The organism is Vibrio eleionomae, assembly GCF_009874545.1.
GTDB lineage: Bacteria > Pseudomonadota > Gammaproteobacteria > Enterobacterales > Vibrionaceae > Vibrio > Vibrio nitrifigilis.
Window position 1 is genome coordinate 1 of the sequence record NZ_WEKT01000023.1, and the last position, 57,671, is coordinate 57,671.

Below are 57,671 nucleotides of genomic sequence, written 5' to 3' on the forward strand. Positions count from 1 at the left end.
ATTAAAGTCTGACAATTCAAGCCTATATTTTAATAATTTTAAAGTGAATGTTGATAAATAATTGATTTTTAATGTAAATATTTTAATTAATTTAAATCCCTTGACAAGCTGGGTGAATAATTGATAAAAAAATTGCAGATATTTATTAAATGTTTTTTTTATTGCATTTTTTGAGGTGAGCGGATTTTATCACCTCGGAAGCTGATAAGGATTGAGAGTTAAACGTTCAGGAGGAACATACAATGAGAGCAATAAGATGGCGTCCCGCCGCAATGGCAGTTTTGGCCGCTTCTACGTTAGCGGTTGCACCAATGATGGCTGCAGCAAGTACCACATTAAAATATTCAGATCATGATCCAACGAATGGGATGAGAACAGACTTCGTCGATAAAGTTTGGTTGAAAACAATCAAAGAAAAAGCCGGCGATGATGTCGATATCCAAACGTTTTGGGGTGGCTCATTACTGGGTTCAAAAGAAATCCTGAAAGGGATTGGTGATGGTATTACTGAGATGGGATTTGTTTATCCCGGTCATTATCCAGGCCAATTACCTGCTCATACTATTTTCCGTTTGTTTCCACGCGGTCCAAAGAAATTCGCAGATATGTTGTGGTTTTATCGTGAGGTATATAAAAAAGTACCAGCTTTCCAAGCTGAGCTAAAGAAAGCCCATGTCAAAACCTTACTATTTACAGCAGGCTTACCCGGTGCTTTTGTTGGGAAAAAACCGTTGCACAGCTTAGCTGATATCAAAGGTCAAAAATGGCGCGCAGGTGATAAATGGAGCCTACGTTTCCTACAAAATGCAGGTGCGCAGCCAACTTCTATTCCATGGGGTGATACCTACATGGCATTGCAAACTGGCGCCATTGATGGCTGTTATACCAACTATGACGGTGCGCATCTTATGAAGTTTGATGAAACAGCGCCGAATGTATTGGTTTCAAAATCGCTCTGGTACGGCATTCCGTTTTTACATCTAATCAATGAAAACACCTTCAATCGCTTATCGAAAAAAACGCAACAAGAGATTTTGGATGCATCAGATATTGCAGAGAAGAAATTTGCCAAAGTTTACGATGATGCGTTTACACAAATCGTAAAAGATGAACGTGCAGCTGGTGTAAAAGTCACCTTTATGACTGACGATGACCTTATCAAATGGGAAGATTCTGATGAACTGGAAGGCTTGCAACAACAATGGGTGAAAGAAGCTCAGCAGGCTGGGTTAAAGAATGCTCAACAAGTGATGAAGCAGGTCAAAGACATCTATGTGCAAGCGATGAAGCGTGAAGATTCCAAAGAGGGATAGCGTGATGAAAAACTCTATCACAAGCGTCAGTCAGTCACTCGCTGGTCTATCTGGTTGGTTGATGGTCGGAATTATGTTGTTGCTCATTGCCGATATTCTCTTTCGTACTGTGGGCATCGCCATACAAGGGCTTTCTGATCTCTCGGTATTTGTCATGATTATTGTGGTTTATTTCGGGCTAGCTCGTTGTGAGGAGTATGAAGAACACGTGAGCTTAGAGTTGGTGACGAATAAATTGCCGTATCGCAGTCGACTTTTCACTCAGGTTATCGCGCAAAGTTTAGCAGTAGTAACGATAGGTTTTCTACTGTATGCAGTGAGTTCAAACGCCTTAGATTCGTATATGTCTAACGAATCGGTCGAGGGGGTGATGCAGTTTAAAATCTGGCCAGTAAAAGCGTTAATGTTGGTCGGTTTAGCCGCGTTCATGTTGCAAGCATTACTCAAGGTTACTCGAACAGCGAAAACGTTGATTCGGTCATTTCAGGCCACGGCGGCAACGGGTGAACTTATACATTGAAGTTAGCGCTTAATCAGCTGCTAAACAAGAGAGAACAGTGGGTTTGAAGCACTTTTCTACTGTTCTTCTCTTTCAAGGAAGAATTTGATTATGGATTTTCTAACTGCAGGCATCATCTGTATCGGGCTATTGCTCTTTTTGATGGCAATAGGGTTGCAAATTGGTCTTTCGTTTATTTTGAGCGGAGTGGTCGTTAGTGCTCTCTTGCTCGGAATGCATAGTTCTTTATCCCTACTGGGGCAGGCCACTTACTTTTCTATCGCAACGCCGACTTGGGCATCGATTCCCCTATTTATTTTGATGGGGGCATTTGCCGCATCCAGTGGATTAGCTCGTCGTGCCTACTCGGCTGTATATGCAATGAGTATGGGGATTAAAGGTTCTCTGGGAATTGCGACATGTTTTAGTTGCGCGGTATTTGGCGCAGTTTCTGGTTCTTCATTAGCGACAACTGCTATTTTTGGCAAGATGGCGCTGCCTGAAATGAATCGTCTTAATTACGATAAGTCATTTTCAGCCGGTTGTATTGCTTCTGCTGGGACGTTTGCTTCAATGATTCCACCAAGCACCATGATGATCATCTACGCACTGTTTACCCAGCAATCGGTGGGTAAGCTTTTTGCGGCGGGGGTTGTACCTGGTTTAATGACCGCGATTGGTTACATCTTAGTTATCCGTTATATGGTGAAACGTAATCCCAAACTGGCGCCTAGCCCTGATGAGATCACGATACCAAGAAAAGAGCGGATGAAAGAAGCAGGGAAAGTCTGGCCTGTTGCTATTATCGCTGTTGCTGTATTAGGCGGGATTTACAGTGGTTATTTTACCCCAACTGAAGCAGCCGCTGTAGGGGCTTTGATTACTCTCGTATTGGGCATTGCACTGGGTGCTTTCCATAAACTAGGCGATGTCAGTCAAGCGATGAAAGAGTCGGCGAACACGACGGCGATGTTGTTTCTGGTTAATATTGGCGCCTTGTTTTATAGCCGCACATTGGCCATCACTCGCTTGCCTGTTGAGTTAACCAATTCATTGCAGCATATGAATGTGCCACCGATTGTCATACTCATCGGTATTCTGGTGATCATGTTCTTGCTCGGAATGATCATGGTGCCAGTTGGTATCTATGCTTTGCTACTTCCCATTGTATTTCCTCTTTTAACTTCGTTGGGCTATGACCCCATTTGGTTCGGTGTTATAGCACTCAAACTGACTGAAATCGGTTCAATTACGCCACCGGTGGGGTTGAATGCCTTTGCCATGAAAGGGGTGATTTCAAAAGAAATGAATATCTCGTTGGAAGATATTTTTAAAGGAATATGGCCATTTTGTTTGTGTGAACTGGGGATTCTCGTGTTGTTGGTTATGTTCCCTCAGCTATCACTATGGCTACCTAATTTATTACTTGGATAACAGACAATAAGAGAAAAGGAGTTTAGTTATGTCTTCAACTACTGTTGATTTATTGCTCAAAGGTGATGTTGTTTTATCAGACCATGTATCGAAAGATACTTATGTTGGCGTAAAAGATGGACTTATCGTTGGTATTTATGCAGATGGTAATGCACCTGAATACAAAGAGTTTATTGATGCTTCAGGAAAAATTATTTTCCCGGGCATGGTTGATGCACACGTGCACTCGTATAGTAATATGCATGAGCAGTTTACTCATTCAACCGCCGCCGCCGCGGCTGGTGGGGTAACGACGATCATCGAAATGCCTTATGACTCTTGTGGCCCGGTGTTCGATGTCGCTCAATTTAAAGAAAAGCAAACGTGGATTGCAGATAAGGCGAAAGTGGACGTGGCACTGCTGTCTACTATCAAAAAACAAGGTGATCTCAGTGAAGTAGATGCTTTAGTCGAATTAGGTACCTGTGGTTTTAAATTAAGTGCATTTGAAACCGACCCATATCGTTTCCCACGTATTGATGATGATGTGCTGTGGAAGATTTTACCTAAACTGGCTGAAACAGGTTTACCTGTGGGCTTTCACTGTGAAAACGATGTCATCATTGAAGCTCTCATTGCTCAGTACAAAGAAGAGGGGAAAACTTACCCTAAAGCGCACTGTGAAACGCGTCCACCGATTTCAGAAACATTGGCTGTGAGTAAATTACTTGAGTTTGCTTATTGGACTAAGTTCTCTTTGCATGTTTACCATAATTCTCACCCTCGCTGTTTAGATATGATCGATTGGTATAAAGAGCAAGGTGTGGATGTGTCCGTTGAAACTTGCCCTCACTACTTATTGATTTCTGATGAAGATATGGCAGAGAAAAAAGCATTTGCCAAAATTAACCCGCCAATGCGCGACCCTCAAGCCGTTGAAGGAATGTGGCAAGCCTTGATTGACGGACGCCTTAACTGGGTGGCATCTGATCACGCACCATGGCCGTTGGAACGTAAAAGTAATGAGGTGATTTTTGATAATGGGTCTGGTGCACCAGGCGTTGAGTCTATTCTCCCTCTAATGTTCAGTGAAGGTGTAGTGAAACGCGGAATTGACTTGGTGAAACTTGGTCAACTGTTAGCCGCTAACCCTGCTGAACGCTTCAAGCTTGATCACCGTAAAGGCAAAATTGCTGTGGGTATGGATGCCGACTTTGCCATTATCGATCCAAATGAAGAGTGGTTTTTCAATGCTGCAGAAACTCAATCTTCAGCAAAATGGTCTCCTTATGATGGTAAAAAAATCACTGGTCGCGTAGTAAAAACAGTGCTGCGTGGTACCACCATTTTTGACCAAGGTAAGGTGTTATCAAAAGAAGGTGATGGTGCGTATGTAGGCGCTCATCGTTAATCTAGTGGAGAAATTCACCCTCTTTGCTGAGGGTGAATGACTAGAGGAGACGACATTCAACTACATACCCTAATCAAGGAGGCAAGGATGCAGCAGGTAACAATTAATAGCGAACGATTATGGCAAAGCCTGATGGCTTTGGGAAAAATCGGTGAACAAGATAATGGCGGTATGTATCGGCCAGCGCTCTCACCAGAAGATCAGCAAGCTCGAGAGTGGTTGGTCTCGCAAATGGAGAGTATGGGGCTTGAAGTGAAGGTGGACGGTGCGTTAAACGTTATTGGGCGTTTAAAATCGCAATCGCCTAAAACGGAGCAAGTTGTCGCAATGGGCTCGCATATTGATACTGTCCCAAATGGTGGGAAATTTGATGGTGCCTATGGGGTTCTGGCCGCTCTGGAATGCGTAAAAAGCTTACAAGAAAACCAAGTCACTTTGCCGTTTGATGTGGAAGTCATCAGCTTTTGTGATGAAGAAGCGGCTCATAATGCAGGAACAGTGGGAAGCCGTGCAATGATGGGGCGGTTACTTCCTGGCGAGTTAGAAAAAGCAAAAATTAAAGGAGAGAAGCCGTTTCGCTATTTCTTAGAACAACTGGGTCACTCATTTGCCGCCGTTGAAACGGCGCAGCGTAACGCAGATGAGTTTCTCTGTTTTCTTGAAGCGCATATCGAGCAAGGCAAAGTACTGGAATCACGCCAACAATCGATTGGTGTCGTGACCGGGATTGTTGGAGTATACCGCTATATCGTTACTGTCACGGGAGAAGCGGCCCATGCGGGAACCACCCCTATGTCAATGCGCAAAGATGCATTGGTTGAGGCGGCGCCAGTTTTTACTTTAATACCGCAATGGGTACATGAGCAAAATCCAGACATGGTAGGAACCATAGGGCAAGTGACGGTTCTGCCTGGAGCGAGTAACGTGGTACCTAAAGAATGTCGTTTTTTGGTTGAGTTGAGATCTCAGCAGTCACAAGACATGCAAGTAGTTCGTGACAAATTAATAAATTATGCCAATCTTCGTCACGGCTGGAATATTGAAACTATTTATGAAAAAGATAGTGTGGTGTTAGATGATCATATGATTTCTTGTTTATCTGTTGTAACAGAAGCCGCACAATTACCTTATATTACGATGGCTAGTGGAGCTGGGCATGATGCTCAATCATTCGCACCATCAGTCCCTACGGGGATGATTTTTATTCCCTGTTTAGCAGGTGTTAGTCACAATCCAAAAGAGTGGATTACGGAGGAAGATGCCAGTAATGGCTGCCAAGTTCTGATGGATGCGGTCCGACACCTAGCAACACAGGTTTAGTCATAGGATTACACTAAATGAGAGAGCATCCCAAAAATCGTTTCGCTGACAAAATTAGTCAAGGGTCTGAGTTATTGACCCCAAGTGACAGAAAAATTGCAGACTACTTATTGCGCGTCTACCCTTTGGGGTTGCTGCAAAACGCTGCGGAAATTGCTGAAGAATTGAATATCACTGCCTCGACAGTCACCCGTTTTTTCCCAAAAATTGGTTATGACAATATTAAAGAGGCACGAACCGACTTCCGGGAAGATATTCGCTTCTTAATCAATTCGCCAGCAGATCGTGTTCGTAGCGATCATAAAAGTCATTTAGATAACGATATTTTTGGATGGACCGTCGAGCAAGATATTGTCAATATGCAAGATACTGTTCGGGCAGTTTCAAAGCCAACGGCTGATGAATTTGTTGAATTAATGAGTGATTCTAAACGTAAAGTGTTTGTTTTAGGCACACGTAAAGAAGCGGCTTTAGCCCATTATTTCTTCTATCAAGCGGCGAGCTTTCACTCTGATATTCATTGGCTAGAACCCTCAAATTTAGTGGATCAACTGGTACAACTGGAACGTGACGATGTTCTGGTTGTATTTGATTTTCGCCGATACTCTAGTTACCACCTTAAAGCGTGTGAATACGCGCAAAACCAAAATGCCAAAGTCGTGGTGTTTGGGGATTCACCGATTGTACCGACAAACCAATTTGCTGATTGTCTTTTTCAAGTCAGTACCACTGGGTTGTCTGCCTTCGATTCTTACACCGCTGCCATCACGTTAATGAACTCATTAATGTCGATGTTGGTTGAGAAAAACGCTGACCGCGTCGAGGAAAAGTATCGTCGATTAGAATCGTTATATGAACATTTTGAGACCTTTACTTATCAAAGTCGCGCAATGAAAGATAAGTCATAAATCGGAATGGCATAGTAGAGTATCTTACTGATGAGTAAGAGATATGGCCAAATTGGGATTTGTTATTCTCGGACAAACACCGAGACGAGATATTGAACAGACATACCGACATTATTTACCCGATACCGATTTTTTGTTTGCTGGTGGATTGGACGGTATGTCTCATGAAGAGATTGAACAGTTAGCCCAGCCTCCCGCGCAGTACCCGCTACTCACGATATTAGCGGATGGCTCAACTCGAGAAATTTGTCTTTACCAATTACTACCTAAGCTGAATCAAAAGGCACAAGAGCTGCGTCAGCAAGGTTCTCAGGTACTGGTGCTTATGTGCGCAGGGCGATTCCCTGATTTAGATATTGATGTGCCAGTGATCTATCCGCAGCGATTAATCAGTGCGGTGGTAGGCAGTATCAGTGCGAAAAAGCGCATTCATATTATTAGCCCTAACCAAGCGCAGTTACCCGTTGCATTGGAGAGTTGGCGTAGCGAAGGGTTTACCGTTGATGGAGCCAGCGCATCACCATTAAAGAGAGATGAATTCTCTTTGGCAGTAAAAGAGGTGTCGGAGCGCTCTACCGCAGACTGTTTAGTGCTCGATTGTATGGGGTTTTCTGCTGAATCTGTCACTTTAGCTCAGCCGTTAACGTCAGTTCCCGTCATATGCCCACAACGCCTTGTTGCGCGAGTAGTGGCGGAATTACTCAATGCATAACAACTTGTTATAAGGAAATAAAATGAACTTGCATGGGATTTTTCCGATTGTACCGACGCCATTTTTTGCAGATGGTCAAGTGGATTACGCCAGTATCGAACGTTTGGTTGAACGATTAACCGCAAAACAGGTGCATGGGATTGCGATTATGGGAGCGCTAGGCGAAGGGCCAAAGCTGACCAATGAAGAACGTAATGACATTATTGTGGCATACAGAAAGTTGATGCCAGCTTCGATGAAGCTAGTGGTCGGAACCAGAGCCGTCGCAACTGATCCTGCTAAAATCATGGCTCAACAAGCAAGAGATTTAGGTGCAGATGCCTTGCTGTTAGGGCCACATGGTGTGCAAAAAGATAAAGCATTGTTGGAATATTATCAGCAAGTGGCCCAAGCCGCGCAGATCCCCTGCATTATTCATGATTACCCTGCGGTAACAGGAATAACCATGTCTGTGGATCTGATTAAGCAAATGTATGAATCGTCAGAATATTTGAATTACATTAAGCTAGAAGAGCCACCTACAGGAATGAAAATGCAACAGTTGCAGCAAGCGGTAGGGCGAGATTTGCATGTGTTTGGCGCTTTAGGTGGCAATTATGCACTTGAAGAATTACAACTCGGTGCTGTCGGGATTATGACGGGGTTTGTTTACGCTGAACTGTTGGTTGAGTTGTACAATTATGCTCGCGCTGGCGAGTGGGAAAAGGCGAAAACTCTATTCTACGACTTTTTACCCCTCACTCGCTGGGAATTTCAGCCAGGAGTAGGCATCTCTTTGCGTAAGCAGTTATTGCAAGCGCTAGGAGTCTTTACAACAGCTAAAGTGCGCCATCCTGGTATGAACGCTGATGAAAAAACCATGGAGCAGATGTTTCAAATCATCGACTTTCTTAATAAAAAAGGGTACCAATTAGATACCAAATAGAATAGGTAAATCGCAAGGTAGCGATATAAAGGAGAAACAAGGATGAAGTGTGTGATCGCGGAACCGATCCACTCGATAGGTATCGAGTTATTAGAGCAAGCTGGAATTAACGTCGAATATCCTCATGAATCTACCCCTGCCGCATTGACGCAATCGCTCGCAGATGCTGATGCAGTGATTGTACGTAACAATGGTTTAAAAGCCGATATGATGGATGCGGCTCCTAAGTTAAAAATCATTGCCAATCATGGCACAGGAACGGATAACGTTGATGTTATGCATGCTCATGAGAAGGGCATCGCTGTGACTAATACGCCCGATGCCAATGTTCGCGCAGTGGCGGAACATGCCTTTATGTTAATGTTAGCCACTGCAAGACAAGTGGCTAAAGCGGATACGGCGATTCGCACTGGAAACTGGCAGTTTAAATTTGATGAACCTATGTTATCTCTCTACGATAAAACCTTAGGGATTATCGGGTGGGGACGCACGGGAAAAATTTTGGCACAAATGGCTAGCCAAGGGCTTGGTATGCGAGTTTTTGTTTGGTCTCCCAATGCCTCAGATGATCAATTCACACAACCAGGGGTACAGAAAATTGGTACCTTAACCGAGCTATTAAGCGAAGTTGATGTTGTGTCGTTACATCGTCCGCTACGTAAAGATACTGCTCACACGCTGAATGCCAAAACGTTGTCGATTATTAAACCCGGCGCCATCGTAGTGAACACATCACGAGGTGGTTTAATTGATGAAAACGCATTGGTTGAGGCACTGCAAAGTGGCCGTTTATTTGGTGCTGGTTTAGATGTTTTTGAACAAGAGCCACTGGCGCCATCTTCTGTGTTAGCCAGTTTACCCAATGTGCTTCTCACACCACATGTTGCAGGGTCTTCCCAAGAAGCCCTAATTGCAACAGCGACTCAGTGTGCTCGTCAGGTGATAGATGCGCTTAATGGCAGAAAACCTGAGCATTTGCTGGCTGATAAACGCTAGGCAATAACGCTGTTAATGGGTCATGCAATTTGGCCCATTAATCTTGAATGAACTCTTCCATATACGTCGTGATGGATTCTTTAAATGCCTTAACTAATTGTGACATGGGTTTATGGCTTGGTGTGATGATCGCATGGTCAAAGGTCAATGTTGGGTAAAAGGGAATAAATACCACATTACCCATCCCGGATTTATAAAGCTTATAACTCGCGGCACTGAGTTTTTCACATAAACAACAGCAAAGGTTGTTTTCTACAAACTCGAAAGCAGAGATATAATTGAGTAATTCAAACCGTGGATAATAGGTGGCGTTATAGTCATCGAATGTTCTTTTTAATAACTCTGTCATGGCGTGTTGCGAATACAAGCTTGCCAGCGGAATATTATGCAAATCTTGTGGGGTAATGACCTTTTTGTTAGCGAGTGGATGATCTTTATGCACGGCACAAACGATTTTCACCGGAATTAATTCCACATCATAGGCATCTCGATATTTAGGTCTCTCACAATATCCAAGGTCATATTGTTGTGACGACACCCAATCTTGCACCATAGATGAACTTCTCATCATCATGGTGACATCAACATCCGGTCTATCCTTAACAAATTTTGCAATCAAATGCGGCATAAAAAACATCGCTGCTGCGGGCATGCAGGCAATTCTCATTTTTCCTCGAGTTAAATTTTTCACCTCTTCCATTAATTGAGTTGTTCTGGTTAGGCGCTCAATAATCGTATCGGCTTCTTCAAGTAAAAAATACGCTTCAGGCGTGGGGGTTAATCGCCCCTTATGTCTTTCAAATAATGTTAACCCAAGTTCTTTTTCCAAGTTGCCGATCATCGTACTGATGGCAGGCTGGGTGCGACAAAGTGTTCGAGCCGCAATGGATAAAGAGCTGGAATGCATCACTGTACGAAATGTTTCTAATTGTTTGATTGATATGTTGGTACTCAAATCATGACCTATAAAGTAAATTTATAAAATTCAAAATATTTTAAATTTGTTTTTATCACAGAACTCTTTTAGTTTGAAGTTTGCTTGTTAACGCACGAAAAGGAGTTCTTGTGGAGCAAACATATAAGACCTTGCTAACCGCATTAATGGCTTGCATTGCACTAATGCAATTTGTTCAAGTTATTACCCGATATATATTTGAAATCCCCGTCATGGGCTTGGAAGAGCTGATGGTTATTCCTACCGTTTGGATGTATATGATGGGCGCAGCAAATGCCTCAAGAGAAGACAGCCAAATAAGAGCCAACGTTTTAGAGTTGTTTATTAAAACAGAACGGGGACGTCTACGATTATCGCTAGTAAGTGAGACGATCAGCTTCATTGTATCCGCTTGGTTAACTTACTGGGCTTGGGATTATGTCAAATATGCATGGCGCGTGTGGAAAGAGAGCTCAACGCTGTATATACCCACTTTCTACTACGAATGCTCTGTATTCATTGGTCTAGTGTTGGTAACGCTTTATATCGGTTATCACATTAGCAAAATAATCGCCAGCCTAAGAAATCCAGCTCTCGCCATTGCCAAGGGATAAATTATGATCGAAGTCGCTTTACTAGCCGTTGGTGTGCTAGTTATTTTTCTAACGTTAGGTGTGCCTTTACCTTTTTGTTTTGGTGGCGCCTTAATGACGATGACCTACGTTGGCGATATGTCGATGAAAGGCAATATCATGTGGGGAGCTGGACAATTAACCAATCCAGTTTTATTGGCGATACCGCTGTTTGTGTTAGCTGGAACCATCATGAGTCGCAGTGGTATTGCCGCAAGTTTGCTCGGATTCGTGAACGTCTTTGTCGGACATATCCGTGGTGGCCTTGGTATCGTCGCTGCTGTGAGTTGTGCGATTATTGGCGCAATTTCTGGTAGTGGTTTAACTGGGGTTGCTGCAATTGGTCCATTACTTATTCCCGAGATGGAAAAAAGAGGTTATCCAAGAGCGTACGCTACCGCATTGATTGCTAACTCATCAATTTTAGGGTTATTGATTCCACCAAGTGTGACCATGATTGTTTATGGCTGGGTGACGGATTCATCGATTCTAGCTTGTTTTCTAGCGACGCTGGGGCCAGGACTATTTGTCATGTTTAACTTTGCGGTTATTAACGTGATTGTTTCAAGAAAGTTCGACTTAATTCTTGATGATAAGCCAAATATGTCTGAAATGATGAACAAGGCAGCGAAGAAAACGTTTAATGCAGTACCCGCGTTATTAATGCCGGTCATTATTCTTGGGGGAATTTACGGCGGAATTATGACGCCGACAGAGGCCGCTGCTGTATCAGTTATTTACGCGATTCCAGTCGGGTTCATGATTTATAAAGGAATGACGCTCAAAAGCTTGTTCGAATCAGGAAAAGAATCAGCGACTGCAGTTGGTTCAATCATGTTTATGATACTGTTTAGCTTAATCTTGAGCCAAATGTTTGTCGTAGAAAATATTCCGCAAGGCTTGGTTGATTCAATCTTTGGTATAACAGATAACAAAGCATTATTATTGATATTGGTTAATATATTACTGTTTCTCGTTGGCATGGTTGTTAATGATCTTACGGCGATTATATTAATCGCTCCATTACTATTGCCTCTTATGAACGCTATTGGTATTAGTCCGATTCAATTTGCCGCTATTATGGGGGTAAACACCGCAATGGGTGGGGTTACGCCTCCTTATGCATCAATACTTTATCTTGGTGCAAGAATTGGGAATGTGAAATTTTCCCAAGTGATAGGTCCAGCACTTATGTTAATTATATTCGGCTATCTTCCTGTTGTATTTTTAACATCTTTCTGGCCACAACTATCTTTATTCCTACCTGAACTTTTTGGATATTAAACGGAAGTATTAATCCATAATTAATATTAATTTAAAAGGAAGTAAATAATGACGTATAAAATTAAAGCAACGAAAAGTTTGCTCAACCTATTTGCGATCACTTCAATATCGGCAATGACGGCATTGAGTTTTTCTACTCAAGCTGAAACCTTAAAAATTGGTCATGTTCGTCCACAAGATTCAGTGGTTGATAATGATATAAAAGCGTTGAATAAAGAGCTGACTACTCTTTCTGGTAACGATTTAAAACTTAAAATATATGCGGCGAATGCATTGGGGGATTACACAATAGTACAAGAACGTGTATCCGTTGGAGCCGTTGATATGTCTTTGCAACCCGCGTCTACCTCGACAAACCGTAAACTACAATTGAGTGCTTTACCTTATTTAGCAAACAATTGGGAACAAGCCAAAAAAGTATATGGACCTAATTCGTATCTTAGACAGGCAATGAGTAAGATTTTTAAACAACAAGATATTAAGGTTCTGGCTGTTTATCCCGTTTATTTCGGTGGCATCTCTTTAAATAGAACACCTATAGAACCTGGTAATCCAGATGCTAGTAAAGGTATTAAACTGCGGGTGCCACCAAGCAAATCCTTCCAGTTATTGGCTGATTCACTTGGCTATATTGGATCACCTTTACCATTTTCTGAGGCATTTACCGCTGTACAAACAGGTGTTGTTGATGGGGTGATTGGATCTGGTGCAGAAGGCTATTACTCATCATTTAGGGATGTAACTAAAACATATATTCCTTTAAATACTCACTTTGAAGTGTGGTATTTAATGATTAATGCTGAAACATTTGATGATCTGGATAACAAAGATAAAAAAGCCTTGGAAACAGCGGCGCTACATTTCGAACAAAATCGTTGGAAAATGGCCAAAGCAGACCAAGCTAAAAATGAAGCACGGTTACAAAAAGCAGGTGCAGAGATTATTAAAGTTACGCCTGAACAATTAGCCAAGACAGCAGAAAAAGTACGCAAAGTTGTTTGGCCTGAAATAATGAAAGATATGGGTGAAGATTGGTCAAAACCATTATTAGAAAAAATTGAGAAACAAGCTCAATAAATAAACTTTAGCAGGGAGGAATATTACTATTTACGCCTGTAAATAGCACCCCCTACTAATGACCTACACAAAGAGAATTAATATGAATCCGAAATATATTATCGTCGGCGGTGGGGTCGTGGGCTGCTCTATCGCATATGGTTTACTTAAAAAAGGCTATCAAGTCACAGTGCTAGATGGCGGTGATAGTGCCAATAGAGCTTCTCGAGGTAATTTTGGCCTAGTCTGGTTATCAAATAAGGGATTAAATGCCCCCCATTATTCAGCATGGACACGGTGTTCTGTCAATGCTTGGCGTGATTTTGCTGATGAACTAGAAACCCTGACAGGGGATGACATTCATTTAGAGCAAAACGGTGGATATGATTTCCAATTTAGCCAACAAGAAATGAATGCAAAAATTCAACAATATGAGCATTTAAAAGAAGTGCTCGGTACAGATTATCCATACCAAGTATGGGATAGGCAAAAAACCCTGCAAGAAGAACCGAACATTGGTCCTGATGTTATCGGTACAATATTTGGTGAGGAAGATGGCCATGTTAATCCACTCAAATTATTACGAGCTTTGGTGAAAGCCATCAAGTTACTGGGAGGTGAATTTGTTTCATCTGTTGAAGTAGTTGAACTGAGTAAATCGATGAGTCAGACTTTTAACGTGACTGTAAGCAGTGGGCGACAGTATCAAAGTGATAAGCTCGTGTTAGCCGCTGGTTTAGGTTCTGCGCAACTTGGTCCGCAATTAGGTTTTAAAGCGCCTGTTGTACCTCAGCGAGGACAGGTGCTCATCACCGAAAAGTACCCACCTATTTTAAAAAGGCCTTCGGGTTTGATTCGTCAAGTGGATGAAGGTGGTATCCAAATAGGGGATTCCAAAGAGAGTGTAGGGCTTAATCCAAGTACTACTCCTGAAATGACGGCGGCTATTGCTGAGCGCGCGATCGCTATTTATCCCTTTTTAAGCAAAGCGAATATAGTCCGCAGTTGGGGAGCATTAAGGATTATTTCTCCTGATGGATTGCCTATCTATCAAGAGTCGAATACTTGTCCTGGGGCATTTCTAGTCAGTTGTCATAGTGGGATTACCTTAGCCGCATCGCACTGCAACCTACTACCTCATTGGTTTGAAAAGACCCCTGACTCACCTAATTTGGAGCTATTCAGTGAACAACGATTCTAAATTCTCACGTATCAAGCCTGAACAAGATGCTCGCCCTAATATCGAGTTTTACTGGGAAGATACATTATATGTAGGCAAGCAGGGCGATACCATTGCTGCTGCGTTGCTAGCTGCAGGTATTCACTCAACCCGCATATCACAACCAGGAGAACAGCAGCGTGCACCATACTGCATGATGGGCAGCTGTTTTGAATGTCGAGTCGAAGTTAATGGTGAATCACACGTGCAGTCTTGCGCGAGACTTCTCGAAGATGGCATGAAAATACGTCGTCAAACCTGCTGATAAGGATATGTTATGGAAACCAATGAAATTCGCGAAGTCGATGTTTGCGTGATCGGCGCTGGACCAGCAGGAATGAGCGCTGCGATTAGCTCTGCACAACATGGCGCTTCTGTTGTTTTACTTGATGAACAGCCAAGTCCTGGCGGGAAAATCTATCGCGCTATCAGTACGTTAGGTAAGAAATACGGTGATATTCTGGGTGAGGACTATGTTAAAGGTTCACAGCTTGTTGAGGCGTTTAATAGTTCGGGTGTTGATTATAATGCTAATTCCACACTATGGCGTATTGAAGATCAAACTTTGTTCTGGAGTTGCAAAGGGCAAGCATACCAACTTAAAGCGAAGCGTATAATCATTGCTAATGGCGCGCTAGAGCGGCCGTTTCCTTTTCCCGGTTGGACATTGCCTGGTGCAATGACTGCGGGCTCTGGACAGATTATGATGAAAACCTCTGGCTTGGTCGCAAAAGAGTCTGTTTTGGTGGGGACTGGACCATTGTTGTACCTCCTTGGGGTGCAAATGTTAAAAGCGGGGGCACCACCGAAAGCTATTGTCGATACGCAAACTTTTAATCGTTATGTCAGTGCTTCTAAGTACGCATTTAATGCTCTACGCGGTGCAAAATATATTGTTAAAGGGCTGAAGTTGCTCTCTATTTTACGTAAAGCTGGGGTCGTGCATTACAGCAATGCGTCAAACATCGAAGCAGTTGGGGACGCGAGTGTTGAGGGAATTAGATTTTCAATTAAGGGTCAACCGAAACAGATTGCTTGTATGACACTGCTATCTCATATTGGTGTGACACCAAATACGCATTTGACGCGTGCACTTGGTGCTGAACATGAGTGGGACCACATCCAGCAATGCTGGAAACCCAAACTAGATTCGTTCTATAACTCCTCGGTATCTCATATTGCGGTCGCTGGTGATGGTGGTGGTATTGGTGGAGCCTTGGTTGCAGAATTACAAGGAAAAGTGGTTGGTTTACACGCTGTGCGTCAATTGAATTTGATTCAAGATGAAGTCTATTCAGAGCAAGTGCAGCAGATTAACCAGTCGATTGCTGCAGAATCAGCGATTCGTCCATTCCTTGATCAATTATATGCACCGCCAGAACAAGCATTTAACCCTCAAGATGAGACGGTAATCTGCCGTTGTGAAAATATCACGGCGAAAGAGATACGGGCTCGGCTCGATATTGGTGTACAAGGTAGTAATCAATTAAAAGCGTTTACCCGTTGTGGTATGGGCCCATGCCAAGGTCGGTATTGTGGGCAGATTATTCCGAGCATGATAAGTGCTCATCAACACATCCCTGTCCAGAATGTGGAAAGTTTTCATATTCGTTTTCCCATCAAGCCTCTCAAGCTGGGTGAATTAGCAAGTTTAACGCCCTATCGCCAGTCATATATGGCTAAATACAAACTTAAGGAAGAAATCAATGAGCACGATTAAAAGGCTAAATACGACCGAGAGAATGAGTAAATCAGTCATCCACAATGGAACGGTCTATTTATGCGGTCAAGTAGGAGGGCGCGAAGGTAATGTTACAGAGCAAACTCAAGAAGCATTACGACGGGTCGAGGCCTTATTAAATGAGGCCGGTAGTGATAAAAATCATATATTACAGACCATTGTATGGCTATCTGATATAAACGATTTTGCGGAAATGAACCAAGTATGGGATTCATGGATTACTCCAGGTACGGCACCTGCTCGAGCTTGTGGAGAAGCCAAATTGGCCAGCCCTGAATTAAAAGTAGAATTAATCGTGACAGCAGCACTGATTGATTAATACAGTGTTATCGATGAAGTAAACCATCGAGGTAATTGTGTGGCGACGTTAGTATTAAAATGTGGTATCGGCGCGTTAGTTGTATTGATTATCGCCTTATTTTCTAAGAGTAAAAGTTTTTACATTGCTGGCTTAGTGCCGTTGTTCCCAACATTTGCCCTAATCGCGCATTATATCGTTGGCAGCCAAAGAACGGTTACGGATTTAAGAGCAACATTTCTTTTTAGTATGTGTTCAATTGTGCCTTATTTTGCCTATTTGATAGCCGCTTATTTCTTTAGCTATCGGTTTAGTTTGGTTTATTGCTTATTGTTCGCGACGATTGTGTGGATCATTGCTGCCGCACTCTTATTGATGATTTGGCAAAGGTATGTCTAACAAACAGGCCACCTTTCACTTGAATCGGTGGCCTAATTCTTTGCATGTAAATGAACTATTTACCAATACACTGTTCTAGCAATTGGTCATCTGCTACATGAGGTAATGTGACTTTAAGATTAGGTTCTAGTTCCATTGCACGCTTAATGGCGGAAACGGCGCCTTCATTACGTGCCCAGCTGCGGCGTGAAATACCGTTATTCACATCCCAGTAAAGCATCGATTTTAAACGTCGTTCACAATCGTCAGAGCCATCCAGTACCATACCAAATCCACCGTTGGTCACTTCACCCCAGCCAACGCCGCCACCATTATGAATACTGACCCACGTTGCGCCGCGGAAAGAATCGCCAATGACATTTTGAATCGCCATGTCGGCGGTGAATTTCGAACCATCGTAAATATTAGACGTTTCACGATATGGTGAGTCTGTCCCAGATACATCGTGATGGTCTCGGCCTAATACGACGGGAGCAGAAATCTTTCCGTCTTTTAACGCCTGATTAAACGCTTGGGCGATCTTGATTCGACCCTCTGCATCAGCATACAGAATACGCGCTTGTGAACCCACCACAAGATGGTTTTGCTGCGCTTGTTGAATCCATAGTAAGTTGTCGGCGATTTGCTGACGAATCTCCTCTGGGGCTTCTGCTGCCATTTCGGATAACACTTGTTCAGCGATTTTATCAGTCATGGCTAAATCGGCAGGATCAGATGATGAGCACACCCAGCGGAATGGACCGAAACCGTAATCAAAGCACATAGGGCCCATAATATCTTGCACGTAAGATGGGTATTTAAAGTTACCGTCTGCTTGCAAAATATCTGCGCCAGCACGGCTTGATTCTAATAAGAACGCATTACCGTAATCGAAGAAATACATGCCTTTTGCCGTCAAGCGGTTAATCGCACTGACATGGCGTTGTAAACTCGCTTTGACCGCTGTTTTAAATGCTTCAGGATCGTTGGCCATTAATTGGTTTGATTCATCAAAACTATAATCTACCGGGTAGTAGCCACCCGCCCAAGGGTTATGGAGTGAGGTTTGATCAGAGCCGAGTGTGATAGCAAGAGCTTCTGTCGCAAGACGCTCCCAAAGATCCACAATATTGCCAAGATACGCAAGCGACACCGGACGGTTTTCTGCAACTGCGCGACGAATGCGTTCGATCAACTCATCAAGGTTAGGATATACTTCATCGACCCAACCCTGCTCGTGACGTTTGTAGGCCGCTTTCGGGTTAATTTCCGCCACTACACCAATTGTTTTAGCAATCACAGCTGCTTTCGGTTGTGCGCCACTCATGCCGCCAAGGCCAGACGTGACAAAAATGGGCAATGTTGATGTGTCACGATTTTTTTGCATCCGCACTGCGTTAAGTACCGTAATGGTTGTGCCATGCACGATACCTTGTGGGCCAATATACATAAATGAACCCGCGGTCATTTGGCCATATTGAGTGACACCAAGCGCGTTGAATTTTTCCCAATCGTCAGGTTTTGAATAGTTAGGGATCATCATGCCATTGGTCACAACAACACGCGGCGCGTTAGCGTGAGAAGGGAACAAACCCATAGGGTGTCCAGAATAAAGCACTAACGTCTGTTCATCGGTCATCTCTGCAAGATATTTCATGGTTAAACGATATTGGGCCCAGTTAGAAAAAACCGAGCCGTTGCCACCGTAGGTGATCAATTCTTGAGGGTGCTGTGCAATAGCATGATCGAGGTTGTTACTGAGCATCAGCATAATGGCTGCGGCTTGTTTAGACTGATGAGGAAATTCATCAATCGAGCGGGCGGTTATTTCATAGTCGGGCATAAAACGGTACATATAAATGCGCCCGTATTTTTCTAGTTCCGCATAGAACTCTGGTGCTAACGTTTGATGATGTTGAGGGTCGAAATAGCGCAGTGCATTTTTAACCGCCAATTTTTTTTCTTCTTTGGTTAAGATATCTTTGCGTTTTGGGGCATGGCTGAGCGTTTCATCACGCTCACGCTTGGTTGGCAAAACGGTTGGAATGCCTTCTAAAATCATGTCCTTGAAAGTCATATTACTCACCTTTATTGTCCTTATTTGAGCGTAAATCTGCGGGATTTCCCATCTTTAACAGGGATTCAATCATGGGTTTTAGTACGGTTCTTACTTGCGCTAGTTTCTCAGGGTCTAATTGATAGCTAGTGCAGTCATCGCGCAGATAAGTGGCTTGAGACAGTTCAAGCTGCACCGCATGAATATTGTGGTGGGGCTGACCAAAATGACGTGTGATATAGCCGCCAGTAAAGCGACCGTTTGCCACCGTCGTGTATGGGCTTTGTTCAGCAAGTGCTGCGATCGTTTGTAACATCGCTGGTGCACAGGATTTACCACTATTATTGCCAAGATTAAAATCCGGGAGGGTACCGGTAAATAACATGGGGACTTGCGCGGCGATACTGTGGGCATCAAATAAAATCGCGTAACCAAATTGTTGTTGAATGCGTTGCAATTCGCTCGCCACTTTTTGGTGGTAGGGTTGCCAAATATGCTCGGTAATACGCTCTTTTGTTGCACTGTCAAATTCATGACCGGTTAAGAAAATGGGTTGGTCAGAAAACAGAATGTCGGGGAAAAGCCCAGTGGTTTTGGTGTGATAAAGGGGTTTATCATCGCTAGGGCGATTGAGGTCCACCACATAACGGGAATAGCGCGCGCTCAGTGTGCTGACATTGAGTGAGCCTAAGAAATCGTATAACTCAGGAATATACCAATCTGTATCGGGTAAAGCTTGTGCTTGTGGGGTCAGTGAATCCTTCATGTTGGGTAACAGTTCTGTCCCACAGTGCGGCATACTGACGAGCAGTGGGCTGTCACCTTGCTGAAAGTGATAGGGAGTAGGTAAATTTTCTACCGGATAAAAACGGCCTTGGCTCATGCTTTGATTCCCCTTTTTACTCGTTGTGTCACCAGATTTCCACCTAACCAATAACTGAGCTCACCCGGGCTTTCGACATCCCAACAGACAAAATCGGCAACTTTCCCCACACACAGTTCACCATGGGTATCAGCGATTCCTAGTGCTTGCGCAGCATGGTAGGTTGTCCCCGCAAGCGCCTCTTCAGGGGTTAACCCAAACAGAGTGCAGGCCATATTCATCATTAAACGTAAAGATAAAACAGGGGACGTCCCTGGATTTAAATCGGTGGCGATTGCAATCGGGACGTTATGTTCTCGGAGTAGAGTAATGGGTGGCTTCTGGGTTTCTTTCAGAGTAAAAAACGCACCAGGGAGCAGGGCAGCAACCGTACCTGATTTAGCCATCGCTAACACATCGGTTTCGGTTAAATACTCCAAATGATCCGCAGATAAAGCGCCATAGCCAGCCGCCATAGTGGTGCCGCCAAGTGAGGAGAGCTGTTCTGCGTGAATTTTTACGGGTAAGCCTAATGATTGTGCTTTGGTAAAATAGCGCTGTACTTGTTCAGTGCTAAAAGCAATGCTTTCACAAAATGCGTCTACAGCATCGGCAAGATTATGCTGAGCAATGTGTGGTAACAATTCATCGCACAAATAGTCAATATAGCTATCAGCATCATGTTGAAATTCAGGTGGTAGTGCGTGGGCTGCTAAACAGGTTGTGCGCACATCAACAGCAAACTTATTAGCCAGTGTTTTGGCCACCGTGAGCATCTTACTTTCGTCGCGGGTATTCAGTCCGTAGCCCGATTTAATCTCTACTGTGGTAACACCATCGTGGATGAGTGACTGGAGCCGTTTACTGGCTGACTGGAAGAGTTGTGCTTCATCCTCTTCTCGAGTCGCACTGACGGTTGCAGCAATGCCGCCACCATTTTTGGCAATGGTTTGGTAACTAACGCCATTTAAACGCTGTTCAAACTCATTAGCTCGATTGCCGCCAAACACAAGGTGAGTATGGCAATCAATCAGCCCTGGTGTTACCCAACCACCATCAAGTTGGTACCGGTGCTTGGCTTGATGAGTCGGTAATTGTTGCTCTGGACCTATCCAAGTAATCTTACCTTGAGTGACGCCGATGGCGGCGTCCTCAATAATGTTGTAATGACCCGAGGTCATTGTTGCTACGTGGAAGCCTTGCCAGAGTGAATCGAAGTGCAGTTCTGATGACATTTCGGGGCTCCTTATAGACTTAGTAACAATCCTTGTGGCATTAGGCTGTGATGGGGCGCTTCTGCCAAAAGGTTCGTTGCTTTTTCAATATCAGCCGCGAAATACCGGTCTTTATCGTAAAAAGGGACGCGAGCGCGCAATTCTGCTTTGGCTTGTTCTAAACGTTCAGTTGATTTCAGCGGCGCGCGAAAATCGAGACCTTGTACGGATGCAAGTAATTCCACTGCCAAGATACCGCGAGTATTTTCAGACATATCTTTTAAGCGGCGTGCGGCAAAAGTCGCCATCGAAACATGGTCTTCTTGGTTTGCAGAGGTCGGTAAGCTATCAACAGATGCCGGATGCGCGAACGTTTTGTTCTCACTGGCTAATGCTGCAGACGTTACTTGAGCAATCATAAAGCCAGAGTTTACACCGCCATTATCGACCAAAAAGGGTGGCAGTTTACTCAAGCTACTATCGATCAATAGCGCCATACGACGTTCAGATAAGCTGCCAATCTCGGCAATCGCCAGTGCAAGATTGTCAGCAGCAAAGGCAACAGGCTCGGCATGGAAGTTACCACCAGAGATAATATCGCCATCTTCAGCAAAGACTAATGGGTTATCTGATACCGAGTTAGCTTCCACCAATAATACGTTCGCCGCATGACGAATTTGCTCTAAACAAGCGCCCATAACTTGAGGCTGACAGCGTAGTGAGTAGGGATCTTGTACTTTTTCACAATTAAGGTGTGATTGGCCAATCGCACTGTTTTCTGTAAGAAGGTGACGATATGCTGCTGCCGCATCGATTTGACCTTGATGCCCACGCACTTCATGAATACGTGGATCAAATGGGCGACGGCTACCGAGCGCAGCTTCTACAGAGAGCGCACCACATACTATAGCTGAAGCATAAAGATCTTCTGCGTGGAACAGTCCTTCCAGGGCAAACGCGGTGGATGCTTGAGTCCCATTAAGCAATGCCAGACCCTCTTTGGGCGCTAGTTCAATGGGTTCCATGCCCGCGATAGCAAGAGCCGCACCGCCAGATAACACTTCACCTTTGTAGCGAGCTTGTCCCTCACCTAACAGTACCGCACTCATGTGGGCTAGGGGAGCAAGATCGCCCGAGGCGCCAACGGATCCCTTCTTTGGAATACAAGGGTAAATTTCTTTATTAATCAAAGTGATTAACGCTTGAATTACCGACAAGCGAATCCCAGAGAAGCCGCGTGCAAGGCTATTGACTTTCAGTGTCATGATAAGACGTACAGTTTCATCGTTCATCAACTCACCGGTGCCTGCAGCGTGAGATAAAACGATACTGCGTTGTAACTCGTTCAAATCTTCAGCAGCAATTCGGGTATTAGCCAATAAACCAAAACCGGTATTGATACCATAGACCGCTTTGTCTTCAGAGATAATGTCATTCACGACTTGAGTGCTTGCATTAATTCCGGCAATCGCAGTTTCATCAAGAGTTAGTGTGACAGGGTGACGACTGATCTCTCGTAGATCGGCTAGTGTTAATTTCCCTGGGTGAAGTGTAAATTCAAGCATGAGCTGAGTTCTCCATCACGATCATTTAAATGAGATCGTGCAATTTAATTCCATGACATTACATGTCTATACAAGTTGTTATAAACGATAAATTCAAAATGGAGAGAGTTCAAGCGTTATGGTGCAAAAAGATCAAAAATAAACGCACAGGCACGACTTGTTAGCACAGTGAACGTTCGCTGTGCTAGGTAAAATACAAACGGTGAGTCTCGTTAAGGTGTTATTTATTGTTCAAAATGACCGAACAGTTGGAAGCGAGAACCGGGTGATAAAAGTCGAGCGTTTGTGACCAGTTGATCGTGTGACCAAGTGCGACGTTTGATTTGTAAACATGGTTCACTTTGATCGATTTGCAGCAGGGCACACTCTTCAGGCGTCGCAATGATCGCTTCCACCAAATGTTCACCCGCGGTCATCGGAGCGGCTTGGTTGAGGTAGTGATACGCTTCATTATGTTGAAATTCTTGGCGATCATAGTCAGGTGCAAGCTCAGCATTCACCACACGATATTCGATCTGAATTGGAGTGTCGTTATCACAGTGTAGGATGATAGCACGAAAGATAGGGTGATTCGTTCTCACGCCTAGGTTGACGGCTTCTTCCATGCTGGCTTTGGCTTTGACGATTTCAATCAATTTGGCTTTGTGCTGGTGGCCTCGCCCTGCGATTTCATCGGCAATATTATGCACTTCAAATAGAGCGGAATGAGCTTTCTTGCGTGCAACAAATGTTCCAACGCCTTGCTGACGAATTAAGATACCTTCGTCGGTTAACTCTCTTAAAGCACGGTTGACTGTCATACGGCTAACGTTAAGCGCTTTAACCATTTCAGATTCAGAAGGCACACGTTGATCGGGCTGCCATTCACCGCTGTGAATCTGTTGAGTAATGGCTTGCTTTACCTTGGCATAGATAGGGCCAGGCGCATCATCAATCAGCCGCGATAAATGGGTCATCATATGGGTGGTTGAATTTGCGATTGTCATTAACGTCATCCACTAGAAAATAAGGGTTTGTATTATAACGGTAAATGGGATCCCTTAACAGGTGAGATCCTTAATGTCGACATATCTTGTATAGACAAGTTATGTCAATTACACTAACCCTAGGTCATTTAGTGAAATTGTGAAAGGAAAAATAATGCAAAGGGATAATGGCAGGGAACAAACGATCTTTGCTCGTCGAGCATGGATGTCGGGTCGTTGGCAACATAATGTGACGTTTACTATCAAAGATGGGGTGTTTATACATATCGAGCCAAATAGTGATGCAAAAAAGGCAGATATCCACCTCAGCGGGCCGATGTTACCCACCCTTGCCAATGTGCACTCCCACGCTTTTCAATATTTGATGGCAGGTGTTGCTGAAGTCTGTACGAATCCTAATGACAGTTTCTGGAGTTGGCGTGAACGTATGTATCACATGGTTAGTCAACTTAACCCAGAACAAGTACGTATTATTGCCACTCATTTGTATATTCAAATGCTGAAAGCGGGTTATAGCCAAGTTGGGGAATTTCATTATTTGCATCATGATCAGCAGGGCAAGGCATATACCGATCCTGCGGAAATCTCTCATCAGTTAATTAAAGCGGCTAACCAAGCCGGTATCGGTATGACATTATTACCAGTGTTGTATTCTTATGCAGGATTTGGTGCTCAAACGCCCAATTTAGGACAGCAGCGCTTTATTCATACATCGGCTTCTTATATCAACCTTTATCAGCAGCTTAATAAAGCATTAAGTTCTAGTCGCAAGCATCAACTTGGCCTCTGTTTTCATTCATTAAGGGCGGTATCTGAAGCGCAAATTCATGACGTGTTGCAAGAACTGGACTCTGGGCAGCCCATTCACATTCACATTGCTGAGCAGCAGCGGGAAGTGGATGATTGTCTTGCATGGAGTCAACAGCGCCCAGTGGAATGGCTGGCAGAACATATAGGTATTAACCAACAGTGGTGCTTGATTCATGCCACTCATTTAAACCAACATGAAATACAAACTATTGCGCAAAGTGGTGCGGTGGCTGGATTGTGTCCAACCACTGAGGCCAATTTAGGCGACGGTATTTTCCCTGCGACTGAATATCAGCGCTTTGCTGGAAAGTGGGCAATAGGATCAGACAGTCATGTGGGAATGTCGTTAGTCGATGAATTGCGCAGTTTGGAATACAGTCAGCGCCTACATGAACAGCAGAGAAACCGCCTTTATTCTTCGAAGCATCCATCGGTGGGAGAACATCTCTATCAGCAAGCGCTTCATGGTGGAAATCAGGCTTGTAATGTGGCACTTGGGTTACAAGTTGGTCATAGGGCAGACTTTCTAGTCTTAGATGAAAGCCAGCCTTTCGTTGCTGCAAGCCATGATGGAGACCTGCTTAATCGATGGCTATTTGCCTCTCACCAATCTTGGATTACCGATGTGTACGTTGCAGGACAACACGTAGTGGAACGTGGTGTGCATCAATATGAGGCAGAAAGCGCGCCAGCTTTCGTTGAAGTGATAAAGCAGTTGGGTTAATACTTCGAACACAGCTAGACGCAGACAATGAAATTGAACAAAGGTTTGTAGCTTCTTCGTTTTACTTCAGTTCTGTGTGACGGATTTTCTCTGTTCAAATTCGGCCTTAAGCGCATACATTCTCGCCAGCCCTGCCTATTCAGGTGACTTGGATAATGTAAGTCATCTGAATAACATAACGTTTAATTATATGAATTCTCATTTAATTGGCTGTACTTTCTAACTGATACGCTTACACTTATGCCCCTTAATTTGATCCATGCAGAATGACGAAAGGAGAAACGCATGTCTTCAAAGGCTGGTTCAGCTTCTGCATTTGCTGCATTTTTACGTAAAAAAAATGTTGAGCTGTCATTAAAACATTACGGCATCGATGCCTTGGGCGCTATGGCCCACGGTTTGTTTGCTTCACTATTGATTGGCACCATCATGAAAACCCTCGGTGCTAAGTTAGATATCGCCGCTTTGGTGACGGTAGGTGGTTACGCGGCAGCGGCCACTGGTCCTGCTATGGCGGTTGCGATAGGTTATGCATTAAAGTCGCCACCCTTAGTGCTATTTTCTCTGGTCGCCGTTGGTGGTGCCGCCAATTCTTTGGGGGGCGCGGGTGGCCCTTTGGCAGTGTTAATCATCACGATTGTTGCGGCAGAGCTTGGTAAATTAATTTCTAAAGAAACGAAAGTCGACATTATCGTTACGCCTTTTGTGACCATCTTTATTGGTACGATATTGTCGCTTTGGTTAGCCCCTTCTATTGGTCAGGCGGCGAGTTCTGTTGGGCAGTTGATTATGTGGGCAACCGAGCTACGCCCAATCATGATGGGTATTGTGGTTTCTGTGGTAATTGGTATTGCCCTTACTTTACCGATCAGCAGTGCAGCGATCTGTGCGGCATTAGGCATTACTGGTTTGGCTGGTGGGGCTGCACTAGCTGGGTGTTGTGCGCAAATGATTGGGTTTGCGGTCATTAGCTTTCGTGAAAATGGCTGGGGTGGTTTGATATCGCAAGGGGTTGGAACTTCGATGCTACAAATGCCCAATATTGTGAAAAATCCGCGAATTTGGATTGCGCCTATTGTCACCTCTGCCATTACCGGGCCAATAGCAACAACCTTATTCCAACTGAAAATGAATGGCCCAGCGGTTGCCTCTGGTATGGGCACATGTGGTTTGGTTGGCCCAATTGGTGTGTATACGGGTTGGCTGGCGGATATTGCTAACGGATCAAAAATGGCCATTACCGGGATGGATTGGTTAGCGCTTATTCTGGTATGTGTCGTTCTCCCTGCGATTATTGCATTTTTGGTTCACCGCTATGTCGTGAAACTCGGTTGGGTTAAAGTCGGTGATCTCAAGCTCGATTAATTGAGTATAAAACTCAAAGGCAAGTTAGATGGCGTTGTTGTCATCTAACTTGTTACGATTTAGACTGCTGTTTCATTAGCCAAGCTGCTGCTTCTAAGCGGGAATGGAGTTCCAGTTTTTTCAGCAAATTTTTCACATGAACCTTAGCTGTAGCTTCTGAAATTTTCATTTTCTCCGCAATCAGTTTGTTACTCATTCCTTGAGAGAGTAGTAGCAGAGTTTGATGTTCCCGATCCGTTAACGTTGATAATTTGTCGGATTCAGTCGTTTTGGGCTTATGCCATGATTGGGCGAGCACTTGCGTGAGCCGATCAGACAGCGCCAATTTACCGAGCACGGCTTGTTTGATGTTGGCGACAATATCTTCGGGTTCCATATCTTTAAGTAGATAGCCATCGGCACCATATTGCATGGCGGTAAGCACATCTTCTTCCGTATCAGAAACGGTGAGCATCACGATTCTTGCGGTGACGCCTTTAGCGCGCATTTGGCGCAGGGTTTCTAACCCATCCATCCCTTGCATGTTCAAATCAAGCAAAATTAAATCAGGATCATCTTGCAGCGCACTCTCTAACGCTTCAGCACCGGAGTGACATTCCTTGGTCACTTCTAAGTCTTCTTCATAGGCGATAAAACGCTGTAATCCTTTACGAAATAAGGGATGGTCATCGACGATCATGATTGTAGATTTCCCATTACTCATTTGGCTCTCCTTTGCTGCTTGAGTGAAAGGTGTTAGTAAACGTCAAACGATGATGTTGTGGCATAGTCTACCCAAGTTCCTTGTTATTGTTGAGGTAATTCGGGGTAAACACCAAACTCACTTCGGTTCCGCCATCGGGTAAGGTGTTGATCACCAATGTTCCTTTCAATGAATGACAACGCTCTTGCATAATTTCAGTACCGTAATGGTTAAGCACCCGCTCGGTTTGAGTAAAGCCTATTCCATCGTCTTGTACCAACAGGACGACGTTTTTCTCCTCGTTTTCCGTGAGAGAAATGGTGATGTGTGAGCCTTGCGAATGTTTGACGGCGTTCTGCACCGCTTCTTTGGTGATTTGCAATAGGTGAATTTCTTCATTGGGCTCAAAGGGCACATGGCGACAGTCGTAATGCAGTTGGATTTGCATGGCGCTGTGTTTCGCTAAGGTCTGCACGGTATCACTCAGTGCCGCTTGCAAGCCGCCACTGTCAATCTGCAAACGAAAGGTAGTGAGGAGCTCGCGCAGTTGACGATAAGCCGATACGACACCTTCTTTGAGTTCATAAACTGGGGTAGTGACTCGCTCGCTCACTGGCTCTTTCTCAATGCCTTTTTCAATACACGCGACCTGAAATTTGAGGTACGAAAGGGATTGAGCCAAAGAATCATGCAGCTCGCGCGCAATAATATTTCGTTCACTCAGTAGCGCGATGCGTCTCTCTTGGTTGAGTTGGTTCGAAAAACTCAGTGCAATGCCCAATTGATCTACTAAGGATTCCACCAAATCACGCTGCCAATTTGCCATTGGCGATTGGGTAAATACACGGATGTCACCATAGTGGTTGTCATTGCGTTCTATTGGAAAGTGAACGGTTTGGTTCGATGCGCTATTTCCCAGCTCTGAACCAATGAGCACTTGGTGATAAGGCAGTTCAGGCTGCGAGGTAAAGAGTGTCAGCTCTAGGTTATTGAGTTGGCTAACGGCGCTTAATTGCTGCAAAATCGCCTCAAAATCGAGTTGACCATAATGAGATTGGTTGACCTGTTGAGCCACGTTGTACAAGAACGTGAGCATCTGATTGCTCTGGCTGAGCGCTTGGGTCTTTTCAGCAATGCGCTGTTCAAGATCTTGATGAATCGACTGCATGCTTTGATTGGCTTTGTTGATGGTTTTGGCCAAAAGACCAAGCTCATCATCGCGATGCACCAAACAGCGTTGGCTCCAATCACCTTGTGACGAGATTTCCGCCACGTCGGTTAGCTCGCGCAGAGGGCGCGCGATGTATTTGTGAATCGAATAAATCGAGAGAAGAATAAGACCCAATGTGATAGTAAGTGTAATGGTCTGAATGATTTTTAACTCTTGCAGGCGCTCTTCCAACACCTTTTGATAGCCGTAAACCAGACGGTCAATGGATTGCACAAAGCTTTCGAGTTTTGGTAAAAACGGCCCCAATTGGAAGTGAACGTTGGCGTTCGCCAATGTTGGTTTAATCTCTTGATTCCACGTGTGTGCGACCTGATCGTATTCGTCTTTAATCGCCACCTGATGAAAGCGAATAAAATCCTTTTTTAACACAGGGTCGTTAAACAGGGTTTCGAACTGTTGAATCAGTTGCTGTACTTTGTGGCGATTCTCTAGGGAATCCTCGCTTTGCAGTAGCGTTACCTGAGTGGTGATACGGTAACTCATCATGCGCAGAGAGCCAGAAAGGTTGATGGTTTTGCCATCGTACTCACTGATTTGCGACATATACATCGATGAGAAAATACTGACGAACGCCATCAAGATCAAACTGACCATGATCGCGGTGATCTTCATGACAATCGAGCGGCTAAGTTTGGGCAATCTAACGTCCTCTTTCTTTCAACACATCCATTTTTTCGCCGCTTTTTTCACTCTTTTCCTTTGGCCTTCCTCACCGTTACGCACAGCGAGAACCTAGTGATTTAGCAAAAGCAGCGCCTCTACGATAGCGACAAACAGTGCTGCAAGGGAAATCATTTTCCAAAATAGCACAGGATTGCGAGTCATTAGTGGTCGATTGCTTGGACTATTGATGAGTGCGGTATTGGGAGTACTCAAATCGGTAACAAAATCGCCTAATGCTTGATAGCGCTGCTGAGGTGACTCTTCGGTTGCTTTGCGAAAGGCCAAATCGACCCAAAGCGGAATGTCGGCACGATGAGTTTGTAGCGACTGATAATGCCATTTGGTATGACGGGCACTTTGAATCGCTTGTGAGGTATTTTCTTTAAAGGGCAAGGAGCCGCTCAGCATCTCATAACCAATAACGGCAATGGAGAACAGATCCGATAAGGTGGTGGCGCGCCCTGTATTGATGTATTCCGGCGCAATGTAGTTCACCGTGCCAAGTGGGAACGGGTCATCTTGATGTGCTTGTGCCTCTTTGAGTCCCAGTACGTCGACAGTACCAAAATCGATCAATTTCACTGTCTCTTCTGGCGTAATCATGATGTTCTCGGGCTTGAGATCGCAATGAACCATATCAGCGCGCTGCAACACTCGTACCGCTCGCACCAATTCGGTGAGCAGTGTCCGAACCTCATTAAGAGAAGGATTGGGGTGATCAAATATCCATTGGCGTAGTGTTGCTCCGGGAATCCACTCACTGACTTGATAGAGAAACGGCGTTTCTGCTGGGGGTGCGTACATCTTCATTAAGCGTGGGCTATTGAGCTGTGAGGCAATCCAATATTCGTTAGCGAATCGGCGTAACGTCGGCAGATCATCGCTGGCATTGACTGATGGCGCTTTAAGTACTCGCTGCTCTCTGGTGTGTGTATCTTCCACTAGATAAACATGACTACGCGAGCCATCGTGCAAGGTGCGTAGCACTTTAAAGTGGTCTAGGCTCATTCCGGCTTTGAGTACCGGAGGAATGCGGCGGCTGATAAGTTGCTGTTCCAGTTCTGGCAAGCTCTTTTCTGGCAACGCCATGATATCGAAAATGACGCAGGTGCAGTTATCTTGACTGCCATTGTCGATGGCGAGTTGGCAAAGCTTAGCACTCAGCGCTTCGGCGCTGTCTTGCTGTGCTAACACTGCGCTTATTTGCTCCGGGGAGAGTGTTTGGTGGACTCCATCGGTGGTGAGCAAAAATCGATCATGTCGATTTACTTCCAGCGTTTGATAGTCCACATCGGCGTTCTCATCCATGCCGAGAGCTCGAGTGAGATGGCCCGTTCCTTTGGCGGTGATGCGTTGATGGTCACGGGTCAATTGGGTGAGTTTGTGGCGGCGATAGCGATAGATACGGCTATCGCCAATATGAATCAAATGAGCGGTATTGGATTTTAGAATGATCGAGCTAAATGTGGTGACCATACCGTTATGGCGCAGCGCATCTTGGCCTTGGGTATAAAGCCATTGATTGAGTTGACTTAAAAGCGAAGTAACAGAATGAGAGACGCTCCAACTATGAGGCGTGGCGTAATAGTCTTGGACAAATTGTGTGGTGACCGTGTGGCTGGCTTGCTGACCTTGGTCGCTGCAACTGACGCCATCGGCAATGCAGACAATGGTGCCTTTGAAGGTCAGCTCATCTTGCCTTTGCGGGTGTTTAACAATAAAGGCATCCTGATTTTCAGCGCGAACACCGGTGAGCGATGTACCGCCGAAGGTGACTCGTTGGAGTGATTTATCCATCCTCAAACTGCTCCTTGTGGTGTGAACCATCAATAACGAAAGCTCCTCAGCCATCGACTGAGGAGCGAAGGGAACATCAACCTTAAGAGACTTTGATCAGCGTGACTGAACCGTCTTCGTTCACTTCAGTTATTTCACCTTTAGGCTCTTCCATAAAGAACAGCGTAGCAAAACCAATCACAGCGGTTACTGCAATCACGTAGAAGAAGGTTTGGTAGCTCACAAAAGAGAGAATCGTCAGATAAACCACTGAACCCACGTTACCGTAAGCGCCTGTCATCCCTGCAATTTGACCTGTCATGCGACGTTTAATCAGTGGAACGGTAGCAAAAACCGCCCCTTCACCGGCTTGGACGAAGAATGAACACGCCATTGCTGCCGCAACCGCCAGCCATAGTGGCCATGAGCCATTCACTTGTCCCATCAAGAAGTAACCCACAGCCAAACCCGCAGTCAAAATCAGCAGCGTCATCTTACGACCGTATTTGTCAGACAAGATACCGCCACCAGGACGAGACATCAGGTTCATAAAGGCGTATGAAGAGGCCACCATCCCTGCCATCACAGGTGTCAGTTGGAATGTGTCGGAGAAAAATAGCGGTAGCATTGATACCACAGCAAGCTCAGAACCAAAGGTCGCAAAATAGAGTACGTTTAGCACCGCCACTTGTTTGAATTTGTATTGGTGTGCAGGCTCAACTGGAGTGGTGAAGATGGTTTTGTTCACTTTCCAAACTTGCAGCGCATCGAAAAGATAAAGTGCCGTTAGGCCAGCATAAATACTGATCACCATCCCTTCACTGAGCATATTGATGCCGCTTGGAGAGAGTTTCCATGCCAGTAAACCAAGTACGGCATACATCGGAATTTTCATCAGCAGGAGGAAAACAAAATCGCCTTTAGAAGTCACTTCCATCGCTGACAGATGTTTAGGGCGGAAATAGGTGGCGCCTTTTGGCGTATCGGTGACGTTACGATAGAAAATAACAGAGAACACCAAACTCATTAATCCAGTTAACGCAGTCGCATAGCGCCAGCCGTCATCACCGCCGAACGCTAAAGCCAATGCAGGTAGAGTAAATGCGGCAGCTGCTGAGCCAAAGTTACCCCAACCGCCATAAATACCTTCTGCTGTGCCCAGTTGGTTGTGCGGGAACCATTCAGAGACTAAACGAATGCCCACCACGAAACCGGCACCGATAAAGCCAAGTAAGAAGCGAGCAATCGCTGCTTGAATAAAGCTGTCGGCAAAAGCAAAAGCAAAACAAGGAATGGAGCAGATGGCGAGGAGCGCTGAGTAAACTGCACGCGGACCAAAGCGGTCGGTAAACATACCAATCAGCACGCGAGCAGGAATGGTTAGGGCGACGTTGAGGATCAGCAAGGTTTTGATCTCTTCCGTTGAGAGCCCAAGGGAGGTTTTGACCATTTGCAGCATCGGCGCAAAGTTAAACCAGATAACAAAGGTGATGAAAAAGGCGATCCAACTGAGGTGGAGGATCTTCATCTTGCCGCTAAATGAAAACAGCGAAAATTTAGTATTGTCCATAATCTAATTCCTAACTGAAGAGTGTGTTGGTCCCCACAGTGCTGTAGCCAGCACTGTGTGTTCGAAATAGTGATAAACGATGTAAGTAACTAGATTCTTATTTGAATCTCATCATTGGCTTGCTGAACTTCATAAGTGGCGATGCTCAGTTCTGGCTTTTCTAAACAAGCACCCGTCGCTAAATTCCAGTGTTGTTTGTAAAGAGGGGACGCCACATACAGTTGATCGTCGATGGAGCCGATGATCCCGCGCGACAGCACATTGGCTTTACCAATCGGGTCATAGTTGCCAATCGCGTAAAAGTGGTTGGTGCGTTGACTAAAGAAGATTGCGACCTGTTTATTACCTACCTTGGCACAAACGCCGCTATTCGGTGCAATATCGCTGGTTTTACAAATGGTTTGCCATTGACTCATCTTGTGCTTCCTTCTTTAGCCAATTATTGAACTTGGGTGATTTCGATAGCGAGATCATCGCGGTGCGCTTTAGGGGCAATTTGTCCGCGAATATCGACAAACTGGACGTTATCATCACGGTCATCACTGTTGATGAAATGGCTAAAGCGTTGCAATTTTTCGGGTGTTTCTAGGGTGGTTTTCCACTCACATTGGTATTTGGCGATGTTGTCTGCCATGGCTTGCTCAAGTTCTGCGCAAAGAGCGAGTTTGTCGTCAATCACCACCTCTTTTAGGTACGCTAGTCCACCTTCTAGGTTTTCTAACCAGACGGAGGTGCGTTGTAGGCGGTCGGCGGTGCGGATGTAGAACATCAAAACGCGGTCGATGTATTTCACTAGCGTGGCTTGGTCGAGGTCGGTCGCGAATAGGTCTGCATGACGAGGGCGCATACCGCCGTTACCACAGATATAGAGGTTGAAGCCTTTATCAGTGGCAATCACGCCGATGTCTTTCGATTGCGCTTCAGCACATTCACGGGTACAGCCTGAGACGGCAAACTTGAGTTTGTGTGGTGAGCGCAGCCCTTTGTAGCGGTTTTCCAAATCAATCGCGAGCCCCATGCTGTCTTGTACGCCGTAGCGACACCAAGTTTGTCCCACACAGGATTTGACGGTACGCAGAGATTTGCCGTAAGCATGACCCGTTTCAAAGCCTGCATCGACCAAACGTCGCCAAATAAGCGGTAAATCATTGAGTTGTGCACCGAACAGGTCGATACGTTGTCCGCCGGTGATTTTTGTGTATAAACCAAAATCTTTGGCGACTTCTCCCAGCACAATCAGTTTTTCTGCGGTGATTTCGCCGCCCGGAATCCGTGGGACAACTGAGTAAGTGCCATCTTTTTGCATGTTGCCTAAGAACAGATCGTTGGTGTCTTGCAGCTCAATGTGCTCTTGACGCAGGATGTAATCGTTCCAGTAAGAGGCAAGGATAGAACCCACGGTCGGTTTGCAAATTTCACACCCTAAGCCCGAACCGTATTGAGCAAGCAGTTCATCGAAGGTTTTGATTTGGTGCACGCGAATCAAATCGCTCAGTTCTTGGCGTGAATAGGAGAAGTGTTCACACACATGGTTGTTGACTTCAACGCCCAATTTCGCCAGTTCGCTGTCTAACACTTGTTTAGCAAGAGCACTGCAACCACCACAACCCGTCGAGGCATTGGTGGTCTCTTTCAGCTCTGCCATCGTAGTGCAGCCGGCTTTAACGGCTTCGACAATGGTGCCTTTGGTGACATCAAAGCATGAACAAATTACTGCGCTATCAGGCAGGGCGTCGACACCCATGGCGGACGATTCATCTTCTGCCACATTCGGTAAAATCAGCACTGATGGGGTTTCTGGCAACGTCATGTTGTTTTGACGCAGTTGCAGTAAGTTGGAGTAGCATTGTGCATCACCCACTAATACTGCACCGACAATCGATTTCTTATCGTGAGAGAGAATCAGGCGTTTATAGACTTGCTCAATGTCGTCTTTGTAGGTGTATGACAGCGCGCCTGCGGTTTTATCGTGCACTTCACCGATACTCGCCACATCGACACCGAGTAATTTGAGTTTGGTACTCATATCTGCGCCGGTAAATTCTGCAGCTTGTTCAGGCGTTAAGATGTGTTGCGCGGCGACTTTTGCCATTTGATAGCCCGGTGCGACCAAGCCAAAAATTTGGTTGTTCCACAGGGCACATTCGCCAATGGCATAAATATCGTCATAGTTGGTTTGACAGTGATTATTAATCACAATACCGCCACGTTCACCAATGCTAATGGTGGAGTTGCGTGCCAGTTCATCACGCGGACGAATCCCTGCGGAGAAGACAATCATGTCGGTTTCGAGGTGCGAACCATCGGCAAAGTTCATGCGATAACGAGCCGATTCGCCAGCAACGATTTCCGTGGTTGCCTTTTCGGTGTGCACATTGACGCCCATGGCTTCAATTTTACGGCGCAGTAATTCACCGCCATCTTGGTCAAGCTGCACTGCCATGAGGCGTGGAGCAAATTCCACCACATGAGTTGTAAGACCTAAATTTTTAATCGCATTCGCCGCTTCCAATCCCAGTAAGCCACCACCGACGACCACACCGCTGGTGCTGGATTGGCTAGAGGCTTCAATGGCATCTAAATCTTCAAGGGTGCGATACACATGGCAATGTTCGCCATCGTTACCCGTAATCGGCGGCACAAATGGGAATGAGCCGGTCGCTAAAATCAGTTTGTCATAGGCTAGGGTTTCACCGTCGGTGAGTGTCACGGTGCGATCATCGGGATTGACCGTCGCTACCTTGGCATTAAGGCGATATTGAATGCAGTGAGTTTGATAATACTCTTCAGTGGTGAGAGCCAAATCAGCGGCCGTGCTGCCAGTAAGATAAGAGGTTAAATGCACACGGTCATAGGCTAGACGGGCTTCTTCACAAAAGGTAATGATCTCATACTCATTGCTGCCAGATTGAATCACATTGTCGATAAACTTATGACCGACCATGCCGTTGCCTACCACAATAATGCGTTTTTTGCTCATGATGATGTCCTTATTTTGTTTTTAGAGTCAGTGCTGTCATTACGCGGTGAGGCGAATGGTTGTGGTGTCTGACTTTGCTTCCCGTTCTGTTAATTGTTCTAGCCACTCTATTTGTGACGCCACTTTGACCACTTGACCGATGACGATCAAGGCAGGCGAACAGACTTGGTGGTGTGTTGCTAAATGATGTAATTCGGTTAATTCGCCAGTGAAGGTGCGTTGGCGAGTGGTGCAGCCATTCTCAATAATCGCAACAGGGGTGCTTTGATCCATGCCATGTTTGATTAAGGTCTCTTGAATCCATTGCGCTTTCGATAAGCCCATGTAAATGACTAAGGTTTGGTTCAGTGACGCCAGTGCGCCCCAATTCACATCGAGGGATTTATCGGCGTGGGCGGTGATAAAGGTGCAACCTTGTGCGAGCCCTCGATGAGTTAAAGGAATATTGGCGTACGTGCTGCAACCTGAAGCGGCGGTGATACCCGGTACCACTTCAACTCGGATCCCTCTTTGAGCCAGAAACAGCATCTCTTCACCTCCGCGGCCAAAAACAAACGCATCGCCGCCTTTGACTCGACACACTTGCAACCCTTGCATGGCGTAGCTGGCAATCAGTTCATTGATCTCTTCTTGCTTCATACTGTGATGTCCTTTGGCTTTGCCCACATAGACATGCTGAGCAGAATGCGGAAAGGTCGCTTGAATTTCACGACTCACCAAATTGTCGTAAATGATGACGTCTGCAGCATCAATGGCTTTGACCGCTTTCATGGTGAGCAAGTCTGGATCGCCAGGGCCTGCGCCTACCAAAGCCACATTACCTAATGTGATCGTTGAGCTTGTAATTGTCTTCATCATTCCAGTGCCTCGTCATGGTGATTAAGTTTGGGCGTCGACTGTTCCGACTGCGCTTTTTCTCTCTAGAGCAAGTTGAATGCCAAATAGGTGAGATAATGAGAGAAGACTTTTTTTAAATACTATTTTTCAATACGTTAGATAAGGTTATTGCCAAAGAATCACTATAAATGAGTCACTAGCGAGAATAGGTTAGATTGATAAAAATGGTCCATGGATGTGCGACAATCTCTTTTCATGGTGAAAAATACATAAAAGTGGGTAGTAACCTTGGGTAACCATCTCTACCTAATAGTGGGTAGATAAATTATTTTATTCAATTAATTCAATTGGTTGGTTGGTTTGTTTAAGGGTGTTGGTCTATAAATTGCTTTTCTATGCTGAAAGTAGAAATAGTAAGGGGAATGTATGGTGACGCATGATGGATGGACCAAGTCAACGTGTGCTTACTGCGGAGTCGGTTGTGGTATTGAAGCCCGTGTTTTAGGCAGTGGAAAGCTAGAAGTGCGTGGTGATAAAAGCCATCCAGCCAACTTTGGCAAACTGTGCACCAAAGGCATAGCCTTGGGCGATACGGTCATTGAAGATGGTCGCTTACTTTATCCTCAGCAACGCGTTGCGGGGGAATGGCAAAGAGTGGCTTGGGATGAAGCCCTGACTACCGTTGCTGACAAATTTACGCAAACCATTGCGGAATATGGTCCAGATTCCGTTGCTTTTTATGTTTCAGGTCAGCTCCTGACCGAAGACTACTATGTCGCCAATAAATTAATGAAAGGCTTTATTGGCAGCAGCAATATCGACAGCAATTCGCGTTTGTGTATGGCATCGTCAGTCGTGGGACACAAACGTGCTTTTGGCATGGACAGTGTGCCAGTAGTTTATGAAGATTTAGAACAAGCGGAAGTGGTGATTCTGGTCGGTTCGAACCTCGCATGGTGTCATCCAGTGTTGTTTCAACGTTTGCGTGTCGCTAAGGAAAACAACCCTGAGCTTAAAGTGCTGGTGGTGGATCCTCGGAGTAATGAAAGCTGCGATATCGCCGATCAACATTTGGCAATTCATTCAGGTGCCGATGTCGCGTTGTTTAATGGTTTATTGCACTATCTTGCCGATCATCAAGCACTTGATACCGACTTTATTACCAACCATACCAACCACTTTGACATGGCGCTCGCCTCTGCTCAGCAAGACACCAATACGCAAGATGTAACGGGGTTATCAAGTGCGGAATTGGAACAGTTTTATCGAGCGTTTGCTGAACATAAAAGGGTAGTAACCATTTACTCACAAGGGGTCAATCAATCCACTCAGGGCTCAGATAAAGTCAACAGCATCATCAATTGTCACCTTGCGAGTGGCAAAATTGGCTATGTGGGGTGTGGTCCGTTTTCTGTGACAGGTCAGCCCAATGCCATGGGAGGACGAGAAGTGGGGGCGTTAGCCAGCACCCTTGCAGCGCATTTGGAGTTTGATCAGCCTGAAGAGATAGCAGCGATCCGCGAATTTTGGCACACCGACTCGCTCGCCACCAAGCCGGGACTCAAAGCGGTGGATATGTTTGATGCGGTTGCTGAGGGAAAGATTAAAGCGATTTGGATTATGGCGACCAATCCGGTGGTGAGTTTACCGAACAGCGACAAAATAAAGACTGCACTGGAAAATTGCCCATTTGTGGTGGTATCCGATTGCATTGCTGATACCGCTACCACTCGCTGCGCCGATCTACTTTTACCTGCGCAAGGTTGGAGTGAAAAATCCGGCACCGTCACCAACTCTGAACGCCGCATCTCGCGACAACGAAAATTGCTCGCCAGTCCGGGGCAAGCGAAATCTGATTGGTGGATCGTCAGTCAAGTGGCGCAGCGTATGGGGTTTAAAGAGCAGTTCGATTATCACCACGAAGGGGAAGTATTTCGCGAATATGCAGAGATGACGGGGCTGAATCAGCATGTGAAACCACGGGATTTGAACTTGATTGGTTTGGCTAAACTGACTGATCAAGAGTATCACCACTTGATGCCACAGCAGTGGCCCGTGCTTGTGTATCAATCTGAGTTAGTTAATCAGCGCCTTTTTACCGATAAGCAGTTTTATACCGCCAACGGCAAAGCGAATTTTTTAGCGGTGAGTCATCGAGTGCCTCAGCGGCAGATCTCAACGCAATATCCGTTGTTGCTCAATACCGGACGAACCAGGGATCATTGGCATACGATGACACGTACCGGATTATCAACGCGCCTAGCCTCATTTCACAGCGACCCTTACCTTATGATCCATCCAGATACTGCGCAGCAATATCAGCTCAATGACGGACACATTGCGACAGTGAGCAATCAGCAAGGTAAAGTGCGGGCTAAGGTGATGTTTAACGATGGGATGAAACGCGGTGAGCTTTTTATGCCCATTCATTGGAATGAATTAACCGCCGCTGATGCCAAACCTTGCAGCTTAGTTGACCCACGAGTTGATGCCTATTCGGGACAACCGGAATTTAAATGTACGCCTGTTGCGATAGTGCCTGAGCAGACACAAAGTGCAGTGTTAGTCGCTTGTGATAACCCTATTATATTGAATGATAGAGACTATTGGTCACGCCAAAAAATCGCAGGCGGTTATCTGTATCATATTAAAAGTGATCGTAAACTTGCTGACATATTGAAAGATTTGCCTGCCAGTAAGGGGCAAGAAGTCAGTTACCAGTCTGGGTCTTGGTATCTTAAAGCGACAAGACAAGACGTGAAAACTATACGCTTAGTAGTCGCTAGTGGTATCTCTGGTTTTAAACAGAAGCAAGTTGCGGATGTAGCAGAACTGTTTGCATATAATGAAGAAACGATGTCGATACAACAGTGCATTCATTGGTTGGAAAAGAAATGGTAGGTCAGCAGTTCGGTCTAATGGTGATAATAAAAATAGTGTGATTGATATCAAATCACTAGTAAGGGCTGAAGAGCTGAAAAAAAACTGCTACTATGTCACAAATTTAAAAAGTTGGCTTCATGCCAACTTTTTTCGTGTTTACACGCTATTTAAAAACGATATTAGGAATACTTGTGCTCTCAACTGCAAACATCACAATGCAATTTGGCGATAAGCCATTGTTTGAAAACATCTCCGTCAAATTTGGCGATGGTAACCGTTATGGTCTGATCGGTGCGAACGGCTGTGGCAAATCCACTTTTATGAAAATTTTAGGTGGTGAACTGGAGCAATCCGGGGGCACAGTTATTTCTTCTGATCCTAATGAACGCATGGCGAAATTAGGTCAGGACCAGTTTGCTTACGAACAGTACACGGTTATCGACACGGTGATTATGGGTCATAAAGAGCTGTGGGCTGTGAAAGAAGAGCGTGATCGTATCTATGCTCTGCCAGAAATGTCTGATGAAGACGGCATGCGTGTGGGCGATCTGGAAACTGAATTCATGGAAATGGATGGTTACTCGGCAGAGGCTCGTGCGGGTGAATTACTGTTGGGCTTAGGGATTGCTGAAGAGCAGCATTTTGGTTTGATGAGTGAAATCGCGCCAGGCCTAAAACTTCGTGTATTGTTGGCGCAAGTTCTGTTCGCTGAACCAGACATCATGCTACTAGACGAACCAACCAACAACTTGGACATGAGCACCATCGCATGGTTGGAGCAAACGCTATTAGCACGTAACTGTACTATGATCATCATTTCCCACGACCGTCACTTCCTGAATACCGTATGTACACATATGGCGGACTTGGATTACGGTGAACTTCGTATGTTCAGCGGTAACTACGATGAATACATGATAGCTGCTGAGCAAGCTCGTGAGCGCTTGCTTGCTGATAATGCGAAGAAGAAAGCACAAATTGCTGAATTGAAAACCTTTGTAAGCCGCTTCTCTGCGAACGCATCAAAAGCAAAACAAGCGACCTCTCGTCAGAAACAAATCGATAAAATTCAGCTAGATGATGTGAAGCCTTCGAGCCGTCAATCGCCATTTATTCGTTTTGACCAAGCGAAAGAGTTGTTCCGTAACGCTCTTGAAGTGACTGAAATGAAACAAGGTTACGACGATAACATTCTGTTTAATGATGTGAACATGATGGTGGAAGTGGGTGAGCGCATTGCGATCATCGGTGAGAACGGTATCGGTAAATCAACGATGTTGAACACGCTTGCAGGTGCTATGGAACCGATGCAGGGTGAAATTAAATGGTCAGAAAACAATAATATTGGTTTCTACGCACAAGATCATGCCCATGAGTTCGCAGAAGACATGAGCCTCTTAGATTGGATGGGGCAGTGGAAAAAAGAAGGCGACGATGAGCAAGTTGTCCGTGGCATTCTTGGTCGTATGCTGTTCTCACAAAACGATATCAAGAAATCCGTTAAAGTGATTTCTGGTGGTGAGCAAGGTCGTATGCTGTTTGGTAAATTGATCATGCAACAACCAAACATCCTGCTAATGGATGAACCGACCAACCACATGGATATGGAATCGATTGAAGCGCTTAACTTGGCGTTAGAGAACTACAAAGGTACCCTAATCTTTGTTTCTCACGACCGTCAGTTTGTATCTTCGATTGCCACACGTATCATCGAAATTTCAAAAGATGGTGTGAACGATTTCCACGGTACTTACGATGAGTACTTAGCGAAGCAAGCACTAGCGAACTAATTGTTTATTGCAATTGCATAAGGGCGAACGTAGTTCGCCCTTTTTTATTGGCTGAATCACTCTAATACGGGTTAACGTTGACGCATACCATTCACAATTAACCCGCCACCGAAAACCATAAATAACACACCTGATAATCGATTGATAAGATTAAACCATGATTTGCTTTGTCCAACTAATAAACGATGGGCCAATAGAGCATAGGAGGTTAAGGCAATAAATGAACAGCTAGCAAAAATCGCTGTTAATTCAAATGACTGTATCATTGGGTTAGCTTGTGGGTTAATAAATTGTGGTAGTAGTGCCGAGAAAAATAAAATGGCTTTGGGATTAGATAATCCAACCAATGTCGACTGTATAAATAAACTGCGGCTATTCGCATTGCGCGCTTCCATTGTCATCGTGTGAACGTTACTTTTTAGTGCTTTAACCCCTAAAAAGCACAGATACAGACCGCCAATGACCTGTACGGCATGAATCATCCATGCTCCAGTGGATTGTAAAAGTGTGCTCATACCTAATCCTGCTAAAGAAGCATAAAAAATCATGGCACATTCATTACCTGCAATGCCACATAGGGCTTTTTTCATACCGTGATTGGCTCCATTCGAGATAGCTAGTAAGACTGCAGGAGCTGGAGATAACGTCGCGATTATTGCGATGGCTAAAAAGCCGAGTAAAGAGTGGGTATCTAACATTGAAATTCCTTTTCAATTAATAATGTAAGTAAGCTACCTAATCAAATTAACGTACTTTTATGCACCCAACAAGCGAATTGCTCTTGCATCATTTTTACGTCAATTCTGCTGCCAAGCGTTGGTTTTTTATGCGTTCTTTGGCAAGGTATAATATAAGTTAGCCAATTCATTTATTAAGGAGAAAGTAGTATGACGAACACTCCAAACCAGATCTCATTCCATGATGGGCATTCTATTCCTCAGTTAGGCCTTGGTGTGTGGCAAGCTTCCAATGAACAAGCTGCACTTGCGGTTCGTGAAGCGTTATTGAATGGTTACCGACATATCGATACCGCTGCAATTTATGGTAACGAAGAAGGTGTCGCCGCAGGCATTAAACAAAGTGGTGTACCGCGCGAAGATGTGTTTGTGACGACCAAAATTTGGAATGATGCTCAAGGCGCAAGTCAATCCCGAGACGCCTTTATGCAAAGTTTGGAACGTTTAGATACTGATTACGTGGATTTGCTGTTAATTCACTGGCCATTGCCAATGAAAGATAAATATATCGAGACTTGGCGTACCATGATTGAGTTGCAACAAGAAGGGTTAGTTAAATCGATTGGTGTGTCTAACTTTATGGAATTATATCTGAAACGATTGATACAAGAAACCGCAATTAAACCGGTATTAAATCAGATCGAGTTACACCCTTATATGCAGCAGAACGTTTTACGAGATGCCCATCAACAACTTGGAATTCGTACAGAAGCGTGGAGTCCATTAGCACAAAACAAGGCATTAAATGATGCTGTTATCGGGCAAATTGCCCAAAAGCATGGCAAAACACCCGCTCAAATTGTCATCCGCTGGCATTTAGATAACCAAGTGATTGTTATACCAAAATCAGTGACGCCGTCACGCATTAAGCAAAATTTTGATGTGTTTGATTTTGAGTTAGATCATGATGATATGACGCTGATAGCAGCTTTAGAAAAGGGGCAGCGATTAGGCCCAGATCCAGAAGTTTTCTCAATGGGTGCATAAGCATTGTGAAGATCTAAAAAAAACACCTCGCATTGGCGAGGTGTTTTAAATTCAGAGTTGCTTTAGTTGATTACGAAAATAGACCTGATGATAAGTAACGGTCGCCACGGTCACAAACAATAGCAACTACTACGGCATCTGGATTATTGCGAGCAATTTCTAAGGCTGCAAATACGGCGCCGCCAGAACTTACCCCCGCACTGATGCCTTCAATACGAGCTAATTCTCTTGCGGTTTCTTTCGCATCGCTTTCTTCTACGTCGATCACTTGGTCAACACGGGCCGCTTCGAAAATACCTGGAAGGTATTCTGGTGGCCAGCGGCGAATGCCCGGGATATTGCTGCCTTCTGCTGGTTGTAAGCCAACAATCTGGACATCTTCACTCTGAGATTTCAGATATTTAGAGGTACCCATGATGGTGCCCGTTGTACCCATACTAGACACAAAGTGAGTGATTTTGCCTTGAGTTTGCTGCCAAATTTCTGGACCTGTGGTTTTAAAATGCGCATCAGGGTTATCTGGGTTATTGAACTGATCAAGAACGATGCCTTTACCTTCTTCTTGCATTTGTAAAGCAAGGTCACGGGCGACTTCCATGCCATCGACCAAAATCAATTCCGCACCATAGGCTTTCATTGAATCAATACGTTCTTGAGTTGAGCTTTTTGGCATGATCAGTACCATTTTATAGCCCTTAATCGCAGCGGCCATCGCCAGCGCAATTCCAGTGTTACCGCTGGTTGCTTCAACGATAGTATCACCTGGTTTGATATCACCACGAGCTTCTGCCTGTAATATCATATTAAGAGCTGGGCGGTCTTTCACAGAACCTGCTGGGTTATTGCCTTCTAGCTTAACAAGAACAGTACCTGAGTTTTCACTCGGTAAACGCTGTAGGCGAACTAATGGCGTGTTACCTACAAATGATTCGATGGTTGGAAAATCTGACACGTCTATTTCCTTTGTGTTGTTCGGCGAGTGAAAAAGAAACGTTTACTCGCAAAGTTTGTTGCGGTAATAATAATGACAATACCACTTGGAGTACAGCGTGCGACGTAAATCGGCTATTTATAATAAAAGTAATTGATTGATTGTATTCTAAAAGGTTATATCGATTGTATTTATTATTCACTTCATTTCACTTAGTCTATCGATTCGAAAGGATCACCGCTTTTTATTGCTGATTTCTCTAGCGGCTTTTGCGTCCATTTTAAATAGCTTTTTTGGCTTATTGCTGGCGTGGGTATTGGTTCGTTATGATTTTCCCAGTAAGCGTTTACTGGATGCATTAGTCGATTTACCATTCGCTCTACCCACTGCCGTAGCAGGTATCACTTTAGCAACGCCTATTCTGCCAATGGTCCATTTGGCGCCGTTATATTCCTAGCGGGCAATATGCCTTATATCCGCGAAATCACCTCACTAATGATTTTTGTCAAACTGCAAGAATTTGCTTTTGCAGGAGCGAGTGCCATTGCCTCGGTAGTATTGATGGCATCACTGCTGTTATTACTTGCGATCAACATTGGGCAAGAGCGCTATTTGCGCCGTATTCACGGTAAGTAAGGAGAATATGATGATCCAAGTTAGACGTGTTGGTGATCAACCAGTCGTAAAATGGACATTGATTCTGCTTGCCATATTACTTCTGGTACCGCTATTTAGTATTTCCATCACGTCTTCGCGAGTGCGTCTTTATTGCCTTGATTACCCTAGCATTAAAAACCGTAGTGGAATGGCGCCAAGCGCGTTCACGACGAGTTGATAACGATGATGAATGAGTGATAACCCATGAGTATTTCAATAAACAACCTTTCAAAAACGTTTGCCCAGTTTCAGCATAATGGGTTGTTGTATGTGCGCAGTCATGAGATATCATTGGCCAATAAAGAGAATAAACAAGCCTCTTTACCCGCTAAAGTCATGTCAGTGACACCGATTGGCGCGGAAGTCCGTGTCGAATTAGCACCTCAAGGGTGGGAATCTGATCAGTATTGGGAAGTGCGTTTATCTCATCGTCAATTTGATAGTGATAAAATTCGCCGCGGTGGCATTCTCTATTTAGTACCCCAAGCGGGCTATTTCTTTGCTCAGGACACTCATCAAGATCCGTTGAAACTTGCTTGGCCATTTTTAGAAAAAGATGCGGTTATGTTTGAAATCTAGAATGGAATAGCCCTGTCATAGAGACAGGGCTATTTGTCGTGAAGTGATGTATTCAAACAGCTAGCTTGTAATCGATTCCATTTGATAGATGCCCAATTCAAATACTTCATACGAATAAATCATTTGAGTTGTGCAACTCCTGTCTGCGTTTAAGATGCTGATTTAGTGAAGCACTTTTTCAGGCAATAACGTTACCCGGAATAGCGTCACTACTTCACGAATAAAGTTGGCGGTGTATTCAATATTGATACTGATAGAACGCCAGCATATCTCATGAATCAAGTCTTGCAGTTTTTTCTCCCGTAAGTGAAATTTATTGATGTCCGCTTCCGTTAACTGGTTTACTTCATCTTCAAACAGCAATATGAAGTCTTTCAGTGCCGGAAGTTCCTGCTTTGCCATTACTATAAAGGTGGATATATCATCTCGGAACATGTTAATCCTCATCTTTACTACTCTCATCATTCTCTTATTCTTGTTAGCTGTTAAACGTAAACGATGTTGTCCAATCAACGGTTCTAATTATTGTTACTATCTTGTGAAAATCTACAAATTAACCCTTTATCAGTACAACATTTGGTAGTTGGTCACACTCTTACATTTCGACATGTTTTCTGAATTATTTGTTCAGAATCTTTTCAGAAATTGTTTGTCACGGATAATGATAAAAATAAATTGAAATTTTTATTTCATTTCTTTATTATGTGAAAAGTGATGAATAAGCATCAAAGTTTAAAGAATCAGGTGTTCGCGGCATGCTGGAATTTTCCACTATGAATACCGCCCTTGGTTCATCAATTATGTCGTATTTTGGGAGGAAAAGGATGCCGTTACTGCAATTTGATCTTATTGAAGGGCGCTCTGAATCAGAGATTAAAACATTATTGGATACCGCACACGAAGTGGTGCTTGAAGCGTTTCAAGTTCCAGAGCGTGACCGCTACCAGTTAGTACGAGAAAACAAACGTTACCAAATGGTTTTTCAAGATACTGGTTTAGGCTTTGAACGCACTGATAACTTTGTATTATTACGTGTGTTTACCAGTCCGCGTCCTGCCGATCAAAAAGAGAAATTTTTGAAGCTATTGGCGGACAAGTTTAAAGAACGCTGTGGGATTGAAGGTAAAGATTTGATGATTACTTTCATCAATAATGATAAGAGTGATTGGAGCTTCGGCTTTGGTGAAGCTCAGTACGTTACTGGCGCTTTATAAGGCGTAATGACGTAATCATAATTAACCTTCTGTTGGATAATAAAGGAAGAAGCTTATTGCAAGTTTCTTCCTTTTTTTGTTGTTTTCTTTCCTTCATTTCGAGTGATGGACACATTCCAAATTCTGATTTATTAAAATTTGATCGCTAAATTACGAAATAAATATTCAATTACCTTTTCTAAACTTTACATATGATATGGCTAAAATACTTAGAGCCATCCATTCCATAAACAGAAATATAAATAGATATCTTATAATCACTATAAAGTTGATTTTTACTTTAAGGTGTTGTTTTTTAGTTGTTTATTTGAATTTGTGATCCATGCTTAGTTCCTCGAAATTAGGGTCTTTTTAGTGTGATCGTTCTCCTGTTTCTTTCTATTTTTGGCCAAAAAGCATGAACTACCTAACGAAAATAATTATCCGTTAACTTAACGTATGGAATTTATATTTCATTAGGGTTTATGATAATGCCATTCGCAGAGCAGGAAAGAACAATAAACAGAAGTGTCGTGCTAAATAACCCCTACAACTAGACACTCTGAACTTTAATCTCTGTTGATGTCGATAACGAAACAATGGGTAAGAGGAAGAATTATGAAACTGGCATTGTGTACCGATGTACTGGCGGACCTCTCTTTCAGTGACATGTTGAAAAAAGCAAAAAGTTATGGAGTACAAGGTGTTGAGATGACCGCTGGTGGTTGGTCTCCTTGTCCTCATGTAAACACACGTGAGTTATTAAGCGACAGTGCCAAACTGGCGCAATTTAAAGCAGAACTAGAAGAAAATGAATTAGAAATTGCAGCGCTTAACTGTTCAGGTAACCCTCTAGCTCCGGGCCTATTAGGTAGTCAGCATAGTGAAAGCAGTTATGCAGCCGCTGAGCTAGCTGGAAAGTTAGGGGTGAAAAAAATCGTAATGATGAGTGGTCTTCCTGGTGGTTGCGCTGAAGATACCATTCCAAACTGGATCACTTCGACTGTGTCTTGGCCAGATTACATGCCCGGTGTTGTGGAATATCAATGGAACGAAGTTGCTATCCCTTGGTGGAAAAAATTTGCTCAATACGCGAAAGATCAAGGCATTGAACAAATTGCGATTGAAGAATTTCCGAATCAACTAGTTTATAACCCTGCAACCTTGTTGAAACTGCGTGAAGCAGTTGGCGGCATTATTGGTATGAACCTAGACCCTTCTCACCTCTTTGTTATGGGAGCAGATCCAATTGCTGCTGCTCGTAAATTGGAAGGTTCGATTTATCACGTCCACGGTAAGGATGCTCGTATTGAGCGTGGTCTTGCAGATATTGATGGCTTACTTGAATATCGCCCTGTCACTGATACCAAAAACCGGACATGGAATTATGTTGCGGTAGGGTGTGGCCATGACTTGATGTGGTGGAGAGAGTTTTTCTCAGTGCTGAGTATGACTGGTTACGATGGTTGGGTTTCTCTAGAAATGGAAGACTTAACTATGTCGGTTGAAGCGGGCATATCCACTTCGATTTCTGCTTTACAGCAATCACTGTCTTACTGAGGGGGTAGGTAATGGACCGTACTCGTTATAATGCCAAATACGTATACTGGCTATGTTGTATCGCCACTTTAGGTGGTGTTATGTTCGGCTTCTCAACTGGGGTAATTGCTGGTGCACTGGACTTTGTTCAACAGCACTTCCAGTTGAATTCCACTGAAACTGGCTGGCTTGTATCCAGTATCTTCTTCGGCTGTATTTTTGGTGCAGTCATCGCCGGTAAGCTAGCGGACAAATGGGGACGTAAAAAAACCTTACTCCTTGCTACCATTGCATTTATTTTTTCAACCATTGGTTCGACATTTGCCGATTCATTCACTGTATTTTCCATAGCGCGTATCATTTCAGGTGTCGCCATTGGTTTTGCAAGTACCGTTGCTCCTATGTATATGGGGGAAGTGGCTCCATCAGAGATTCGTGGTAAATCTTCAGGGATTTGGAACCTATCTTTAGTGGGCTCACAAATGGTCATCTTTTTAATCAACTTTTTGATTGCAAAAGGTATGGCCGACACATGGTTGATTGAAATCGGCTGGCGTTGGATGATGGGGGCTCAATTTGTTCCTGTCGTATTGATGCTGGTATGTACGCTGATTCTTCCAGAATCGCCTGATTGGTGTATCAAAAATGGTCGAGTAGATGATGCACTTAAGATATTGAGTAGAATCTACCCAGATTTAAACGAAAAAGAAGCACGTGCCATTTTTGAAGCTCGTCGAGTTGAAGAAGAAAAAGCCAATGCATCAGCTTCAAAAGGTGCAAACAGCTTAAGCTTTATTTTTAAAACCCCCGTTCTACGGTACGGACTAATTGTGGGCTGTACGGTCGCTGCTCTGCAACAGCTGACAGGGGCTTCCATCGTGATGTATTACGCTCCGGTTATTTTGCAAACTGGTGATACTACGAAAGAAATGATTTTGTTCCAAACTATCTTTATCGGTTTGTTGAACGCTATCGGTGCCTTTGTGGGAATGAACTTATTTGACCGTTTTGGCCGTCGACCGGTGATGCAAATCGGGACTGTTGGTTCGGTTCTTGCTCTGCTTATAATTTCTTACAGCATGTATTTCCACCAATCAGGTTACCTAGCTATCTTTGGCGCTCTGTTCTTTATCGTGATGTTCGCTATCAGTTGGGGGTCTGGTTGTTGGGTGCTGATTTCAGAAATATTCCCAGCACGTATTAAAGGTTATTCAATGGGCTTGGCTGTTATGTTGATGTGGATCGTTAACTTCATCGTAGCGCAAGTTTTCCCAATGATTAACGATATTCCTGCTCTACAAGAAGCCTTTAATGGCGCTTTCTCCATGTGGCTCTTTGCGGCGTTAAACGTGTTCTGCCTATTCTTCCTGACACGTTATGTTCCTGAAACAAAAGGCGTTGCCTTGGAAGATATCGAAGACTTAATCGCAAACCATATGAAACATTTGGCGAATCGTTCAGTGAACCCTACAACAATTGAACATTCAGCCACAAATAACGTGAAGAGGTAATTATGTTTAAAACATTACACGGCGTTTCAACACATTACTGTAACGTACTTACTGAAGTTAGAATCGCTGCTGAAGCGGGTTATGATGCTCTAGAATTTCTTCATTATAAATTGCTGCGTTATTTAGATAATGGTGGTTCAACTGCAGAGCTTAAAGCTCGAGTTGATCAATATGGTCTAAAAGTCGCTTGTTTGAATGCGTTGATTGATATCGAACGCTACCAAGGTGAAGAAAAAACACAAATGCTCGCTGAAGCGGAACGTTTGACCAAAATTGCAGCCGAGTTGGATTGCCCAACTATCCAAATTTTGGCTCAACATGGGATTGACCATTTACCACAAGATCAGATCATGGATATCATGACTGAAAATATCTCTCAAATTGCTGATATCGGTCTTGAACATGGTGTGCGTTACCAAATTGAAGTGATTGCGCATACTAAATTTAATACCTTGCCTCAAGCGTTAGAAGTGATCAAACGTATTGGTAAGCCGAATGTGGGTTTGGTTATCGACTTCTGGCACCTATGGGCAACTGGTACTTCAACACCAGCTGATGTTGCAGCGCTTGATCCTAAGTTGATTTTCGGTGTTCACTTCTGTGATGGTCGTCGACCAAAAGAAGGAGAAGCTTGGGAAGAAACTGTATTACGAGCTTACATGCCTGGTGAAGGTGATATCGACGTTCAAGCTTGGACAGATGCAGTGAAATCTACTGGATTCGATGGTTGTTGGTCTGCTGAGTTGTTTAGTCCTCGTTGTTGGGAAATGGACCATAAAGAGCTTGCTCAACAAGTCATTGAGAACATGGCTAAATACACGGATTGATAAAATATTTTTGGGCTTTTTACCCAACGATTCGCTATAAAATAAAAGGAAAGCAGTGATTGCTTTCCTTTTTTTTGTTTTTTGTAGCGAATCAATCCAAATATAATCAAATTGGATTAATAGAAAAAATGCCATTAGTTTCTGAGTCTTATCCAATTATGCATTACGACGTATAATAGGGCACTTTGTATTATTTAACGGAATGTAGGTAATGGGCGTCGACGTCATAGTTAATCAGATTATAGTGTTGTTTCTTTTGATGGGATTAGGATATTGTTTGGTTAAGTATAAAGTCCTAGATAAAGCGACTTGCGATAAGCTGACTTGGTTATTGTGCTACGTTGTCATGCCATGTTTGATTTTTAATGCTTTTCAAATTCCGTTTACTGATGAACTGTGGCACAACTTTGTGCTGATGGCAGGGTTAACGTTTGGTATCCATTTTCTGTATATCCTGCTGAGTAAGATCTTACTGAATAATCGCCATCTCAAAAAACGTTCGCTAGCAGAACAGATGCAATTTACGGCGGTCTATTCCAATTGTGGCTTTATGGGCCTTCCTTTAGTCATGGCTCTGGTTGGTAGTGCAGGGGCTTTTTATGGGTCAGTTTACATTGCGGTAAACGGTCTATTTGTGTGGACTCATGGACTGCTAACATACTCTGGACGTTTTGATCGCCGCTCTTTACTCAAAGTCGCGTTAAATCCTAATACCATCGCTTCAATCGTAGGCTGTTTATTCTTTGTTTTTTCTATCCATTTGCCGACCCCAGTTCACTCTGCTATTGGTCATGTTGGTACGATGAATACCGCGTTATCTATGATTTTGGTGGGCGCGGCGATGGCTCAAGTCGAAATTCGCAAAATTTGGCTCAACAGCTACGCCTGGATTAGTGTATTCATGCGTAATCTGCTGTTTCCGGGGATTGTATTGATAGGGCTATTCTCACTTAATATTCAAGGTAATCTATTAATCATCGCCATGGCGTTAAGTGCGTGCCCTGTCGCTGGCATGTCCGTTCTTTTTGCACAATTAACTGGTAAAGATACTGATTTCCCATGTAAGAGTTTGACACTATCAACCATTGCAAGTTTGGTGACTTTGCCGTTGATGCTTGCTTTAGCGTCTTTGTAATAAGGTCACTTCGAAATATGAAATGAATTAATATAAAATATTAGACACTGTAATTAGACTTTTTGCTCTAGTGTTCTACACTTATTTTGTTTAATTCATGTGAACACGCTCAATACAACGTTTTTGAGACATCCGTGTTAGTTGCTCATCATCATCATTGATGCGAAGCAAGTGGAATTGGTGGTCAGAGGCCAATATCCGATTGTTTTGTTCAGTGCGGGGGATGAGCTTTTTTTTATCAAAATTTCACAGCGGAAACGTTCCTATTTCTGATGTTCATAAACGTTAAATTTGATAATAACAACTTGTTTATTATTGTTTTAATTGCGTGACAACCGTTCATTATCACCTTCCTCACATTGAGCATGTGCTGTGATTGTATATAGTAATATAAGTGTGTATTAAAAGAGGTAAATGACCGATGAGTTCTGTTTTCGTAGTAGGGGCTGCTGGTAAAGTTGGCCACCAATTAGTGCGTAAGTTAGTGAAAAATGGTCATGATGTCTTAGGGATGGTCCGTAACGATGAGCAACAAGAACTACTTCGAGAGTATGGTTCTCACGCTGTGTATGGAGATTTATTAGAACTAGCCGTCCATGAATTAGCGTCTTTGATGAAAGATTCTGAATGTGTTGTTTTTACTGCTGGGGCGGGTGGTAAAGGTGGTGAAGCGATGACCAATGCCATAGATGGTAAAGGGTTAGAGCTTTGTGTCGATGCAGCTCTGCTTGCTAAAGTGCCACGGTTTATTCTTGTCTCTGCTTTTCCCGAAGCGGGTAGGGCCAAATTTATTTCTGACACGTTTGAAAATTATATGCAGGTGAAAAAAGCGGCAGATGTCTATTTAGCTCAATCCACTTTAAAGTGGGTTATTTTGCGTCCGGGTACGTTAACGGATACGGTCGGCAGTGGCTTGGTCAATATGGGGCCAGCGATTCCTTACGGCGACATTTCACGTGAAGATGTTGCGGCAACGTTGGTCGCCTTAGTCGAGCATGAAGAAGTAGAAAAAAGAATCATTGAGCTAACTCAGGGAGATACATTTATTGAGCAATCGATTCGCAAACTTAACGAGTAATGCATGCTCGCTAGCTTGTCACTGTGGCAATATTTCACTTGAGTTAAAGTGTACTCCAACATGGGCTCGTGACTGCAATTGTTCGATTTGTCATAGATATGCTGCGCTTTGGAGTTACGTACCTAAGCCACAATTTATGGTGACTTGGTCGAAAGAAGAACCCAAAGGGTATTGTTGGGGCGATGAACAGGTCGTGTTTTACCATTGTCCTATCTGTGGTTGTATTACTCATTATGTTACGACTGAAAAATGCGACGAGCAATTTGTGGCAGTGAATATGCGTATGGCTGAATTAACAATGATCTCGCAGTTATCGATTGAGCGCGTTGATAACGCTGAAACAGCATCTTGAGGTTACTTGGGTATATAAATAGAAAACCAGCCCATATGGGCTGGTTGCAAAGATGACTAAGCCAATGTTCGTTAGCTTTTAGGCTTTTTCGCTTTGATGTACAGATCTTTAGTGTAAATTTTTCCTTCGGCATTGTGCATTGGAAATCCCCCCACGGTAGGGCGTACTAACCTTGCTTGCATGTAATAATAAATAGGTGCAATGGGCATATCCTGACTTAACATGGATTCTGCTTGGTCGTAATTATGATTACGTTCTCCAAGGTCTGTCGCGACCTGAGCTCTATTCATCACAGCGTCATATGTTGGGTTACTGTAAAATGCATAATTGCGCTCATTACCGGCAGTATAAAGACTTAAGAATGTCGAGGCTTCGTTATAATCGCCACACCAAGACGCACGCATAATGTCAAAGTTGCCTTGTTTGCGTGATGACAAATAAGACTTCCACTCCTGATTTTCTAACGTAATGTCTGTTCCCAGTGTTTTGTTCCACATGGAAGTGATCGCAACTGCAATCTCTTTATTGGTTGCACTGGTGTTATACAGCAAAGTGCCTTTTAAAGGGTGTTGTTTATCGAACCCTGCTTCCTTCATTAACGCTTGAGCTTTCTCATCTCGCTCTTTTTGGGTCATTTGCGCATATTTAGGTTGGGTTGCTTTAAATCCGGCGACATCCTTATGTGCGAATGTATAGGCTGGGATGTTGCCTACTTGGGTAATGCCATCGGTAATTACATCGCGGTGAATTGCATAGGATAACGCCTGACGAACTTTTGGATTATCGAAAGGTTGGTGTTGTGTATTGAACGCGTAGTAGTAGGTACAAAGCAGAGGCGTCACTGTATAGGCATCTGCGTGCTCTTTTTTAAGCTTTGGTGCCATTGCCGCTGGAACATCTGATGTGATATCGACTTCCCCGGTTAAGTATCGGTTCATCGCAGAGTTCTGATTCTCAAATGGGATATAAACCACTTTGTTAATGACCGTATCTTTATCATCCCAGTAGTTAGGATTACGGGTCAGCTCAATACGTTCATTGACTACCCACTTTTTGAGCGTGTAGGCACCGTTTGACACAATATGCCCCGCTCGTGCCCAGCGATCCCCATATTTTTCGATAACCGATTTAGGTACTGGCATCATGGCGGTGTGAGCGGTCATCGCAATAAAGTAAGGGACCGGTTTTGATAAGGTAATTTGCAACGTATGCGGATCAATCGCTTTTACCCCTAATGAATCTACCGGCTTTTTACCATCAACAATTGCTTCTGCATTTTCTATTTGCGCCAATTTCAGATACCACGCGTTAGGTGATGCTGATTTTGGATCGGCGAGTCGACGTAATGAATAAACGAAATCGTCTGCTGTGATAGGTTGTCCGTTGGACCACTTGGCATCCTGACGTAACGTAAATGTATAGACTTTGTTGTCTTGGACAACCCAGTTTGATGCTACACCAGGAATAATATGACCATTTTCATCTTGTATGACCAGGCCTTCAAAGAGGTCTCGGATAATATGCATTTCAGCTAGGCCCTCCGCTTTCATTGGATCAAGCGTAGCGGCCTCAGCATCGTTACCACGAACAAGAGTTTGTTCTTTTGCTGGAGCAAGAGTGATATTGTCGGGGATATGAGCAGCGTAAGCGGAAAAAGTGGTTACACTAAAAGCGAGTGAGAATACGCTAGCACAAGACTGTTTGATTAATGGATTCATAAACGCGTCCTTGGAAAAGGTTACGGGCCCTAGGTTATGCACAATGAACATACTATACCTGTTATGCTATTAAGTTACAGTGGGTAGAATCGGATTAATATCAAGATGTTGAATTTATGTGCGAATGGATAATGGATTGGTGATGATATGAGTAACGGTGATCAATATAAGCAACTTTCCCAGAGAGGAACGTTTACCTCCAAACCTGTCGAGTATGGACGTTCTGTTCTAGGGGCTCCTTTATTCTATTTTCCCGCCCAATCTCATTCACCAGAAGCTGGTTTGATTATTGCGGGTACTCACGGAGATGAAACCGCCTCTATTGCTCTATTATCTTCCGCTTTACGTAGCATAGAATACTCTAAGCTGAGCCATCACCTTATTTTGTCGGTTAATCCTGATGGTAATCAGCTTGGGGTCAGAAGTAACGCGAATGGTGTTGACCTTAACAGAAATTTTCCGGTAAATAATTGGGACCCTAGCGGTACTGTCTATCGCTGGAATAGCAATTGTCCAGAACGTAATGTGCGTTTGAGTTCCGGTCATTGCAAAGCATCAGAACCTGAAACTCAAGCGCTAATAAAAGTTATTGAGCACCTATCCCCCAAGTTTGTGATCAGTTTTCATGAACCTTTAGCCTGTATTGATTCGATAGATAAACTAGGGTTAGGCGAACGCTTATCAGATTTATTTCAGTTACCGTTAGTTTCAAATGTTGGGTATGAAACTCCGGGGTCTTTTGGTACTTGGTGTGAGCAAATTTGTTTACCGAATGTGACTCTCGAGCTACCAGCCATATCCGTTGACGACGTCACTCAACAATACCTAGATGCAGCGATGCAATTGTTAACACAATCCAGATTCTGATAATCCCAAGTCAACTTAATAGTCACCTTAATATATACCCCAGTAACCTCAAGATGCTGTTTCAGCGAGAATGTTTTCGCTCTTAGGCAAGGCTCTGACTCGAAGTGCTAGGTATTTGCGAATAATTATATTGATAGCTTTGTCTAATTAACGTCCTAACTCTTAGTGACATCTCGCAAATTTAGCTTATCAAGGAAATAATAAATTGCTTTGTTTTTCGGTCTTGCTAGGATTCGTTTGTTCAAATAGTACTGCTTAGGCTTAATTGTTGACCATGAGATTATAGAAACTCGGGCATCAAAAGCAGTGTTTATAGTGAGCAAAAACATTGATAAAAATTATTTTCAGAGGCTAGTATTATGAATTGGTATATCTCAGTTTTTAAAAATGCGTTTAATTTTAGTGGGCGCTCCCGCCGTAAAGAATATTGGATGTATATGTTGTTTAATGTCATTGTTATATGTGTACTTTACGGGGGCGCATTAGCATCTAATTCGACAGCATTATCTATTATATTTGCTATATATAGTTTGATAACATTTATTCCTTCTTTATCGGTTACTGTTCGTAGATTTCATGATTTGGATAAATCAGGATGGTTTATCTTATTGAACTTTATTCCTGTTGTTGGTGGGTTTATCGGGTTGTTCTTTATGTGCCAAGATAGTTCTCCATCAGATAATCGATTTGGTCCAAATCCTAAAACAGTTTCATAAAAAATAGGCCTAGCTATGCTAGGCCTATTTTTCAAAGTTAATTCTTAAATTTCATTTTTCATCAATTTTGAATAACGTCTTTGCCATAAACCTACAGACTTCCAGATTATGAACGTAATTAGGGCTCCTAAATAGCCGTCGCATGCATAATGCCAACCTAAATGTATTGATCCGAAGAAAATAACAGCGACATATAGCCAGGCGACGATTCCCCACTTTTTGTTCAGCTTAGTAATGGATAAAGCGATCAACGTAACGCTAGATACATGAACGCTCGGCATTGCTGATATCCCTATGCCTGGCGACAGTGATTGACTAGCGTACGCATTCCAAAGAAATTCTTGTGTGTGCAAAGACCAAACGGTAAAAAAACTTTTTTGATCAATAAGGTATTCATTTTGCTGATGCAGAAGAGACATTAAATCTTCGTAAGCTGTCATATTGGGGAATAGCCTATGCGCATAAACGGGTCCTCCTGAAGAAAGAAGAATAGCAATAAGTCCACCAACGACAAACCAGACTAGGCATACAGAAATGATGATTTGTTCTCGCTTAACAGGGTGTTTTAATTGGCAGGTTGCGAAAACAAAAAATATCCAGATAATGAAGATCCAAATGTTATAAAAAAAGTTAACAAAGGCGGTGACCCAAGGAGACTTAAATAAGGTATGGGTGAGCTCCCAAGGATAATATCCAAAGTGAGTGATCTTATCGAATTGTGATAACAATGGATCCAGATAATATGGGTTAACGATTGAAATTGCTGTTTTTAAAGAGGTAAAACAAGATAAAACCAGTGATAATGCTATAAATAGCAATATCATATTGATGATTTCATGTTTATAAGAAAAAAAGTATTTAAACTTTGCAATAAACAGTTTTGATGGGTTGGGTTTTAGATGGAATAGTAAATAGAAATAGTAGCATATAAAATATAAGGCTCCGGTTGCACCCAGTGCATAAAGCATGAACTTTACATAAGTAAGTAAATCGAAATACTGCATAGCGTGGAAGACATGGCAGATCACGTAAGTCACACTACAAATGATTAACGCTACGATATATATCGATTTATCGCGTACGATGGGAGCTAAAATCTTATTCATCAAATTTTTTATGCAAAACAAAGATTAATAAAAGTTATCATCTATTTTAAATGGAGTGATGCTCTCCTATCATAAATGAGAGGGGCGTCTAACTTATCAATGTAACGATTATACTCAAGCACCTTCAAGATGCTGTTTCTTAGCAAATACTTGTAGACAACGCACGCATTTAATTTCTATTTTCTCTATAGTGCTCAACAATTTGGGCGGCTTTAGTCGCCAATAATGGGCCAAAAATCAACATAAAGAACAGTCGGCATGTTTGCATTGCCATAATAAATGATACGTCAACGTTACTTGAGGTAGAGGCGATGATTGCTATTGAATCAGCTCCTCCTGGGCTCATTGCCAAATAAGCCGTTAGGGGATCAATGCCAAAGTATCTGACTAAACCAACAGAGAGTAGCGAACAAAAGCCAATCAGTAAGAGAATTGAAAAGAAGATATTTGGCATTATTTTTATCGCGTAACGTGTTGCTTCACCAGTAAAGCGAGCACCGATATTCCAGCCGATAATGGCATAGCAGAAAAAGAGAAATGGGGTTGGTAAATCTATTTGGAACCAACCCCAGTAATTAACCGCAATACCCAAAAGAATGGCAATAATAAGTGGCCCAGAGGGTAACTTGAGGTATTTACTGGCAATCACACTAACTGCAATAAGTACGAGTGTTTTTACAAAATTAGCCCATTGCACGGTTTCAT

Annotated in this window: 52 protein-coding genes and 1 pseudogene (1 of these 53 running past the window's edge); 34 read left to right on the top strand and 19 right to left on the bottom strand. The window is 43.7% G+C overall.

The window, feature by feature from the left end:
* Positions 1-242 precede the first annotated feature (242 nt).
* The 9 genes from dctP (F9817_RS12905) to F9817_RS12945 all read left to right on the top strand — a co-directional run bounded on the left by dctP (F9817_RS12905) (position 243) and on the right by F9817_RS12945 (position 9,497).
* A complete protein-coding gene (gene dctP, locus F9817_RS12905; protein ID WP_161156162.1) occupies positions 243-1,313 on the top strand; it encodes a TRAP transporter substrate-binding protein DctP in 1,071 nt (356 codons plus the stop codon).
* A gap of 4 nt (positions 1,314-1,317) precedes the next feature.
* A complete protein-coding gene (locus F9817_RS12910) occupies positions 1,318-1,833 on the top strand; it encodes a TRAP transporter small permease subunit (RefSeq protein WP_161156163.1) in 516 nt (171 codons plus the stop codon).
* A 90-nt stretch (positions 1,834-1,923) separates the two neighbouring features.
* Complete coding sequence (locus F9817_RS12915; protein ID WP_161156165.1) at positions 1,924-3,246, top strand: TRAP transporter large permease; 1,323 nt, start codon at positions 1,924-1,926, stop codon at positions 3,244-3,246.
* Positions 3,247-3,274: 28 nt separating this feature from the next.
* On the top strand, positions 3,275-4,636 hold the full coding sequence (locus F9817_RS12920; protein ID WP_161156167.1) for a dihydroorotase: 1,362 nt from the start codon (positions 3,275-3,277) through the stop codon (positions 4,634-4,636).
* 87 nt (positions 4,637-4,723) lie between these two features.
* Entirely contained in the window at positions 4,724-5,956 is a 1,233-nt protein-coding gene (locus F9817_RS12925; protein WP_161156169.1) for a Zn-dependent hydrolase, read from the top strand.
* Between the two features lie 17 nt (positions 5,957-5,973).
* The gene (locus F9817_RS12930) at positions 5,974-6,864 is read left to right on the top strand and encodes a MurR/RpiR family transcriptional regulator (RefSeq protein WP_161156171.1); all 891 of its coding nucleotides are present in this window, start codon (positions 5,974-5,976) and stop codon (positions 6,862-6,864) included.
* Positions 6,865-6,907: 43 nt separating this feature from the next.
* Positions 6,908-7,576, top strand: coding sequence for an AroM family protein (locus F9817_RS12935; protein ID WP_161156173.1), 669 nt, complete (start codon positions 6,908-6,910; stop codon positions 7,574-7,576).
* Between the two features lie 22 nt (positions 7,577-7,598).
* On the top strand, positions 7,599-8,501 hold the full coding sequence (locus F9817_RS12940) for a dihydrodipicolinate synthase family protein (RefSeq protein WP_161156175.1): 903 nt from the start codon (positions 7,599-7,601) through the stop codon (positions 8,499-8,501).
* A gap of 42 nt (positions 8,502-8,543) precedes the next feature.
* Positions 8,544-9,497: a hydroxyacid dehydrogenase gene (locus tag F9817_RS12945; protein WP_161156177.1), complete on the top strand. Its 954-nt coding sequence runs from the start codon at positions 8,544-8,546 to the stop codon at positions 9,495-9,497.
* A 37-nt stretch (positions 9,498-9,534) separates the two neighbouring features.
* Here the strand turns inward: F9817_RS12945 and F9817_RS12950 are convergent, their stop codons facing one another.
* Positions 9,535-10,452, bottom strand: a complete 918-nt coding sequence (locus tag F9817_RS12950; RefSeq protein WP_237476248.1) for a LysR family transcriptional regulator — start codon at positions 10,450-10,452, stop codon at positions 9,535-9,537.
* A 110-nt stretch (positions 10,453-10,562) separates the two neighbouring features.
* Here F9817_RS12950 and F9817_RS12955 point away from each other — a divergent pair, with 110 nt between their 5' ends.
* From F9817_RS12955 to F9817_RS12990, 8 genes are all read left to right on the top strand, one after another.
* Positions 10,563-11,045: a TRAP transporter small permease subunit gene (locus F9817_RS12955; RefSeq protein WP_161156179.1), complete on the top strand. Its 483-nt coding sequence runs from the start codon at positions 10,563-10,565 to the stop codon at positions 11,043-11,045.
* Positions 11,046-11,048: 3 nt separating this feature from the next.
* Positions 11,049-12,347: a TRAP transporter large permease gene (locus F9817_RS12960; protein WP_161156181.1), complete on the top strand. Its 1,299-nt coding sequence runs from the start codon at positions 11,049-11,051 to the stop codon at positions 12,345-12,347.
* Between the two features lie 48 nt (positions 12,348-12,395).
* Positions 12,396-13,424, top strand: a complete 1,029-nt coding sequence (gene dctP, locus F9817_RS12965) for a TRAP transporter substrate-binding protein DctP (RefSeq protein ID WP_161156183.1) — start codon at positions 12,396-12,398, stop codon at positions 13,422-13,424.
* A gap of 82 nt (positions 13,425-13,506) precedes the next feature.
* Positions 13,507-14,604, top strand: a complete 1,098-nt coding sequence (locus tag F9817_RS12970; RefSeq protein WP_161156185.1) for an NAD(P)/FAD-dependent oxidoreductase — start codon at positions 13,507-13,509, stop codon at positions 14,602-14,604.
* The gene (locus tag F9817_RS12975; protein ID WP_161156186.1) at positions 14,588-14,887 is read left to right on the top strand and encodes a 2Fe-2S iron-sulfur cluster-binding protein; all 300 of its coding nucleotides are present in this window, start codon (positions 14,588-14,590) and stop codon (positions 14,885-14,887) included. Before F9817_RS12970 ends, F9817_RS12975 begins: the two co-directional genes overlap by 17 nt.
* A 12-nt stretch (positions 14,888-14,899) precedes the next feature.
* Positions 14,900-16,342 (top strand): FAD-dependent oxidoreductase, encoded by a 1,443-nt coding sequence (locus tag F9817_RS12980; RefSeq protein WP_161156188.1) that lies wholly within the window; start codon positions 14,900-14,902, stop codon positions 16,340-16,342.
* Positions 16,329-16,682: a RidA family protein gene (locus F9817_RS12985; protein WP_161156190.1), complete on the top strand. Its 354-nt coding sequence runs from the start codon at positions 16,329-16,331 to the stop codon at positions 16,680-16,682. The genes F9817_RS12980 and F9817_RS12985 overlap by 14 nt, the downstream gene beginning before the upstream one ends.
* Before the next feature lie 39 nt (positions 16,683-16,721).
* Positions 16,722-17,060, top strand: coding sequence for a GlpM family protein (locus F9817_RS12990; RefSeq protein ID WP_161156192.1), 339 nt, complete (start codon positions 16,722-16,724; stop codon positions 17,058-17,060).
* 55 nt (positions 17,061-17,115) lie between these two features.
* Here F9817_RS12990 and hutU read toward each other — a convergent pair whose 3' ends face one another.
* The 5 genes from hutU to hutC form a co-directional block, all read right to left on the bottom strand.
* A complete protein-coding gene (gene hutU / locus F9817_RS12995; RefSeq protein ID WP_161156194.1) occupies positions 17,116-19,116 on the bottom strand; it encodes a urocanate hydratase in 2,001 nt (666 codons plus the stop codon).
* Between the two features lies 1 nt (position 19,117).
* Entirely contained in the window at positions 19,118-19,978 is an 861-nt protein-coding gene (gene hutG, locus F9817_RS13000; protein ID WP_161156196.1) for an N-formylglutamate deformylase, read from the bottom strand.
* Complete coding sequence (gene hutI / locus F9817_RS13005; RefSeq protein WP_161156198.1) at positions 19,975-21,192, bottom strand: imidazolonepropionase; 1,218 nt, start codon at positions 21,190-21,192, stop codon at positions 19,975-19,977. The genes hutG and hutI overlap by 4 nt, the downstream gene beginning before the upstream one ends.
* Before the next feature lie 11 nt (positions 21,193-21,203).
* Positions 21,204-22,736: a histidine ammonia-lyase gene (gene hutH / locus F9817_RS13010; RefSeq protein ID WP_161156200.1), complete on the bottom strand. Its 1,533-nt coding sequence runs from the start codon at positions 22,734-22,736 to the stop codon at positions 21,204-21,206.
* A 224-nt stretch (positions 22,737-22,960) separates the two neighbouring features.
* On the bottom strand, positions 22,961-23,722 hold the full coding sequence (gene hutC, locus F9817_RS13015; RefSeq protein ID WP_202436451.1) for a histidine utilization transcriptional repressor HutC: 762 nt from the start codon (positions 23,720-23,722) through the stop codon (positions 22,961-22,963).
* Between the two features lie 154 nt (positions 23,723-23,876).
* Here hutC and F9817_RS13020 point away from each other — a divergent pair, with 154 nt between their 5' ends.
* Together F9817_RS13020 and F9817_RS13025 are read left to right on the top strand one after the other, a co-directional pair.
* Complete coding sequence (locus tag F9817_RS13020) at positions 23,877-25,256, top strand: formimidoylglutamate deiminase (protein ID WP_161156202.1); 1,380 nt, start codon at positions 23,877-23,879, stop codon at positions 25,254-25,256.
* 285 nt (positions 25,257-25,541) lie between these two features.
* Positions 25,542-26,621, top strand: coding sequence for a PTS sugar transporter subunit IIC (locus tag F9817_RS13025; RefSeq protein WP_161156204.1), 1,080 nt, complete (start codon positions 25,542-25,544; stop codon positions 26,619-26,621).
* Positions 26,622-26,673: 52 nt separating this feature from the next.
* Here the strand turns inward: F9817_RS13025 and narL are convergent, their stop codons facing one another.
* From narL to cobA, 7 genes are all read right to left on the bottom strand, one after another.
* Positions 26,674-27,324, bottom strand: coding sequence for a two-component system response regulator NarL (gene narL, locus F9817_RS13030; protein WP_161156206.1), 651 nt, complete (start codon positions 27,322-27,324; stop codon positions 26,674-26,676).
* Positions 27,325-27,391: 67 nt separating this feature from the next.
* Positions 27,392-29,173: a type IV pili methyl-accepting chemotaxis transducer N-terminal domain-containing protein gene (locus F9817_RS13035; RefSeq protein ID WP_161156208.1), complete on the bottom strand. Its 1,782-nt coding sequence runs from the start codon at positions 29,171-29,173 to the stop codon at positions 27,392-27,394.
* Positions 29,174-29,266: 93 nt separating this feature from the next.
* A complete protein-coding gene (locus F9817_RS13040) occupies positions 29,267-30,994 on the bottom strand; it encodes a bifunctional protein-serine/threonine kinase/phosphatase (protein ID WP_161156210.1) in 1,728 nt (575 codons plus the stop codon).
* An 82-nt stretch (positions 30,995-31,076) separates the two neighbouring features.
* Positions 31,077-32,543 (bottom strand): NarK family nitrate/nitrite MFS transporter, encoded by a 1,467-nt coding sequence (locus F9817_RS13045; RefSeq protein WP_161156212.1) that lies wholly within the window; start codon positions 32,541-32,543, stop codon positions 31,077-31,079.
* Between the two features lie 89 nt (positions 32,544-32,632).
* A complete protein-coding gene (nirD, locus tag F9817_RS13050) occupies positions 32,633-32,959 on the bottom strand; it encodes a nitrite reductase small subunit NirD (RefSeq protein ID WP_161156214.1) in 327 nt (108 codons plus the stop codon).
* A gap of 23 nt (positions 32,960-32,982) precedes the next feature.
* Positions 32,983-35,523 carry a nitrite reductase large subunit NirB gene (gene nirB / locus F9817_RS13055; RefSeq protein WP_161156216.1) on the bottom strand — a complete coding sequence of 847 codons (2,541 nt, stop codon included), beginning with the start codon at positions 35,521-35,523 and terminating at the stop codon, positions 32,983-32,985.
* A 39-nt stretch (positions 35,524-35,562) separates the two neighbouring features.
* Positions 35,563-36,381 carry a uroporphyrinogen-III C-methyltransferase gene (gene cobA / locus F9817_RS13060; protein ID WP_161156218.1) on the bottom strand — a complete coding sequence of 273 codons (819 nt, stop codon included), beginning with the start codon at positions 36,379-36,381 and terminating at the stop codon, positions 35,563-35,565.
* 405 nt (positions 36,382-36,786) lie between these two features.
* Here cobA and F9817_RS13065 point away from each other — a divergent pair, with 405 nt between their 5' ends.
* Positions 36,787-39,261, top strand: a complete 2,475-nt coding sequence (locus F9817_RS13065; protein ID WP_161156220.1) for a molybdopterin oxidoreductase family protein — start codon at positions 36,787-36,789, stop codon at positions 39,259-39,261.
* Positions 39,262-39,434: 173 nt separating this feature from the next.
* On the top strand, positions 39,435-41,033 hold the full coding sequence (locus tag F9817_RS13070) for an ABC-F family ATPase (protein ID WP_161156222.1): 1,599 nt from the start codon (positions 39,435-39,437) through the stop codon (positions 41,031-41,033).
* 71 nt (positions 41,034-41,104) lie between these two features.
* Here the strand turns inward: F9817_RS13070 and F9817_RS13075 are convergent, their stop codons facing one another.
* Positions 41,105-41,731, bottom strand: a complete 627-nt coding sequence (locus F9817_RS13075) for a LysE family translocator (RefSeq protein WP_161156224.1) — start codon at positions 41,729-41,731, stop codon at positions 41,105-41,107.
* Positions 41,732-41,920: 189 nt separating this feature from the next.
* Here F9817_RS13075 and F9817_RS13080 point away from each other — a divergent pair, with 189 nt between their 5' ends.
* Positions 41,921-42,757 carry an aldo/keto reductase gene (locus F9817_RS13080; RefSeq protein WP_161156226.1) on the top strand — a complete coding sequence of 279 codons (837 nt, stop codon included), beginning with the start codon at positions 41,921-41,923 and terminating at the stop codon, positions 42,755-42,757.
* 70 nt (positions 42,758-42,827) lie between these two features.
* Here the strand turns inward: F9817_RS13080 and cysM are convergent, their stop codons facing one another.
* Complete coding sequence (cysM, locus tag F9817_RS13085; RefSeq protein ID WP_161156228.1) at positions 42,828-43,709, bottom strand: cysteine synthase CysM; 882 nt, start codon at positions 43,707-43,709, stop codon at positions 42,828-42,830.
* Between the two features lie 220 nt (positions 43,710-43,929).
* On the opposite strand from cysM, the pseudogene F9817_RS13090 reads away from it, so the two are divergent.
* The 3 genes and pseudogenes from F9817_RS13090 to F9817_RS13100 form a co-directional block, all read left to right on the top strand.
* Positions 43,930-44,324 (top strand): annotated as a pseudogene (locus tag F9817_RS13090) (ABC transporter permease); the annotation flags it as partial.
* A 7-nt stretch (positions 44,325-44,331) separates the two neighbouring features.
* Complete coding sequence (locus F9817_RS13095; RefSeq protein WP_161156230.1) at positions 44,332-44,523, top strand: hypothetical protein; 192 nt, start codon at positions 44,332-44,334, stop codon at positions 44,521-44,523.
* Positions 44,524-44,549: 26 nt separating this feature from the next.
* On the top strand, positions 44,550-44,924 hold the full coding sequence (locus tag F9817_RS13100) for a TOBE-like domain-containing protein (RefSeq protein ID WP_161156231.1): 375 nt from the start codon (positions 44,550-44,552) through the stop codon (positions 44,922-44,924).
* A gap of 162 nt (positions 44,925-45,086) precedes the next feature.
* On the opposite strand, the gene F9817_RS13105 is transcribed toward F9817_RS13100, so the two are convergent.
* The gene (locus tag F9817_RS13105) at positions 45,087-45,359 is read right to left on the bottom strand and encodes a hypothetical protein (protein ID WP_161156233.1); all 273 of its coding nucleotides are present in this window, start codon (positions 45,357-45,359) and stop codon (positions 45,087-45,089) included.
* 389 nt (positions 45,360-45,748) lie between these two features.
* On the opposite strand from F9817_RS13105, the gene F9817_RS13110 reads away from it, so the two are divergent.
* The 7 genes from F9817_RS13110 (at position 45,749) to F9817_RS13140 (ending at position 52,559) form a co-directional block, all read left to right on the top strand.
* Entirely contained in the window at positions 45,749-46,138 is a 390-nt protein-coding gene (locus tag F9817_RS13110) for a tautomerase family protein (RefSeq protein ID WP_161156235.1), read from the top strand.
* 597 nt (positions 46,139-46,735) lie between these two features.
* Positions 46,736-47,677, top strand: a complete 942-nt coding sequence (locus F9817_RS13115; RefSeq protein ID WP_161156237.1) for a sugar phosphate isomerase/epimerase family protein — start codon at positions 46,736-46,738, stop codon at positions 47,675-47,677.
* Between the two features lie 11 nt (positions 47,678-47,688).
* Positions 47,689-49,167, top strand: a complete 1,479-nt coding sequence (locus F9817_RS13120; protein ID WP_161156239.1) for a sugar porter family MFS transporter — start codon at positions 47,689-47,691, stop codon at positions 49,165-49,167.
* Positions 49,168-49,169: 2 nt separating this feature from the next.
* Complete coding sequence (locus F9817_RS13125; protein WP_161156241.1) at positions 49,170-49,994, top strand: sugar phosphate isomerase/epimerase family protein; 825 nt, start codon at positions 49,170-49,172, stop codon at positions 49,992-49,994.
* A gap of 211 nt (positions 49,995-50,205) precedes the next feature.
* Positions 50,206-51,129: an AEC family transporter gene (locus F9817_RS13130; RefSeq protein ID WP_161156243.1), complete on the top strand. Its 924-nt coding sequence runs from the start codon at positions 50,206-50,208 to the stop codon at positions 51,127-51,129.
* Between the two features lie 421 nt (positions 51,130-51,550).
* Positions 51,551-52,207, top strand: a complete 657-nt coding sequence (locus tag F9817_RS13135; RefSeq protein WP_161156245.1) for an NAD(P)H-binding protein — start codon at positions 51,551-51,553, stop codon at positions 52,205-52,207.
* On the top strand, positions 52,176-52,559 hold the full coding sequence (locus tag F9817_RS13140; RefSeq protein WP_161156247.1) for a GFA family protein: 384 nt from the start codon (positions 52,176-52,178) through the stop codon (positions 52,557-52,559). Before F9817_RS13135 ends, F9817_RS13140 begins: the two co-directional genes overlap by 32 nt.
* Before the next feature lie 71 nt (positions 52,560-52,630).
* On the opposite strand, the gene F9817_RS13145 is transcribed toward F9817_RS13140, so the two are convergent.
* Positions 52,631-54,277, bottom strand: a complete 1,647-nt coding sequence (locus F9817_RS13145; protein WP_161156249.1) for a peptide ABC transporter substrate-binding protein — start codon at positions 54,275-54,277, stop codon at positions 52,631-52,633.
* Positions 54,278-54,424: 147 nt separating this feature from the next.
* Here F9817_RS13145 and mpaA point away from each other — a divergent pair, with 147 nt between their 5' ends.
* Complete coding sequence (gene mpaA, locus F9817_RS13150; protein WP_161156251.1) at positions 54,425-55,144, top strand: murein tripeptide amidase MpaA; 720 nt, start codon at positions 54,425-54,427, stop codon at positions 55,142-55,144.
* A 359-nt stretch (positions 55,145-55,503) separates the two neighbouring features.
* Complete coding sequence (locus tag F9817_RS13155; protein WP_161156253.1) at positions 55,504-55,860, top strand: DUF805 domain-containing protein; 357 nt, start codon at positions 55,504-55,506, stop codon at positions 55,858-55,860.
* Between the two features lie 44 nt (positions 55,861-55,904).
* On the opposite strand, the gene F9817_RS13160 is transcribed toward F9817_RS13155, so the two are convergent.
* Positions 55,905-56,828, bottom strand: a complete 924-nt coding sequence (locus F9817_RS13160; RefSeq protein WP_161156254.1) for a phosphatase PAP2 family protein — start codon at positions 56,826-56,828, stop codon at positions 55,905-55,907.
* 307 nt (positions 56,829-57,135) lie between these two features.
* Positions 57,136-57,671 carry the 3' end of an AbrB family transcriptional regulator gene (locus F9817_RS13165; protein ID WP_161156257.1) on the bottom strand. The gene runs 559 nt beyond the window's last position, so the window shows 536 of its 1,095 coding nt (coding positions 560-1,095); the start codon falls outside the window, past its right edge — the gene reads right to left on this strand; it ends in the stop codon at positions 57,136-57,138.

Excerpts from the sequence above, each read along its gene's own strand:
- F9817_RS13105 (WP_161156233.1), bottom strand. The coding sequence starts at position 45,359 with ATGTTCCGAGATGATATATCCACCTTTATAGTAATGGCAAAGCAGGAA.
- hutI (WP_161156198.1), bottom strand. The coding sequence starts at position 21,192 with ATGTCATCAGAACTGCACTTCGATTCACTCTGGCAAGGCTTCCACGTA.
- narL (WP_161156206.1), bottom strand. The coding sequence starts at position 27,324 with ATGAGTAATGGGAAATCTACAATCATGATCGTCGATGACCATCCCTTA.
- F9817_RS13095 (WP_161156230.1), top strand. The coding sequence starts at position 44,332 with ATGATGATCCAAGTTAGACGTGTTGGTGATCAACCAGTCGTAAAATGG.
- hutC (WP_202436451.1), bottom strand. The coding sequence starts at position 23,722 with ATGACAATCGCAAATTCAACCACCCATATGATGACCCATTTATCGCGG.
- F9817_RS13045 (WP_161156212.1), bottom strand. The coding sequence starts at position 32,543 with ATGGACAATACTAAATTTTCGCTGTTTTCATTTAGCGGCAAGATGAAG.
- cobA (WP_161156218.1), bottom strand. The coding sequence starts at position 36,381 with ATGATGAAGACAATTACAAGCTCAACGATCACATTAGGTAATGTGGCT.
- F9817_RS13145 (WP_161156249.1), bottom strand. The coding sequence starts at position 54,277 with ATGAATCCATTAATCAAACAGTCTTGTGCTAGCGTATTCTCACTCGCT.
- F9817_RS13065 (WP_161156220.1), top strand. The coding sequence starts at position 36,787 with ATGGTGACGCATGATGGATGGACCAAGTCAACGTGTGCTTACTGCGGA.
- F9817_RS12985 (WP_161156190.1), top strand. The coding sequence starts at position 16,329 with ATGAGCACGATTAAAAGGCTAAATACGACCGAGAGAATGAGTAAATCA.
- F9817_RS13125 (WP_161156241.1), top strand. The coding sequence starts at position 49,170 with ATGTTTAAAACATTACACGGCGTTTCAACACATTACTGTAACGTACTT.
- F9817_RS12970 (WP_161156185.1), top strand. The coding sequence starts at position 13,507 with ATGAATCCGAAATATATTATCGTCGGCGGTGGGGTCGTGGGCTGCTCT.
- F9817_RS13160 (WP_161156254.1), bottom strand. The coding sequence starts at position 56,828 with ATGCTTTATGCACTGGGTGCAACCGGAGCCTTATATTTTATATGCTAC.
- F9817_RS13115 (WP_161156237.1), top strand. The coding sequence starts at position 46,736 with ATGAAACTGGCATTGTGTACCGATGTACTGGCGGACCTCTCTTTCAGT.
- dctP (WP_161156162.1), top strand. The coding sequence starts at position 243 with ATGAGAGCAATAAGATGGCGTCCCGCCGCAATGGCAGTTTTGGCCGCT.
- F9817_RS13100 (WP_161156231.1), top strand. The coding sequence starts at position 44,550 with ATGAGTATTTCAATAAACAACCTTTCAAAAACGTTTGCCCAGTTTCAG.
- F9817_RS12980 (WP_161156188.1), top strand. The coding sequence starts at position 14,900 with ATGGAAACCAATGAAATTCGCGAAGTCGATGTTTGCGTGATCGGCGCT.
- F9817_RS12925 (WP_161156169.1), top strand. The coding sequence starts at position 4,724 with ATGCAGCAGGTAACAATTAATAGCGAACGATTATGGCAAAGCCTGATG.
- hutU (WP_161156194.1), bottom strand. The coding sequence starts at position 19,116 with ATGACTTTCAAGGACATGATTTTAGAAGGCATTCCAACCGTTTTGCCA.
- F9817_RS12940 (WP_161156175.1), top strand. The coding sequence starts at position 7,599 with ATGAACTTGCATGGGATTTTTCCGATTGTACCGACGCCATTTTTTGCA.
- mpaA (WP_161156251.1), top strand. The coding sequence starts at position 54,425 with ATGAGTAACGGTGATCAATATAAGCAACTTTCCCAGAGAGGAACGTTT.
- F9817_RS13130 (WP_161156243.1), top strand. The coding sequence starts at position 50,206 with ATGGGCGTCGACGTCATAGTTAATCAGATTATAGTGTTGTTTCTTTTG.
- F9817_RS12935 (WP_161156173.1), top strand. The coding sequence starts at position 6,908 with ATGGCCAAATTGGGATTTGTTATTCTCGGACAAACACCGAGACGAGAT.
- F9817_RS13040 (WP_161156210.1), bottom strand. The coding sequence starts at position 30,994 with ATGGATAAATCACTCCAACGAGTCACCTTCGGCGGTACATCGCTCACC.
- F9817_RS12960 (WP_161156181.1), top strand. The coding sequence starts at position 11,049 with ATGATCGAAGTCGCTTTACTAGCCGTTGGTGTGCTAGTTATTTTTCTA.
- F9817_RS12910 (WP_161156163.1), top strand. The coding sequence starts at position 1,318 with ATGAAAAACTCTATCACAAGCGTCAGTCAGTCACTCGCTGGTCTATCT.
- hutH (WP_161156200.1), bottom strand. The coding sequence starts at position 22,736 with ATGCTTGAATTTACACTTCACCCAGGGAAATTAACACTAGCCGATCTA.
- F9817_RS13135 (WP_161156245.1), top strand. The coding sequence starts at position 51,551 with ATGAGTTCTGTTTTCGTAGTAGGGGCTGCTGGTAAAGTTGGCCACCAA.
- F9817_RS13080 (WP_161156226.1), top strand. The coding sequence starts at position 41,921 with ATGACGAACACTCCAAACCAGATCTCATTCCATGATGGGCATTCTATT.
- F9817_RS13110 (WP_161156235.1), top strand. The coding sequence starts at position 45,749 with ATGCCGTTACTGCAATTTGATCTTATTGAAGGGCGCTCTGAATCAGAG.
- nirD (WP_161156214.1), bottom strand. The coding sequence starts at position 32,959 with ATGAGTCAATGGCAAACCATTTGTAAAACCAGCGATATTGCACCGAAT.
- F9817_RS12915 (WP_161156165.1), top strand. The coding sequence starts at position 1,924 with ATGGATTTTCTAACTGCAGGCATCATCTGTATCGGGCTATTGCTCTTT.
- F9817_RS13075 (WP_161156224.1), bottom strand. The coding sequence starts at position 41,731 with ATGTTAGATACCCACTCTTTACTCGGCTTTTTAGCCATCGCAATAATC.
- F9817_RS13020 (WP_161156202.1), top strand. The coding sequence starts at position 23,877 with ATGCAAAGGGATAATGGCAGGGAACAAACGATCTTTGCTCGTCGAGCA.
- nirB (WP_161156216.1), bottom strand. The coding sequence starts at position 35,523 with ATGAGCAAAAAACGCATTATTGTGGTAGGCAACGGCATGGTCGGTCAT.
- hutG (WP_161156196.1), bottom strand. The coding sequence starts at position 19,978 with ATGAGCCAAGGCCGTTTTTATCCGGTAGAAAATTTACCTACTCCCTAT.
- F9817_RS12945 (WP_161156177.1), top strand. The coding sequence starts at position 8,544 with ATGAAGTGTGTGATCGCGGAACCGATCCACTCGATAGGTATCGAGTTA.
- dctP (WP_161156183.1), top strand. The coding sequence starts at position 12,396 with ATGACGTATAAAATTAAAGCAACGAAAAGTTTGCTCAACCTATTTGCG.
- F9817_RS12930 (WP_161156171.1), top strand. The coding sequence starts at position 5,974 with ATGAGAGAGCATCCCAAAAATCGTTTCGCTGACAAAATTAGTCAAGGG.
- F9817_RS13120 (WP_161156239.1), top strand. The coding sequence starts at position 47,689 with ATGGACCGTACTCGTTATAATGCCAAATACGTATACTGGCTATGTTGT.
- F9817_RS13155 (WP_161156253.1), top strand. The coding sequence starts at position 55,504 with ATGAATTGGTATATCTCAGTTTTTAAAAATGCGTTTAATTTTAGTGGG.
- F9817_RS12920 (WP_161156167.1), top strand. The coding sequence starts at position 3,275 with ATGTCTTCAACTACTGTTGATTTATTGCTCAAAGGTGATGTTGTTTTA.
- F9817_RS13025 (WP_161156204.1), top strand. The coding sequence starts at position 25,542 with ATGTCTTCAAAGGCTGGTTCAGCTTCTGCATTTGCTGCATTTTTACGT.